A 57671-nucleotide genomic window follows, 5' to 3' on the forward strand; every position below is an offset into this window, starting at 1 on the left:
CCGCACCAGCCAGGGGCTCGCCGAGGATGATCGCCGCGCTCATCGACACCAGCGCGATCGCATCGACGCCGATGCGCCCGGCCAGGACATCGCGGACGATCGAAACCACGAGGCCGGCGATGACGGGAACGGTGGAGGCCGTGAAGGCGACAGCAGCAAAATCGGGACGGCCGATCGCATGCGCGAGGCCGCCCGCGGCGAGGCCCGCGATGGCGATTGCGACGAGGGTCCACCGCAGAATGCGTTCGAACATCAAGAGGGTTCCGGATTGCGCCGGCACTATCGCTGCTGCGGCGCTTTCGGCGCTTGAGCGAAATCAACCGCTGGCGCCGCACGGACCTGCGAGCCGGACGCAATGGCCTCAGGCGGTGCTGCCGGCATCCACCGTCAGTACGGTGCCGGTGACGTTGCGACCGCCATCTCCGAGCAAGTATTCGACCATCGCCGCGACGTCGCCGGTGTCAGGGAGCCGCCGCAAGGCGCTGCGGCCGGCGATGCGCCGCTGCTGCTCCTCGTCCATGCTCTGCGTCAGTTCGGTGGCGATGAAGCCCGGCGCGATCGCGTTCACGGTGATGCCGACCTTGCCGACCTCGCGCGCGAGCGACCGCGTGAAGCCGTTGGCGGCCGCCTTGGTCGCTCCGTAGACCGAGAGGCCGTTATAGCCGGTGCTGGCGATGATCGAGGAGATGTTGACGATGCGGCCCTCGCCTGCGGCCATCATGTGGCGCACGACGTATTTGGTCAGGATCATCGGCGCCAGCACGTTGAGCCGCACCAGATCCTCGATCTCGGAATTGTGCATGGTCGCGAGCAGGCCTTCGGTGCCGATGCCCGCATTGTTGACGAGGCCATAGATCGGGCCGTGCTCGTCGCGCACCGACTTCACGAAAGCTGGAATCGCGTCGGTGACACTGAGGTCGCAGGCGCGGAAATGAATGCCGGCGCTGCTGGCGCTGAACTCGGCGATCGCCGCGCGCAGCTCCTCGCTCTCGCGACGAGCAACGGCGATGACGTCGAAGCCGGCGCCTGCGAGCCGGCGCGCGATGGCGAGCCCGATGCCGCGGCTGCCGCCGGTGACGAGCACGTTACGCATCGGCGCGCGCCAGCTTGCCGGCCGGGGTGACGTCGAGCGCCGGCACGAAGCGGATCATTGCGGGCACCTTGTGAGCCGCGAGACGTGCGCGACATTCGGCGAGGATGTCGCGGCGCACGGCGTCGGCCCGCGCCGGATCAGCCTCTGGAGTCAGCACGACTTCAGCAACGACGATGCCGCCGGTGATCGGGCTGCGGCGCGACTTGGCGCGCGACATCCGCACTTCCGGATGGCCATTGATCACGGCCTCGATCTCTTCGGGATGGACCTTGAGCCCGCCGACATTGATGATGCCGTTGCGGCGTCCGACGAAGTAGTAGCGCCCGCCGCGCAGCTCGACCATGTCGCCGGTGTCGACATAGCCGTCGCTGTCGGTCAGCGCGGCGGCCGCGCGCCCGACATAGGCATGAGCCGCACGCGAGGAACGGATGCGCAACGAGCCGTCGACGACCTTCATGTCGACGGCGCCGCGGCCTTCGCCGAGCAGCGTCGCGGGAAAACCCTCCAACCCGTCATTGACGGCGAAGCCGACGCCGGCCTCGGTCGAGGCATAGGCATGGCCGATCGAGGCCTGCGGAAATGCCTGCTTCAATCCGTCGAGCACGGCCTGATCGGCGATCTCGCCGGAGAGTCTTACATAGCGCGGCGCAAATTCAGCGACCGATCCGCTCATCAATAGCTTGCGCCAATGCGACGGCGTTCCGGACATGTGCGTGACGCCGCGCGCGTTGAGGCGCGCGACGTGGTCGGCCAGCGCCTCGCCGGGATCCGACAGCACCATCGAGCCGCCGCCGACGACGGCGCGCAGGAAGATCTGCAGCCCGCCATAGCGGCGGATGTCGTAGAAGGTCGCCCACACCGGGATCGCGTCGCCAGGGACCGGGCGATCGCCGATGATTGCGCCGCACAGGCCTTCCAGCGTATGGCCGACGATCTTCGGCGCGCCCGATGTGCCCGAGGTCAGCATCAGCCATTCGGTGGCGCGCACGGACTTTGTGGCCTCGGCAGATGGCTGCGGCAGGCCGACCGGGACGATGAGGTCCACCGCGCAATCGGAAAAGCGCGCCGGCTCGTCGGTGACGACGGCATCGATCTCTGCATCGGCGACGATGCCGGCGAGATGCTCGGCCTTGAGGTCCGGAGGGCACAGCAGCATGCGCCGGGCGACGCCATCGATCTCGATCAGCGCGAGCCCGGCCAACAATTGGCCCGATGTCGCGATCAGAACCGAGCGGCCATCGAGTTCGTCACCGCGGTCACCCAGGCAGCACCCGCGCGACAACTTGGCGAGCGATATGACGCGACGCGGGTCGGAGATCGTCCGCTCGGTCAGCGCCGTGCCGAGATGGTCGCGCAGCGCGAAGACCTCACGCGGGGACATTCTCATAGGCCCTGATGAAGTCGCCGATCGTATTCGGGAACGTCACGTCCTCGGACAGCGTGAACGGATCGACGCCGAGATCGTCTTCGAGGCGGGCGACCAGGATGGCGAAAGCGAGCGAGTCGAAGCCGGTCTCGTGCAGCGTCAATTCGTCCGTCAGCGGCGGCAGCTTGACCTTCTGCTCGTCCGCAATCTGCTTGATCGCTGCAATGATTCTCAACCGTACCGGCATGGCCCAATCCGTCACTGTTCAAACGATGCGGCCGACCATAGCGCCGGAAGGTGAAGGAATACGGACAGCCACGGGATGTTTCGGGACCGTTGGTAAATGCCCGTCATGGCCTATGATTAAAATCATCTACAAACGGACCTCGCCGGCCACGATCCGCGCGTAAAGCTCGCGATCGAGCGCGCGGTAGGCGCCGGTCGCGGCATCGCGCGTGTAGAGCGGCTCGCCGACGACCGAGGGATCGAAGCCGTCGCGCATCAGCTGCTGCTTCTTCTGCTTGAAGGTCTCGGTGGCATCGAGCGAAGCGGTGATACGCAGCGCGACCGGCTGCGCATAGGCCGGCAGCCGGCGGTAAAGCTCGGCCGAGAGTGTCGCGAGATCAAAATCAGCATCGACCACGAGCGCAGCCATGCCGGCGCGCCCGTCGGCGCCGGGTACGGTGACGCCGTACGTCGTCGCTTCCGTCACGCCGGGGCATTGCAGGATCGCTTCATTGACTTCGCTGGTCGCGACGTTCTCACCCTTCCAGCGGAAGGTGTCGCCGACGCGATCGACGAAGTAGAAGAAGCCCTGCTCGTCCTGCCGCATCAGGTCGCCGGTGCGGAACCAGGCATCGCCTTTGGCGAAGACGTCGCGCAGGATCTTCTTCTTGCTCTCGCTGGTGTCGGTATAACCCTCGAAGCGGCCGCCGCCCTTGTCGGCCGTGCCGATGCGGCCGACGGCCTCGCCGACCTCGCCGCGCGCGCACGGCACGCACAGGCCATCAATCCCGCGCAGGGGCGTGCGCTGCTCGGCATCAAGCTGGATGATCGCGGCCGGAAAGCGATGCGCGAGCAGCGACGGTACGCGGCCGATCGATCCCACCCGGCCCTCGACATTGTAGAGCGAGAAATTGCCTTCGGTCGCGGCATAGAACTCCAGCACATCGGGGATGGCGAAGCGCGCCCGGAACGCCTCCCAGACGTCGCCGCGCAGGCCGTTGCCGCAGGCGAGCCGCAGCCGATGCGTGCGATCGAGGTCCGACGGCGCGGCCGCCAGCAGATAACGGCAGAGCTCGCCGATATATTGCACCAAGGTGCAGTCGTGACGGACGATGTCGCGCCAGAAATTGCTGGCCGAGAACTTCTCGGCGAGCACCGCGGCGCCACCGGCCCGGAGCATGCTGCAGGGCGCGACGATGCCGCCGACCGAATGATAGACCGGCAGACAGTCATAGAGGCGATCGTCGGGACCGGCGCCGGTGAGCCCTGCGAACCAGCCGCCCCAGTTCAGGATGCGGCGATGGCTGATGCTGGCGGCCTTGGGCAGGCCCGTCGTGCCGGAGGTGTAGATCAGCAGCGCGCGGTCGTCGATCGTGACGACGGGACGCTCGGCCGGCGCGAGCGTGTTCGCAGTCATTGCAGCGAGTGCTGCGTCGAGCTCACCATGGCTCCACACGCGCGCCGCGCCGGCGACCAGCGGCGCGGCGCTCGCATAGGCGTCGCGGAACTCGCTGGCGACGATGACATGGGCAGGCCCGGCAACATTGATGCAGTGGGCGAGCGAGGACCCGACCAGATTGGTGTTGATGAGCGCAACTACGCCGCCGACGCGGCTGATCCCGAGCCATGCGGCCAGATACTCCGGCCGGCTCGGCATCATCAGGGCGACCGTGCTGCCCGGCCCGATGCCGTTTGCGAGCGCCCAGCGGGCATATTGGTTGATGTGGGCGGCCAGTTGCCGGTAGCTGAGCGTCTCGCGATCGGAGATCAGCGCCGGCCGTTCGGGCTGCTTGGCGGCCCAATCCTCGACGATGTCGGCAAACAGCCGCGCCGGCTCCGCCTCGATCCGGGAGGTCAGCTCGATCGCCTTCAGCCAGATCTTCGCCGCCGACGGCTTCGGACCGGGCGTGATGAGGTCCGCAGATCGGTCCGCGCGCTCGGAGTTCATGGATGGCTGCCACCGTCTCAGTTCGGCGTTCTTATAGGTCGCGCGGCCTGACCGGGCGTTAATCCGCACGGTTAACCCGCCGAAAGTCGATCGCGTTTGATCCGAGTGCGTTCCTTTACGAAGTGGACGCAAATACCGGTTACGCTCCTCCTCCCAGAACATGCCCATGTAAAGGCCGGCATGCCCAAGGACAGGACGATCACCCGACGTGCACTGCTGCACTGCGCCGCTTGGAGCGGCGTTGCGGCGATATCCCCGGCCGCGGCGTTCGCAGCGGCCGATGCGCCCTACCCGTCCCGGCCGGTGACCTGGGTTATTCCGTTCGCCCCCGGCGGCGCCACCGGCCGGCTGTCGCTGCTGATCTGCGAGCGGCTGTCGCTGCGGCTCGGCCAACCCTTCGTGCTCGAGCACCGTCCCGGCGCCGGCGGCGCCACCGCCACCAGGAGCGTCGCCAGCGCTGCGCCGGATGGCTACACCCTGCTGGCCACCTCGACCGCCAACGTCATCAACGCGGCGCTCGATCCGAGCTCGACGGAGGACGGAGCCGATCTGGTCCCGGTCGCGGGCATGGCGCGGATGCCGCTGCTGCTCCTGGTCAACAAGGAGCTGCCGGTCAAGACGCTGCCCGAATTCCTCGCCTACGCCCGGGCCAACCCTGGCAAGCTCAGCGTCGGCTCGGCTGGTGCGGGCACCGTGCAGCTGCTGTCCGCCGAGCTGTTCCGAACGCTGGGCGGCATCACCTGGTCCGTCGTCCACTACCGCGGCTCGGGCCCGGCGCTGACCGACCTCGCCTCGGGTCACATCCACGCCATGTTCGACAACGCAGCCTCCGCCGCCGACCTGCTTCGCAGCGGCAAGATCCGGGCGCTCGCCGTCTCGACGCGCGAGCGCGCGCAAACCTTGCCCGACCTGCCGCCGGTCGCCGACGTGCTGCCGGCGTTCGAGACCTCCGGCTTCTACGGCGTCGGCGCGCCGCGCCGTACGCCGCAGGCCATCGTCGAGCTGCTCAATCGCGAGATCAATACGGCCCTGGCCGATCCCGAGATCGCGAGGCACTTCGCCGAGGTCGGCGCCACGCCGATCACCGGAGACACCGGCGTCTACGCGGCGACCTACCACGCCGAGGTCATGCGCTGGCGCAAGCTGGTGCCGCAGGCGAGCGCGAAGAGATAGCCCCCGCGCCCGCACCGCCCGGCCTCACGCGGTCGCCACGCCCTGCAGCACCAGCCGGTTGAGCCTTGCTGCGAACGCGGCCGGATCCTCCGGCAGTTCGCCGTCGAGGATCTGCGCCTGCTCGAGCAGCAGGAACGACAGATCGTCGACCTTGGCCTTGTCGGCGGCGGCCTTCGCAACCGCGACGACCAGCGGATGGCGCAGATTGATCTCCAGGATCGGCTTGGTGCGGGCGCCGCGCGCCTGCTGCGACAGGATCCGCTCCAGCTCGCGGTCAGGGCCATGGCTGCCGGCGACGAGGCAGGAGGCGCTTGTGGTGAGCCGGGTCGAGACCTTCACGTCGGTGACGTGCTCGCCGAGGCTGTCCTTGATCAGCGCAATCGTATTGGCCTCGTCGGCCGCCGGCTGCGCCTCGTCGTCGGCCTTCGGCTCGGTCACCGGGATCGGATCGAAGTCGATGTCGCCCTGGCTCAGCGACTTCAGCGGCTTGCCGTCGAATTCGAGACGCGCCGAGGTCCAGAACGCGTCGACCGGATCGGTCAGCAGCAGCACCTCGACGCCGCGCGCCTTCGCAGCTTCGAGCCGCGGATTGGATTTCAGCCGCTCGATGCTGTCGCCGACCAGGAAGTAGATCTCGGTCTGGTTCTCCTTGAGACCCTCGACATACTGCTTCAGCGAGCGCCGCTCGCCCGATGTCGTGGTGAAGCGGGCCAGCGACAGCAGCTTGTCGCGCCGCTCGAAGTCCTCGTAGAGGCCTTCCTTGATCACCGCGGCGAACGCCGCCCAGATCTTGTCGAAGTTGTCCGGATCCTTGTCGGCAAGCTGCTCCAGCTCGCTGATCACGCGCGTCGTCACGGCCTTTCGGATCTGAGCCAGCTGCGGATTGTTCTGCAGCATCTCGCGCGACAGATTGAGCGGCAGGTCCTCGCTGTCGATCACGCCGCGGATGAAGCGCAGATAGGCCGGCAGCAGGTCGGCGTCGTCGGTGATGAAGACGCGGCGGACATAGAGCTTGACCTTGCCCTTGCGCGCCGGCTCGAACAGGTCGAACGGCTTGGTCGAGGGCGCGAACAGCAGCACGGCATACGAATAGCGGCCTTCCGCCCGGTAGTGCAGCGTCATCGCCGGCTCGTCGAACGCGTGCGCAATCGACTTGTAGGCCTTGCTGTAGTCCTCCGCCGTCAGCTCGGACTTCGAGCGCTGCCACAGCGCGCTGGCGGAGTTGATCTGGCGCGGCTCGCCCTCTTCCGGCACCAGCATGATCGGAAACTGGATGTTGTCGGAATAGGCGGTGACGATGCGCTCGATCTCGTAGGTTTCGAGATATTTCTTGGCGTCGTCCTTGAGATGCAGCACGATCTCGGTGCCGCGCGTCACGCGCTTGGCATCGTCCTCCGAGGCGGGCGCGACCTCGAAACCGGCGCCTCCCGACGAGGTCCAGGTCCAGACATCGTTCTCGCCGGCGCGGCGGCTGATCACGACGATGCGGTCGGCGACCATGAAGGCCGAGTAGAAGCCGACGCCGAACTGGCCGATCAGGCCGGTGCCGTCCTTGGCCTCGGCCAGCTTCTGCACGAACGCCTTGGTGCCGGAGCGGGCAATGGTGCCGAGATGGTCGATCAGCTCCTGGCGCTCCATGCCGATGCCGCTATCGGCAATGGTCAACGTACCCGCGGCCTTGTTCGGAATGATGCGGATCTGCGGCGGCTCGCCCTCGCCGATCAGGTCCGGCCTGGCGATCGCCTCGTAACGCAGCTTGTCACAGGCATCGGAGGCGTTCGAAACCAGCTCGCGCAGGAAAATGTCGGTTTCGGAATAGACCGAGTGCACCATCAGGTGCAGCAGTTCGGAGACTTCGGCCTGGAATGAATGGCTAACGGTCGCGGTGTCGGTCATCGTCGTGCGTTGGCCCATGCTATCAGTGGTGGAGAGAGACCGTCGATATAGCGCGGCGGCGGCACCGATCAAGCCTTCCGACCAGGGGGATCGTCGACCGATCGTTCGGCGGCCGCAAACAGCTTGTCCATGACCCGATCCAGGGTGGCGATCTCGGCCGCCGAAAGCACGCCCAGCAGATCGGCCTCGCGCGCCAGCGCATGGGGCACGATTTTGCGATACAGCGCCCTGCCGGCGGCGGTGAGCGTCACGATCCGTTCACGCCCGTCCTCGGGATCGCGGCTGCGGCTGACGATGCCGCGCACCTCCAGGCTCTGCATGGCGCGGCTGACGTTCATCTTGTCGAGCGTCGTCAGCCGGCCGATCTCCTTGGTCGGCAGCCGCGGCTGCTCGCCCAGCGCCGCCAGGATCCGCCATTCCTGCCGCGACAGCGCAAACCGGTCGGCATAAACCTCCGCCACCGCCAGCGACACCTGCTCGGCGAGGCGGGCCAGCCGATAGGGAAAATAGCGCTGCAACCTCAGCTCGCGCTCGGCAGCGACCTCCCCGTCCCTCCGGTTCCGCTCGTCGTTGGCTGCCTTCGTCATCGCATCCTCTATCCTTCATCCATTCCGCAGGCCGCCGGCCACCTCGATCCAGTCCACATCGGGTTGATCTGGATCAAAGCCGCCATATCGTATCATCCGTTACTATCATGCCAACAACGATCATGGGAGGACAATCATGCAGATCGAGAAGATCCATCACGTTGCCTATCGCTGCGTCGACGCCAAGGCCACCGTCGAGTTCTACAAGAAGGTCCTCAACATGGACCTGCTCGGCGCGATCGCCGAAGACAAGGTGCCCTCGACCAAGGCGCCCGACCCGTACATGCATATTTTCCTGGATGCTGGAAACGGCAATATCCTCGCCTTCTTCGAGCTGCCGAACTCGCCACCGATGGGGCGCGATCCGAACACGCCGGAATGGACCCAGCACATCGCCTTCCAGGTCAAGGACATGGACGAGCTGGAAGAAGCCAAGGCGCGCGCCGAAGCCGCCGGCCTCGACGTCGTCGGGATCACCGACCACACCATCTTCAAGTCGATCTATTTCCATGATCCGAGCGGCCACCGCCTGGAGATCGCGACCTGGACCGCGACGCCCGAGCAGATCACGCGCATGAAGTCGGTCGCCCATGCCATGGTCGACGAGTGGGCGACGACCAAGAAGCCGCCGCGGCACACCGCCTGGATGCACGAGAAGGAATTCGCCGGCAGCGATTGAGCGATCGCTCGACCCATCCATCCCGACCGCAACGCGCCAAGTGAAACTGCGCCAGGCGAGGCAGCCATGAGCAACTATGTCTATCCGCGATTTCCCTATGTCTGCTCGGCAGAACAAAAGAGCGGCACGATCCGCCGTCACCCGGTCGTCGTGATCGGCGCCGGGCCGATCGGCTTGACGGCTGCGCTCGATCTCGCCGCCCGCGGCCAGCCGGTGGTGGTGCTCGACGACAATGACACCGTCAGCATCGGCTCCCGCGCCGTCTGCTACGCCAAGCGGCCGCTGGAGATCTGGGACCGGCTCGGTTGCGCCGCGCGGATGGTCGAGAAGGGCGTCAGCTGGAACATCGGCAAGGTGTTTTTTCGCGACCAGCTGTCCTATCAATTCGACCTGCTGCCCGAGCCCGATCATCGCTGGCCGGCGATGATCAATCTGCAGCAATACTACCTCGAGGAGATCCTCGTGGAAGCGTGCAGCAGAAGCCCGCTGGTCGACCTGCGCTGGAAGCACCGGCTGGTCAGCCTCAAACAGACCGACGACTGCGCTGACTTGGCGGTGGAGACACCCGACGGCATCTTCACCATGGAAGCGCAATGGGTGATCGCCTGCGACGGCGCCAATTCCGACACCCGCCGCATGGTCGGCGCCGAGTTCAAGGGCCAGTTCTTCCAGGATCGCTTCCTGATCGCCGACGTCAGGATGAAGGCGGAGTTTCCCACCGAGCGCTGGTTCTGGTTCGACCCGCCGTTTCATCCGGGGCAGTCGGTGCTGCTGCATCGCCAGTCCGACAACATCTGGCGCATCGACTTCCAGCTCGGCTGGGACGCCAATCCGGACGAAGAGAAGAAGCCCGAACGTGTGATCCCGCGCATCCGGGCCATGCTCGGCGACCACACTGAGTTCGAGCTGGAATGGGTGTCGATCTATCAGTTCGCCTGCCGCCGGATCGACAATTTCCGCCACGGCCGCGTCCTGTTCGCGGGCGACGCCGCGCATCAGGTGTCGCCGTTCGGCGCCCGCGGTGCCAATACCGGCGTTCAGGACATCGACAATCTCGCCTGGAAGCTGGCGCTGGTGCTGCGCGGCGAAGCGCCTGAGAGCCTGATCGACAGCTATCACGAGGAGCGTGCTTACGCCGCCGACGACAACATCCTGAACTCGACACGGGCGACCGACTTCATCACGCCGAAGACGCAGGCCAGCCGCACCTTCCGTGACGCCGTGCTCGACCTTGCGCAGCATCACGCATTCGCGCGCCCGCTGGTCAACAGCGGCCGGCTGTCGACGCCGACGCCCTATGTCACGTCGTCGCTGAACACGCCCGACAGCGCCAGTGTCCTTGGCACGATCGCGCCCGGCACCAATGCCGCCGACGCGCCCGTGACCGTGGCGGGCCAGCCCGGCTGGCTCCTCAACTGCCTGGGCTCCGGCTTCGCGGTGGTCACGTTCGACGACGCCGTCACGGCCAAGGAGCTCAGCATTGACGGCATTGCCGCGCGCGTGATCGTCGTCGGCCGCGATATCACTGATGCCAACGGCCTGCTCGCGGAGCGCTACGGCGCCTCGCCGGGCACGACCTATCTGTTCCGGCCCGATCAATATGTCACCGCCCGTTTCCCGCAGTTCGACGAGGCCGGGATCGCTGAAGCCGTCCGGCGCGCCTGCGGCAAGCGCGGGACGGTGCAGCAGGAGCTTGCGGCATGAGCCTGACACTCACCCCGAACATCAGCGATCCCGATGACTTCTATGCCGAGTTGATCGGCGGCCAGCGCGACCTCGGCGAGGAAGAGGCTCTGCGCATGAACGCGAGGCTGGTGCTGCTGCTCGCCAACCACATCGGCGACCGCGCGATCCTGAGCGAGGCGATCCGGCTGGCGCGCTCGCCCGGCGGCTGACACACGCGGCCTTGGTTCACGGCGACGCACGGTTTTGATCCCGATCAAAGCGGCGCCTGCGCGTCGTCTGGCAAGGAGAGAGACCCGCCGGCGACTCGCTCGCCGGCCCAGGACCCGTGCGAGCTCGTTCACGGCCACTCCTGATCCGCAACCGGCCGGGTTCATTGTGACAACATCATAATGTCACGCCACCTTCACTGAAGCGCTCTACCTCTTCGCCTCGTTCCACAACGGTACGGGGATTCGCATGTCGCGCTACTACAAAGTCCTGCAGACGCAGCGCTTCGACGACTATCGCTACTACCATCAGAGCCGGATCAATCAGACGCTGCACCTGATCAGCGCCGTGATCTTCCTCGTCTGCTACGCGCTGCTGTTCAAGGATCCGGCGATGGCCGGCCTGGTCGGCTGGCTCGCGATGCTGACGCGGCAGACCGGGCACTTCTTCTTCGAGCCGAACGGCTACGACCACGTCAACGACGTCACCAACGACTACAAGGAAGCGGTCAAGGTCGGCTACAATCAGACCCGCAAGATCGCGCTGCTCACGGTGTGGGGCCTGGTGCCGGTGGCGCTGTTCGCGTTTCCGACGCTGTTCGGCCTGTTCGCCGAGCCCGCCGGCCGGATGGATTTCGTCCGTCACGTCGGCGTGCTCTGGCTCGCGGTCGGGATCGGCGGCGGCCTGTTTCGCGTCATCCAGTTGTTTGCGACGCAGGATGTCTCGACCGGCCTGATCTGGGCGTTCAAGGTGCTGACCGACCCGTTCCACAACATCGCGCTGTATTGGAAGTCGCCGCTGGCGCTGCTGCGCGGCGAGCTGATCGATCCGACCATCAAGGATGCCGCGCACTGGGGCGCCGCCGAGGACGTCGAGGCCGACGAAGCCGCGCATCTCACCTGATCGCGAGTTCCCGCCGCCGGTCCGTCCGGCGGCGGGATTGCTCGGAGAGATGACATCCGGCTTCAACAACATGGAACGACTCTCCTGCTGCGCCGTTGCGGGCTCAGTGCTGGTGGCCTTCAGGAGCTTTCCATGTGTGACTACAGCCTCCATACTGTTGCTTCCCGTGACGCCAAGATCGACGACGTGCTGGTCTCCTGTCGCTTTCCCAGCACGGAAACACGCGGTTTCTGCACCAAGGACGATCCGTTGACCGCAGTGTGCCTGCGGCCCGGCACCGAGCTCGCCTTCGAGGACGACGTCCGCATCAAGGGCATCTTCTTCTTCCGCCGCAAGGTCGGTGCTCATCTCGCCCGCTTCCGCCAGGTCGACACCAACAAGCCGACCGAGCATCACGACGCGCTCGAATTCTCCAACGGCCGCATCGTCAAGGTCACCGACCTCGCCACCGGCCAGCGCGCCCGCGTGCTGCAGATGCCGGCCGATGCGGCGACCAAGCGAACGACGACACCGGTCACGATCGAGCTGCGCGCGACGCAGCTCTGAAGGCTTTGAGATGGACGACGGCAGCGCCGCGGCGGCGCTGGCGTCGTCCATGCCGTAACGGTTTTGATCTGTACCCATGAGCGTTCGCGATCTCGCGGCACCTGATGCCCGAGTGATGCGGCCGTCATTCCCTCTCTCTTTCGACGAGAGGGCGCAGGGAGAGCCGGACCTCGGCTGAGGCCCGTGGCCCCCGTGCGAAAGAAATGCACGGGGCAGGAACCACAGGTACAGCCGGATGACCCGGCCCTCCCTGCGCGATCGTTTTAACGGTGTCCTTCGTGCTCTCCCTGGGGATCGGCTTTCTTGCCCCCATCGCCCGCGCGAGCCGTCACAGCATCGGCAGCGAGCTTGACCTCAGCGTCGAGAGGCCAGGACCACACGACTTCGCCGTCCGTGCCGGCCACGCTCGTCCAGCGCCACCGTCACGTCCATCGCAGCCCACCTCCACGTTCGTGACGACGCGTACGTCCCTCTGCACGAGGCGGGATGGGCGGAGATAAGCATGACTTCGGAAAAATAGCAATAGGAAATTTAGCTCCGTGCCGAAAGTTCATCTCTGTGAGCGGCTATACAGACCAAGACAAAACCAGCTTTCCGTCTCCGCATCGCGGCCTGATACAGCGCCCGCGGCGAGATCAGCCAGGATCTGTTCGAAATCTGGGAGCAGCGCCGGCGCGCTCAATCCGGCAGGTTCGTGAATCGCGGGCGCCAGACGCCCAGGATGACGTTGACGGTGGCAACGCCCAGCATCACCCAGATCGCGCCCTGCTCGGTGCCGAAGTTGGGCGCAAGCGTCGCCGGGTCGATCTGGCCGGCGACGGCGCGCGCGGCCTCCTCTGCCGCCTCCTGCATCGGGCCCTGCACGGCGGCAAAACCCCATTCGAAGACGAGGATACCGGAGGCGAGCTTGGCCAAAGCCCAGCCGGCGCTGTGCAGCGCGCGGTTGATCGCGATGGCGAGCAGGCCGGCGATGAGTGTGAGGCCGAGCGAGGGGAAGAACACGTAGCGGACGATGGCGCCCATCGCCGCGCGCATCTCGGCGTAGAGCGGCAGCGACACCGACGGCTGCGGGATCATGCCGAGCAGGACGACGAGGCAGGCCATCGCCCCCATCATGCCGATTGCGCCCATCGTGTGCAGGAACTTCATCAACCGTCGCATGGCATTCCCCGGCGTCGCGAAGATGAGAGCTGGGCCGGTGGGGGGATGTCCCCAGCCTGTCCAAAAGCCTGTCGAAGGCTGGCCGCAGCGCATGCGCAAACAGCCGCCACTATCAGCCTATACGATCAGGATCGGCGATCGGATCAGGCCGGTGCGGCAAGTCTAATGCTGCCGTGGACCGGGCGCGCCCTTGAACGGATCGACTGACCGCGAGGTGATCCGGCCATCCTCGACATCGTCCTCTTGCGCCGCAACGCGTTCGTCGGCCGTGTTCGGCGCAGGCGCCTGCGCCGCCGTGCTGCCACGCCCGCCCTGTTCGGTGCGGAACAGCTGGACGTAGCTGCCGCGATAGAGCGGCGTGAGACCGGCAACCGGCTGCTCCGGGGCCGGCGGATCGAGGAGCAGGACGGCGTCGAAATCCGATCGCCAGTTCGCCAGATAGCGCGCCAGCGGCAACACGTCGTCGGGCAGCGTGTCGGGCTGCAACCAGCGCCACGCGGCGGGCTCGGTCCAGGAGCTGGCGGCGAAGCGAAGGAAGGCGGGACGGATGACGATGGGCTGCTGGCTCGGATGCGCGAACATCAGCGGCCAGAACGCCCGTCTCTCGATCACGAGCAGCGCCGCCAGATGGGAATCGACATCGCGGAAGCCGGGCAGCGTTCGCTCGCGGCGGCTGGGGACCGGGCTGTCACCACCATGCGCGGCAATGACGCGCGCGCCCGGCGGCACCTGCGCGATCGCCGCGCGCAGTTCGGCGAGGTCGCCCCTGTGATCGATCCAGGCCGATGCAATATCCGCGGTCCGAACGAGCATCAGCGCAGCGAGGAAGGTGCCGGCGAGAACCGCCGTCCTGCCGGACACGACCGGCTGCAGGCCGGCGAACAGCAGCAGGCCGCCCATCGCGGCCAGGCGCATGTCGATGAACGTTCCGCCCAGCGCCTTCCACGGCGCCGCCACGAAGCCGACGAACAGCACCGCCAGCGCCAGCGGAATGCCCGGCGCGACGACGAGTTGGCGGCGGACGAGGATCAGCAAGGCCATCACCGCAATCGCCGTGATCACGGTCAGGCCGCCGCTGGTGGTCACGAATGGCGTCATGATGCGCCAGAGCTTGTGCGGCCCGACCCAGGCGCCGAGTTGCAGCCCGCCGTCGCCCAATGGGCAGAGCGCATAGAGCAGCATGGCCGGGCCGAGCGTGATCGTGAGCGCGCCGGCGACGACGACCACCTCGCGCACAAAGCGAGGCGAGCGGCGCAGCCGCCACAGCCGATCGGCTTCGCCGGCGCCGACGAGGAGAGCGAAAAAGACGAGGCCGAAGATGTGGCACAGGAAGGCGACCGCCGCGGCGATGGCGCCCCACGCGATCGCCGGCAGCCAGCCGTCGCGACGGCGCAGCATCACCCAGCCCGCGGCGCAGCCGAGGGCGACGCCAAGCGACAGCTGGAAATTCATGAAGCCGAGCAGGAAGGCGCCGTTATAGGCGATGACGCCTGCCGCCAGCGGCCACGGTGACCAGCGCCCGAACACGGCGCGGTGATAGGCGACGACGCCGGCGAGCGGCGCGAACAGGCTGAGCGCGAGCAGGAGGCGACCGCCGAGATGGACGTCGGTGAACCGCAACAGCGCGACGCCGATCAGGTCCATGCCGAGATTGGGCAGGATGCGCCAGTTCGGCGCATACATTTGCGACAACACGGGATCGTCGGGGTGCGCGAGCACGTAGAAACGCGCGAGGTGATTGGGATAATCGAGCACCGGCGGCACGTCGACCAGCAGGAACGGCAGCGCGAGCACGACGGTGAGCATCAGCGCCAGCAGGGTCCAGCGCCGCGGCATGTCGGCTGCGGCGGCGAACGCTGGAGCGCGCGGGGCTGGGAGCGGATCTGAACGCAGGATGAAGCCAGCCGACGCGGTGGCGCGGGCCGTCGTCGAGCACGATTGCGAATGCATTGAGGGATCCCACTCCACCGGGGATACTTCGATACCATCCGATCCTGGACTGCAAGCGCGCCCGATGCAGCCCTATGGTTGTCCCTAATACCTCGTTACTTCACAGGACTGCTGCGTCCCGGGCGGCTCAGGCGATCGCCTGGAGATAGCGCTGCACCGAGCGATCGAACGCCGCCTTTGCGTCATCGGCGATGTTCTTCTGCCACCAGGCGCCGTAGATGCGGTCGAAGGCGAGCGGCGCGACCACGGCGGCAATCCGGCGCACGGCGGCGGGACCGAGCGGGATGTAGTTCGGAAAGGAGTACATGAAGCTGACATGGCGGCGGTCCATCGCCACCATGGCGATGTCGCCGGTGAACAGCGCACCCTTGCCTTCGGCGCCCTTGCGCCAATGCAGCACGGTCGCGCCGGGGAAATGTCCGCCGGTCCGCAGCAGCACGATGTCATCCGAGATGGCGAGACGATCGCCGCTCCACGGCATGATCGCGGGATGCGGCCGGGTGACGAAGGCGCTGTCGTCGCCATGCAGATAGGCCGGCACACCGCCGAACGCCTCGCTCCAATCCGCCGCCGCGCCATAGAAATGCGGATGCGAGACGGCGATGGCCTTCAGCCCTCCGAGCCCGCGGACATGGGCGACCGCCGCATCGGTCGCCAGCGGAATGCAATCCCACATCACGCAGCCGTCCGGCTCGGGGATGAGCAGCGCCCGCTGCCCGATCGCAAAGCTCGGGTCGAGGCCGAGGCCCAGCACGCCGCCATCGTCGCGCCACACAACCTGATGCCGCTCGGCAAGCTCGCCGTGGCTGAGGAAGCGCTGTCCGCTCCAGTTCACGAACTGGCGCTCCTCGTCGCAGATCTTGCAGGCATCAGGCGGCGCCGGCGCATCGGGGAACTGCGCGCCGCATTGAAAGCAGGTCCAGAGAGGCATGGATCACCGGCCGTCTTTGAGGGTCATGAGATGAGGGTCAGGGAATGACGAGGATAGCATGCCGGGCATCCCGCAACATTGTCGCGCGCGGCTTCGTGATTGCCTAAAGTTTCGTGACAGCACTTGGGAGCTCCAACATGCCGACCACCCTGCGCCGCGCTCACATCCACCGCCTGCCGATGCGAAGCCCGGATGACGTCGGCGCGCTCGAGGCTGCGATTGCGCAAGGCGACATCGATCCGGCCGGCATCGTCGCCATTCTCGGCAAGACCGAAGGCAATGGCTGCGTCAACGACTTCACCCGCGCCTTTGCCGTGCGCTCGCTCGAGGCGCTGCTCGGCAGGCATGTTTCGGCCGACGCTGTCAGGCAGATCGCGATGGTGATGTCCGGCGGCACCGAGGGCGCGCTGTCGCCGCACATGATCGTGTTCGAGGCCCGCGGCGACGATGAGGCCCAACCGCGCACATTCGCAAAATCGCTGGCGCTGGGGCGGGCGCGGACGCCGGTGCTGGCGGGTGAGGATCTCGGACGCCTCGCCCAGGTCGCACAGGTCGCAGCCGGCGTGAGGACCGCGATGGCGGATGCCGGCATCGACGATGCCGGCGACGTCCACTACGTCCAGCTGAAATGCCCGCTGCTGACGATGGAGCGGATCGAGGCGGTGGAGGCGCGCGGCCTGCGCACCGCCGTGCGCGACACGCTGAAGTCGATGGGCTTTTCGCGCGGTGCCTCGGCGCTCGGGGTGGGCGTCGCGCTCGGCGAGCTGCAGCTGTCCGACCTGTCGGACGCCATGATCTGCTCGGACTACGGACGTTACAGCGAACGTGCGGCGACGTCGGGCGGGGTCGAGCTGCTCGACCATGAGATCGTGGTGGCCGGCATGTCGGCGGGCTGGACCGGCCCGCTCGCCATCGATCACGCCGTGATGCGCGATGCCATCGACATCGAGCCGGCGCGCGCCGCGCTGGCCCGGCTCGGCATCGACGTGCCCGGCCAAGTGCCCGCGGCCGCGCGCGACCGGATCGCGGCGGTGCTGGCCAAGGCCGAGGCGGCGCAGAGCGGCAAGGTGCGGGACCGTCGGCACATCATGCTGGACGACAGCGACGTCTCCTCGACGCGCCATGCGCGGGCCTTTGTCGGTGGCGCGCTGGCCGGGCTGTTCGGCTTCACCGACCTGTTCGTCTCGGGCGGGGCCGAGCACCAGGGCCCGGACGGCGGCGGCCCGATCGCGATCATCGTCGAACGGGCCTGACTTGGCGGTATCCGGACGCTCCCACGGCATGCCGGCGGATGCCTGAGCCAACGCGTATTCGAATAAAGGAGACGGTATTAAAAAACCTGTAAGCGCTACCTGCATATTACATGCGACTGATTATCACATGCATTAGGTATGATCGTCCCAGTCGGGCCACGGACAGACCCAGCTTTGGTCGGAATTCAACACCTTGTTGAGAGACGTTCGCAATTGGAACGGGCCGATTGTCGAACGAACCAGAGTTCACGTGCGTCAAATGGGGTGGTTGAGTATGGGTCAAGCCGTCTTTCCAGCAAGCCTGCGCGGAAGCATCGCGCATCGAGGGGATTCAGCGTCGGAGATATCCGGCGTCAAGGTGTCGGCGGTGGCGGGGCTGATCGCCGTGGCGTCGTTCTCCGGCGCCGAAGCGCAGCAGGCGCCCCTGCCCTCCGTCACGGTCGAAGCGCCGACCGCCCGGGCCAAGCCGGCGGCCTCGCGGCCCTCGGCCGATCAGGTCCGCGCCCGCAGCGCGCTGCGCCGGGCCGCGCGCCCGCCGCAGCAGCAACCCGCGCCGGCCGGCCCGCAGACGCCGCCCGACGCCAATCCCTATGCCGACGCCGCGGCGCCCTACAAGGTCGATCGCGTCGCCTCCGGCAAGTTCACCGAGAAGCTGGTCAACACGCCGAAGACCATCACCGTGATGAGCAAGGAGGTGATGGAGGACAAGCACATCACGACCCTGAAGGAGGTTGGCCGCTCGACCGCCGGCGTCACGCTCGGCTCCGGCGAAGGCGGCAACGCGTTCGGCGATCGCTTCTTCATCCGCGGCTTCGATGCCCGCAACGACATCTTCATCGACGGCATCCGCGATCCCGCGGTGTCGGTGCGCGAGAACTTCTTCACCGAGCAGGTCGAGATCCTGCGCGGGCCGGCCTCGTCCTATGCCGGACGCGGCACCGCTGGCGGCGCCATCAACATCATCACCAAGCAGGCCGGCGACCGCAACTTCTACAATGCGGAGTCGACACTCGGCACCGACCAGACCAAGCGCGTGACGCTCGACGTCAACCAGACGATCTCGCCGACCTTCTCGATGCGCACCGGCGGGCTGTTCCAGGACGCCAATGTCGCCGGCCGCGACCACGTCACCGACGACCGCTGGGGCGGCTTCGTCTCGACCAAATGGACGCCGACCGACTCGCTGAAGGTCACCACCAACTACGTCCACACAGACCTTTCCGGCTATCCGGATTTCGGCGTGCCGTTCTACAAGCAGGGCAACATCCCGGCGACCTCGGCCGGCATCCCGCGCAACAATTGGTACGGCTTCCTCAACCGCGACTTCCAGGCCGCGCGACAGGATTTCGGCACGCTCGCCGGCGAGCTCAAGCTCAGCGACGCCGTCACCTTCACGAGCAAGCTGCGCGGCGAGCATTCCGAGCTGAACTACATCGGCACCTTGCCGAACGCGAGCGTGGCGGGAACGGCGAGCGCCGATCCGACCAAATGGTTCTTCAATGCCAGCGCGCAGAGCCGCTATCAGACCGTCGACAACTGGGCCAACCAGAACGACCTCACGCTCAAGTTCGATACCGGCCCGGTCAAGCACACGACCGTTGTCGGCACCGAGTTCTCCAAGGAGAACATCTCGATCGACCGCTACGCCGGCCTGACCTCGGAGGCGTTCGGCTCGCAGGGCACCACGGGCGGGGGCTTGCAGAACCAGAACATGTTCAGCCCCGCCTACACCAACCTGCCGTTCACCACCGTGCCGTTCCTGACCGGAAACCCGACGCGCTACGACGTCGACAGCAAGAGCGCCTATGTGATCGACACCGCGAACTGGCGCGACGTCATCATCCTCAGCGGCGGATTGCGCTATGACGGCTACGCGATGCGCTCGTCCAACAACACGGCATCGACCACCGTCGACTCTGACCTGATCAACTACAATGTCGGCCTGGTCTACAAGCCGCTGCCGATCGGCAGCCTCTACGCGGCCTACGCGACCTCGGCCAACCCGTTCGGCTCGGAGCTCGACGGCACCGCGACGGATTACGGCGGCGTTCCGCCGAACAGCACCATCATCCTCGGGCCGGAGCGCAACAAGGGCGCCGAGATCGGCACCAAATGGGAGCTGGTCGACCGGCATCTGCTGGTGACCGGCGCACTGTTCCAGACCGTCAAGGAGAACGCCCGCGAGACCGTCAACGGCCTGCTGACGTCGGGGGCGGCCTATCGCATCCAGGGCATCGACCTCGAGGCCGAAGGCAAGCTCACCGATCGCTGGAGCATCTTCGGCGGTCTGGTGCTGATGCAGTCCAAGGTCACCCAGAGCGGCGTCGCCGCCAACACCGGCCTGCAGCTCGCCAACATCGCGCACCAGTCGCTGAGCGTGCTGACCAAGTACAAGTTCGACGATGGCTGGGAGATCGGCGGCCAGGCGGTGTACCGCTCGAAAGTGTTCGGCGGCACCTTCGCGGCCAACACCGGCAACGAGCTGCCGAGCTACTGGCGCTTCGATGCGTTCGTGGAGAAGCAGATCGACAAGAACTGGAGCATGAAGGTCTACGCCCAGAACCTCACCAACCAGCTCTATTATGACACCTTCTATCGCAGCGCCGTGCCGTTCACGTCCGTCGCTCCGGGCCGGGCGTTCTACCTGATCACGACCGCCAAGTTCTGAGCTGCGCCGGCCCAAAGCCGGAAACAATGTTGCCGGGTTTCCGCCGCACCGGTGCGTGCGGCGGAGGAGGAGACGCTGCGGAGCATCAGCCGGTGAGACATTCCGCCGCACATTTTCGCGTCGGCCGGCGGTATGACGGTCCGGTTTTCTCCCATCATGAATTGAACGGCCGCGCTCCGCTCAACCCAGGAGTTTCAAGTGTTGCTGCAGAGCGACATTTTGCGAGCAATTGTCATTGTCAGAAATAGAATGAAACCTTTTCGCATTCTGGCCACGGGCGGAACCAGCTTTGGTCCGCTTTCCCTCGCTTCTTGACTTGCATTCGCAACAAGCACGCGCCGTTGCGAGCGTTCAAACGAACCCAAGTCTGAGTTTCGCGTAACGAATGGGGTGGTCGAGTTATGGGTAAGGCAGTCTTTCCAAGGAGCTTGCGTGGAGCAAGCGGGCACGAATGGGATCCGTCACCCGAGATTTCAGGGGTCAAGGTCTCGGCGGTCGCGAGCCTGATCGCGGTTGCATCGTTCTCCAGTGCCGAGGCCCAGCAGGCCCCGCTGCCCTCCGTCAACGTCGAGGCCCCGGTGGCGCGTCCGAAGCCGGCCGCCTCGCGCCCGACCGCGGACCAGGTCCGCGCCCGCGACGCGATGCGCCGCGCCGCCCGCCAGCAACAGCAGCAGCAGGCCGCCGCGCCGGTCAGCAACCTGCCACCCGACCGTAACCCCTATTCCAGCGCCGTCTCGGACTACAAGGGCGAGCGGCTGCAGGCCTCGGGCAAGTTCCCGGAAAAGCTGCTGAACACGCCGAAGACCGTCACGGTCCTCAGCAAGGAGATCCTGGCGGACAAGAACTCCACCAGCCTCAAGTCCGCCGTGCTCTCCACCGCCGGCGTGACGCTCGGCACCGGCGAGGGCGGCAACGCGTTCGGCGACCGCTTCTTCATCCGCGGCTTCGACGCCCGCAACGACGTCTTCATCGATGGCGTCCGTGACGGCGGCGTCTCGGTGCGTGAGAACTTCTTCACCGAGCAGGTCGAGATCCTGCGCGGTCCGGCCTCGTCCTTCGCCGGCCGCGGCACCACCGGCGGCGCGATCAACATCGTGACCAAGCAGGCCACGACCGAGAACAGCTTCTACAACATCGACACCACGCTCGGCACCGATCAGACCAAGCGCGTGGTCATCGACGTCAACCAGAAGATCACGCCTACCTTCGCCGCGCGCGTCGGTGGCCTGTTCCAGGATGCCGGTGTGGCGGGGCGCGACTTCGTCACCGACAAGCGCAACGGCGGCTTCATCTCCACCAAGTGGACGCCGCTGGACACCGTCACCCTGTCCACCAACTACATCCACAGCGAGGTCTATGGCCGTCCAGACTTCGGCGTGCCGTACTACCGGCAGGCGGGCAATTTGACGCCCGGCGCACCGTTCCCCGAAGTCGGCTCGCCGCGCAATGCCTGGTACGGCTTCCTCAACCGCGACTTCTCGCGCATCGGCCAGGACATCGGCTCGTTCAACGCCGAGGTGAAGATCACCCCCGACCTGACGATCTCCGACAAGGTCCGAGTGTCGCGCTCGACCCTGAACTACATCGGCACGCTGCCGGAAGGTGCGACCAACATCAATCCGCCGGAGGGCGCGGTCATCAGGGCCAATCCGCAGAGCCGCTTCCAGCAGACCGACGTGCTCGCCAACCAGCTCGATGCGACCTACAAATTCAACACCGGCAACTTCAAACATACCCTGGTCGCCGGCCTCGAAGTGTCGCAGGAAAAGGCCCTGATCAACAGCTATACAGGCCTTACCTCCGAGCAGCAGGGTCTGGCCTTCTCTGGAGCCGGCTCGCTCTCCGGCGTCAGCGTCTTCAACCCGCAGTTCACGGACCTGCCGTTCGGCATCCCCTCGCTGAGCAACTTCCCGACCAACATCAAGATCGACACGGCGAGCGTCTATGCGCTCGACAGCGTCAACTACCGCGATCTCGTCATTCTCAACGGCGGCGTCCGCTACGACAAATACGACGTCCGCGTGGACGGCTTCGGCACCGTGAATGGCGTCGCCAACACGCCAGGATCGACGGCAGCCTCGAGCGGCATGCCGAACTTCAATCTCGGGCTGACGCTGAAGCCGGTCCCCTATGCCAGTTTCTATGCGGCCTATGCGACGTCGTCGAACCCGGTCGGTGCGGAGTTCGACGGCCTCAGCGCCCAGTACGGCGGCATTTCGGCCGTGACCAATGGCGGAGCCAACCAGGTCTTCGGGCCGGAGAAGAACACCTCGATCGAGATCGGCACCAAATGGGAGTTGCTCGACAGCCGCCTGCTGGTCACGGCGGCGCTGTTCCAGACTGAGAAGGAGAATGCCCGCGAGTCGCGCAACATCACCAGCGCGGCTCAGGCTACGGCCGACTGCCCCTATCCAGCAGGGACCAGCGGCAGCGTACCGTGTCTCTCGGCGGGCGCCGCCTACCGCATCCGCGGCATCGACATGCAGGCCGGCGGCAAGCTGACCGACAAATGGAGCATCTTCGGCGGCATCGTGCTGATGCAGTCAGAGGTGACGAAGTCGAACATCCCGCCGGCCAACACGGCCCTGTTCACCAGCAATGTCGGCCTGCAACTCGCCAACACCGCGCACCAGTCGTTCAGCCTGCTCACCAAGTACCAGATCAACGACACCTGGGAGATCGGCGGCCAGGCGGTGTACCGCTCGAAGATCTTCGGCGGCACCTGGCTCGCGGCGAACCAGGGCACCGAGTTGCCGAGCTACTGGCGCTTCGATGCCTTCGCGGAGGCGAAGCTCGACAAGAACTGGACGGCGAAGGTGTTCGTTGCCAACATCTTCGACAAGCTCTACTACGACGCATTCTATCAGAGTGCCACGCCGTTCACGCTCGTCGGCCCGGGAAGAAGCGCATCAATCGTCCTGTCCGGACGGTTCTGATCGCCTCACCACCCAAGCCGGGGCATCTATCGAGTTGATGAGTTCATGCTGATCTGTGTCCCCGGAATATTGAGCAAAGACGATGTGGCGGAGTTCCGCCACATCATGGATTCAAGCGACTGGGAGGACGGCCGCTCGACCGCCGGCGCCCAGTCGGCCATGGTCAAGCGCAACGAGCAGCTGCCGCCCGACAGCGAAGTGGCACGCAAGCTCGGCCACCGCATCATTTCGGCGATGACCGCCAGTCCGCGCTTTCTCGCCGCCGCCATTCCGCAGCAGATCTTCCCGCCGTTGTTCAACCGCTACAGCGCGGAGTCGGGTCATCATTTCGGCATTCATGTCGACAACGCCGTCCGCGGCGACAAGCTGACAGGCCTGCGCATCCGCACGGACCTGTCCGTCACCCTGTTTCTGTCCGAACCCGAAGAGTATGACGGCGGCGAGCTCGTCGTCGAGGACCTCTACGGCTCGCACGAGGTCAAGCTGCCAGCCGGCGACCTCGTGCTGTATCCCGCATCGAGCCTGCACATGGTCACGCCGGTGACGCGCGGCGTCCGCGTCGCCTCGTTCTTCTGGCTGCAGAGCATGATCCGCGATCCCCTGGCGCGCAGCATGATCTTCGATCTCGACACGACGATCCAGGGACTGTCGCAGCGCATGGGCCGCGATGATCCGGAGATGGTGCGGCTGACCGGCCTCTATCACAACCTGATCCGCTACTGGGCCGAGAACTGAGCTTGCTTTAAGACACCTCGTCACCTCGACCATGAGCCGGGCTTGCAGCCCGGCTCACTTCGTTTGAGGAACGAACCATCCTGTTCTGCATGAGCGACGACCTTAATTGATCGACGATCATAGAGAGCTCGCCATACGCCAGCAGGCCGCGACAAAATGCGTGCTTCCGCCGAGACGATGCGCCATGACGCTGTGCCAGCGCCGGTGAACGGTTTCGTTCCAGCACATCTGCGCGCCATCTGTCTCTCATCGCCATGCCCATGAAATAGCCGAGGACCGACTCGGATATGTTTCCGCGTGCGCATCGCGAACACGCCGCTGGGTCCTCGCGTTTCAAACGCGCTGCTCGCAACCTCGTGATCGCACGGCGCTCCGAGGCCCGCTCGAAGGTCACTGGCTTCATGGAGGTCGATTCTGACCGCGCTGCTTCGCCGTCGTTACGCACGTCGTCATGATTCGATCGCGGCTCGAGATGACGCCTGCGCGAGGGCCGGGATCGGCTCCACCGGCGGCGGCGACTAATTAGAATTGATGGAAGACCGAACCGAGGCAATTGCGTGACGATCGAACTGCACGAGTCGCGTCTCGCGCACGCCGCGCGGTCTCACATCAGGACTTTCAGGCAGTTAGGACGTGGTCACCGAATTCGAAGGCCGACGCGCAGGTCTCACGATTCGATTTTGCGTGTGGCATCGCACTCACGAGCGCGCTCGCCGACATCGATGTTCCCGCTTTGAGTCAAGGCGCCGTCTCAAATCAGCCCGGTTGAGACTAGAAACATTACAGAGAAGTTAACTACTAAGGGTGTGCAGCAACATGTTCAGGATCGTTCTTCATGTAGGAGCGGTGATCGCAGCCGTTTCGGTCGGCGCCATGGCGCGGGCCGAGCAGCCGGCCACGTCGCCGAGACCTGGCCAGGTTGCCACTGCGCCGCAGACCACAGCGACAAGTCCGGCAAACGCGGCCGGCGTGAAAAGCGCCCCGACTCCAGCGGCTGCGCAGGTGCCTGCATCGTCTCCTGTCACCACCGGTGCAGCAAATGGCGCGCCGGCGGCAACGCAGACGGCCGCACCGAAGCCGGTGAACGCCATGCAGGCCCAGGCCGCGCCCGCAGCGGCCCAGACGGCGGCCTCGCCGCAGGCTGTCGCACCGGCTGCTCCCGCCGCAACTGCAGCGGCATCTGCTCCGGCGGCAACGACGCCGCAAACGCCGACCGCGGCGCCGACGACGACTGCTGCACCGAACGAGGTCCAGACCTCGACCGCCACTGAAGCGGTCAGCGATGCGGCCGCAGCCGACAAGGCCAGGGATCAGGCAGGGAAGCCGGATCAGAACGCGTCGCAAGGCGCTGGGCAAGCCGCATCTCGCGTGCCGCACGATCTGTCGCCCTGGTCGATGTTCCTGGCCGCGGACATCCTGGTGAAGTCCGTCATGATGGGTCTCGCGCTGGCGTCGCTCGCGACCTGGACCGTCTTCATCGCCAAGACCTTCGAATTCGCGATGCTGCGGCGACGCCTGGGTGGCGCCTTGCGCAAGGTGGATAACGTGCGCTGGCTGTCCGAAGCCAAGCTCGCGCTCGGCTCTAAGCAAAGCGTGCTGTCGGCCCTGATCGATGCCGCCATGCACGAAATCAGGATGTCGTCCGAGCTGCCGCCCCATGGCGTCAACGAGCGCGCGGCGTCGAGCTTCTCCGAGATCGTCCGCGCCGAGGGCCGGCGTTGCCGCACCGGCATGGGCCTGCTCGCCACGATCGGCTCGATCTCGCCCTTCGTCGGCCTGTTCGGAACGGTCTGGGGCATCATGAACAGCTTCATCGGCATCTCGAAGTCGCAAACCACGAACCTCGCCGTCGTGGCGCCGGGTATCGCCGAGGCGCTGCTCGCAACCGCCATCGGCCTCGTGGCCGCCATCCCGGCCGTGATCATCTACAATCACTTCACGCGCGTCACGAAGGGCTACATGGAGCTCGTCAATCGTTCCTCGGGCGCCACCGCCCGCATGCTGTCGCGTGATCTCGACCGCGGCCAGAGCCACCACAGCCCGCACGGCCAGAACTTCGAGCCGATCCACGTCCACTCCGCGCCTCCGATGGCGCTTGCAGCGGAGTAAGCCATGGCGGTCTCTCTTTCAGAAGCGGATGGCGACGACGATCTCGGCGAAACCAGCGACATCAACGTCACGCCCTTCATCGACGTGATCCTGGTGCTGCTGATCATCTTCATGGTGGCGGCACCGCTCTCGACGGTCGACGTGCCGGTCGATCTTCCGACTTCGACCGCCACGCCGCAGAAGAAGCCGGACAAGCCGATCTATGTCAGCATCAAACCGGATCTGACGCTGTTCGTCGGCGAGGAGCAGGTGAAGCGCGCGAGCCTGGTGAGCACGCTCGAGCACATCCCGGAAGCCGCCAAGGACAAGTTCATCTTCCTGCGCGCCGATCGTGGTGTGGCTTACGGCGAACTGATGGACGTGATGGAGCTGCTGCGAACCGGAGGCTACCCGAAGATCAAGCTCGTCACGGTCGAGGGCGTCTCACAGGCTGCCGCTCCGGCCGCACATTGAAACCAGTGAAACGACGGAAGTTGAAGAATGGTTGAACACAAGTATCAAGGAGCGACGCGCCGCTTGTGGATCTCAGCCGCGATCGGAGCAGTGATGCTTCACGGCGGCGGCGCCGCGCTCGCGGTCGCTCATCTCAGCGGCAATGACGCCGATGGAGGCCTTGGGGCCGCCGGCGCCGAGTTCGCGCTCGAGATGGCCTCGCCCCAGGTCGAGGACAACGATCTTCCGCCCGGTCCGGACAGCGATGCGGCTGAGGCCGCACCCGAGCAGATGCAGCAGACCGCCGAGGTCAAGGAGTCCGACGCGGTCAAGGACAAGCCGACCGAGACCGAGGAGGAAGCCGACCGGGTCGTCACGATGACCGAGCCGAAGAAGCCGGAGAAGGAGGAGCAACAGCAGGCGACCGAGCAGGCCGAAGCTTCGGTCGCATCGGCAGCACAGCAGGAATCCGCCCGCAAGGCACTCGACGAGGCCGCGCCCCCCGCCGAGACGGCCAAGGCGCCCAATCCGGGAATGGGCAAGGACAAGCAGAAGCTGACCAACGATTGGGGCCGCAAGATCAGCGCCTATTTCGAGCTGCACAAGCGCTACCCCGACGGCAAGAAGCACAACGGCACCGTCAAGGTCGCCCTCGTGCTGAGCCGCGCCGGCAAGGTGATGTCGGCTTCCGTGATGCAGTCGTGCGGGGACACGATGTTCGACGATGCCGCACTGTCGATGATCCGTCGCTCCGACCCGGTGCCGGCGCCGCCCTCCGGGCTGACGGACGATCAGTTCAGCTTCAGCCTCGACGTGAATTTCAACCAGAAGAAGTAGTCGCGCCAACGCCGGCGCACTCGCATCACCCACTGGCAGCGTCCGCCCGTGCGGGCGCTGCATTTTCGTTTTCGGGATGCTCGATCCGAGGCTCTCGCGCGAGGCAGGGCGATCGCCTATGATGAAGGACGCAGGGCGAGCGGTCCTTTCGCGGCCATCCTTCGAGACGCCCGCCTTCGACGGGCTCCTCAGGATAAGGGCCTTCTTCCACGGCAAAGTCCCTTCACCGTGATTCCGGTGCAATCGTCAATGAAGGCGCGAAGCGGCTGCACGTTGACGATTGAACCCGCAATCTCGAGATTGTTGAAAACGGACGCAAGGCAAGACGGGATTCCGGGTTCAATGCCTGCGGCCTTGCCCCGGAATGACGAGGGTGTGAGACAGCAGGAAAAGCCTGGTCTTATGGGGACGGACTCGAAGACCCGGCGATGTCGCAAGCGCGTGTCTGCTCGCAGACCATCAGTACTGCACTCTTGCCCCGACCTGAACCACCGTCGCCGAGAGATCGTTTTCGCGGAAGTTGGACCGCGTCTCCTCGCGCCGGACGCTCGCCCTGAACTGCAGCAGGCGGGAGAACTTGTAGAGCATGCCGAGCTCGACCAGATAGCGGTTGTCGACCCGCGTGGTGCCGGTGAACGCGTCCTGGCCATAGCCGGCGAGGAAGGTGCCGACGAGCCAGGGCTCGAACTGATGCTCGACACCGACGGTGACGTCGCGCTTGAGCACGCCGGAAATGCCGGGTTCGGTGATCTCCACCACCTGAGACTTGGCGCCGAGCATGATCGCCGTTTCCTTGGCGTATTGGTAGGTGAGGTTGGCGTCGGCAATGAAGCCGTTGACCGGCTTCAACAACGGATCCTGAAAGCGGCGGGTGAGATAGCCGACCGCGACGTCGCCGGTCAGCTTGTCGGCATAGCCGAAGGTCACACCCGCTTCGACCGCCGTGCCGGTGGAGTCGCGACGGAAGCCCTCGGCATCGACGGCGATGTCGTGAACGCGGCGGTCGACGGCGACGTCGACGAAGGGCCGGATCTCCGGCGTCAGATTGTAGGTGACGCGGCTCTGCGAGCCGTACTGCACGAAGTTGCGGTCGGCGTTGCTGACGATCTGGCCGTCCATCAGCGACGCGTTCTGGAACGCGACGCGATCGATGGCCGCCTTGGTCGAGACCTCGAAGTCCTCGAACTTCTTGGTCACGCCCGCTGAGCCGCCGACGGTCGAGGCCAGCGGAATCTTCGCGAAGCGGCCGGCGAAGCGCGGCGTACCGGGATCATCGGCATCGACGGCAACGTGGCCCTCGCCGTTGAGCGCAAACGTATCGGTGATGTCGTAGCGTCCATTCACCTTGGCATCGACGGTAGGCCTGCTGAGCTGTCGCAGCTTCGCATAGTCGATGTAGCCGACGCGCACATCGGCGTTGAGCAGATGCCGCTCGAACTGAGAGCGGACGAGCAGGACCGGCGCAACGCTGACGAAGCCGGAGCCGGCGCCTTTCGGCACGCGCCCGGGGTTGCTGTCGAAGCCCGAGGACATCTCGAACGCAGGCTTCAGGATGAAGTTTCCCACCGTGATGCCCTTGGGCTCGTAGGGGTCCTCTTCCATCATCGCCGGGGGCGGCTCCTGCGGCTTCTGCCCCTTGTTCACCGGCGGCAATCGCATTTTTGGCTTGTCGGCCAGAACGGGCGGGATCGGCTGCGCATCCTGCCGCGGAATCGGCGGCAGATTGCGCGGCAGGACACCGCGCGTCGCGGGCGGCGGACTGACGGCAAAGGCGAGCGCGTCCAGGCAGCGATTGGGGACGTTCGTCGCCGAAAGCCGGCCCGGAGTCGAGAGGCAGCCGCCGACCAGCAGGCCGGCGGACGGCGCACCGAAAAATCCGTTTCGAACCGGCGCGAGGCGCGGCGCCGGCTCGCGCCGCGCGGCCTGCGGAAGTGCACCAGCGCCGGGATCGATCGGAGATCGCGAGCGCGGTTGCGGCCGCTCCTCCACCTGCACCGGCGGCTTCGGCTCCGGATCGTCACCGCCTGGAGATACGATCACCTGCGGAATGACCAGCGGTCCGCTGCCGTTCGCGGGCCGCGCCGGCTGCCGGCGACGATTGGGAACGATGACCACCGGTCCGCCCTCGGTGGTCCCGGGATCCGCATAGGCCCTGGCCTGTGTGCCCGGGATGACGGTCTGGCCATAGGACGGCGCAATCCCGAACAGCGTCACGAGCAGCACGGTGATCGCAACCGACTCCTCCTGACAGCGCAAGACGTCGCGACCGATGCGACGTCCGGGAATTTGCGTCTCTCGTCCCGCCCGTTCCAAAAGGCAACGTCTCCCTGGATGTCGGTAAATTGTGAAGCGCTGCGGCCGCGGTGACGTGAGACGCCTTGGCGTCACGCCACCGGGAAGGTCGACGCCCGGATCACTCGATGATCAGCGTGCCCTTGTTGCCCTGATGGAAGTCGTCGAAGAACTCATAGCGCCCCGGCTTCTGCGCCTTGACCTTCACGACGCCTTCCATGTTCGGCTTGATCACGGTTTCGAACTGCAGCGGCTCGCTCTCGAACTCGACGGGCGCGCCATCGAGATTCTTGATCTTGAAGACGATCGGCGTATCTGCCGGCGCCTTCATCTCCGACGGCTGAAACTTGTTGTCCTTGACCGATATCTCGATCGTGGTCTCGGCCGCGCCCGCCGGCAGCGCGAACGCCGCCATCAACAGCGCGACGGCTCCTGCGACCTGTACTTTCCCAAAGATCTTCATGATTTATGTCCCTGTCCCGAATTCACCCGTGTGCCGGATGTCTTCTCCGCGCGCCGTTCTCGACGAGCCTCCGACACATCGTAGAACGACTATAAAGTCCCGAATGCGGCAATTTGCCGTGTCGAAATTTGACAAACTCGCTGTGTGCGACAAAGCGCGCGACTTTATTAGATACGTGTCGTTGAGATGACGTTCAGAAGCTGATCTTCACCGCGCAACGCGGCGCGCCGCAGCCGTCGAATACTGCAAGAAACAAGCGATATTTGCGGCGAAAATAGACACCGCCAGATCGATCGACTTAGTTGATCTCACGGCTATGCTGATATGGGACACGACCGAGCGTCCGCCGCATCATGCAGCAGCAGCCGGCATGGGCCGATGGGCGCACCCGCGTCCGCCGCACGCGGCACGAACAGGCGATATCCGCACAACTCATCCCGCCACAGAACTTGCGACGGAAGAATCTGCCATCGTCATCCGCGCTCGCACGGCGACTGAATTGACCATGTCTCCGGCCGCACGGATCGCCGACAAGCGCACATGGCGGATCCGGCGCTTCACCTGCCCACCCCGAGCCGTTTGTCGTGAATGCTGAGGGAGCGCGGCATGCGCGGCGGGCCTGCCGGCTTCGCGGCTGCAACCGGCGCATCGGCGCGCAATGGCGGCAGATCGGGCACGACCGAAATGTTCTCTTCACGCGCCGGTTGGGGCTCCGGCCTGGTTCGCGGGCTCACCGCTGCCGGCGCGGCCGGCGCTGCACGCACGATGCCCGGCACACGTTTGCGCCCGGTGAGCATGGCGCGAGCCAGGTTTTCCCGCTGCAGCATGCTCATCCACAACGTGCCGAGCACATGCACCGCGATCAGGGCGATGATCGCGTTGGAGGACAGCGCATGCGTCTGTTCGATCCAGCCGACGCCGAAGAAGCGGACCGAGACCTGCATGACGCCGCTCACCGTCGAGACGATCAGAAGCGCGAGCATCACCACGAGCATCGCGGCGCCTGCCGGGTTCAAGCCGAGATACCGCCCCGTCTCGCCGCGCAGCATGCCCACGATGTAGTGCGGCGCCGCCCGCAGCTTGAGGCTGATGCGCGCGAACAGCGAATGGCGGCTGCCGATCATCCCCCAGATCAGCCGGAATGCCACGAGGCCGATGACGGCGTAGCCCGCCAGCCGATGCAGTCGATCGAAGGTGTTGGGCGTGACGCAGGCGACGAGCACGAAACCCGCGAGGGCCCAGTGCCAGACGCGTAGCGGAAAGTCCCAGACCGCGACGGTGCCCGTATGTGAGTTCGCCGGCGTCTCGGACGAGACGCTCCGGCGTGCCTGTCCTGCGTCACGCATGATCGTCAGATCACTTTGCTTTCGTATGCTTCAGCGCGAGGTCCTCGGGGCTGTAGAACAGCTCGAAGAGCTTGCCGCCCTTGACGCCATAGACCTCGTAGCAGGTGCCCTCGATCTTGGTCTGGCGAACCTCGTAGCCGGCGGCCTTCGCCTTGGCTTCGGCTTCCGCCGTCGTCTTCCACGAAGCCTTGTCGAGCTTGGTGCAATCCTTGTAGCCGTCGGCGAGTGCCGCGGAGCCGGACGCCAGGCCCGCCGCAAGTGCTACGACCATGATCTTGATGATCTTCATTATCAAATCCCTCCTCGAAGAACGCGCCATCGGGCGCCTACAGCGCGCGATGCGCGAGATACACAGGCCGGGAGATTTCAACGAAACTTGGACGCGCTCTGCGGCGCAGGCAGGCCTCCAACAAGCATGCGCCGCCCAGATCGTCCTGCATGCAGCCGCAATCTCGCTCGTGCACGGTCTCAACTACGTCCCGGTTGCGATCGAACCGTGTCCGTTGGCCGCTGATCTTTTCTGGAGCCGCCGACCGTGCGGAGATCGCAAGGTTGCAAGTGACATTGATTCGCAAGGCGTATCGGATCAGGAACGGTGCCAGGACGTTCCACACCCGCAGCGCGCGTCACCGTGGATGCAGCGCGGACCACACTCCTGCCTGATTGCAGCTGTGACGACGATGCGGCGACAAAGGATCGGCTCACTGTGAGCTGCGACCTTAGGCCTCAGAAAAATATTTTTGAGTTCACAGATCTTCGCAATGAAGATGCGACGATGACGGCTGCGCGAGAGCGCCGCAGAGCGATGCATCATTGCTCGTCGCCATTACGCGCACGTTTGGGCGAAACGCGACGGACGTACCGAGCCCAAGGTCAATCGCGATCGAAGCCTTCGCCGACGCGCACCGTCGACGGGTCGTGCAGAAACACGGCGAGCGAGGGCAATGCTGATTGCCTCGCCGTCTGGGTCGACAAACCCCGCTGTGCAAGATGGGTCCTGAAAGGATAGTCCGCGCCGGCCGACGAATTGCCGGACTCACCTCGCCACGACGCCTGCGCCGGCCGCGCCTCGGCGCACCGGGCTGCGGCCCATGGAGCGGCCGTCACTTCGCTCCGGTGAAGACGCGGCTGATGAAGTCGGAGCTCTCGGGCGACTTCGTCATCTCCGGCGTCGCGGCAGGCTGCTGCGGCTCCGCAGGCGCGGCGGCGCGCTCCAGGATCCTTTTGCGCTCGCTGGTGCTCCGGGTCGCGCGCGCCTGCTCCTCGCCGCCATTCGGACGGCCCACCGTGATCATGATCTTCTCGGAGACCACCGGCGGATCGAAGTTGAGATGCTTGGTATCGCCCAGCACCAGCTGCAGCGTATGCTTGCCGGGCGACAACTCGATCCGCGCTTCGGTCTCGCCCGCCGCATAGTGGATGTGCTTCTTGTCGCGCGGGATCGGCTGACCGGCTTCCATCGTTTCATCGACGTCGACCAGGAGGTGATGGTGGCCGCTGCCGGCGAAATCGTCACCTGCATGGGTCACGCCCATGTTGCGCAGGCCGAAGCGGCAAATGAACGGGCCGCTCACCGTCTCACCGTCGGCCGGCGCGATGAAGTACACGCGCGCGTCCTTCGCCGATTTGGTGCCCTTGGCCGACACCAGCGACGGCGCCAATGCCAGCGACAGGGTCAAAATGAGGAACAATCGCCCAGACTTGGTCCGCAGCATTCAAATCCCCTATGGTGACGACGCGACACGGAAGCCCAGGGTCGGATGCCTGATACGGCCATCGTAGTGGTCGCGGCTTCCCGCACGGGCATCCGCAGCGCCGTTCTTCCATGATCCCGAGCGGATGACGCGCGCGTAGCTCCCCTCCTCCAGCCACACCGACCCGTCCGTCGGCGCGCCCTTGTAGTTCTTGTGCCAATTGTCCGCGATCCACTGGCCGACGCCGCCGCCCATGTCGAAGAGGCCGAACGGATTGGCCTGGACGCTGCCGACCTTCGGCGGCTGATCCTGATCGGCGTCGCCATTGCCATTGCAGCCCTTGCAGCTGGCCATTCCCGGACGCATGCGATCGCCCCACCAGTATCGGGTGCGCTGGCCGCCGCGCGCGGCATATTCCCACTCGGCTTCGGTCGGCAGCCGGAATGTCTTGCCGGTCGCCTTGGAGAGCCAGGCGAGATAGGCCTGCGTATCGTCGTAGCTCACGTTGATCACGGGACGATCGTCGGCGCCCGAGGCGATGTCCGGGCAACCTGCGGCGGCGACGCACTGCTTCCACTCACCGACCGTCACCGGATTCTTGCCGAGCGAGAATGGACGGACGCTGACCTGATGGACCGGCTGCTCGGAATCATCGTCGCCGCCCATCGCAAAGCTGCCGCCGGCGATCGTCATCATTTCAGGCAGGCGCAGTTTCGGTTCGGGTTCGGGCGACGGCACCGCTCGCGGCGCAGCCGCCGGTTCGGACGACGCGACCGCGGCGACCTCCGGGGCCGCGGCCTGACGCGGCGCGACGAACGAGCTCGACGGCGCCCGCGCGCCGAGCGGCGTGGCCAGCGGCGCAATCGGAGCCTCCGACAGGATTCTGCGTGGTGATGGCGGTGGCGGCGCGGACAGCGCCTCACGCTGCGCGTTGGAGACGCTCGTCGGTGCCGGCGGCGACTGGATCAGAAGCTTGATCTCGCGGAGCGGCAGCAGCACGCCGACAAGAAAGACAATGCCCAGTATCATGACGCCGACGACGGCGCGGATCACGCCCTTCCGGAATGCTGCGGATCTGGCGAGCACCGAGCGCAGCCAGCCGGTGCTGACTACCTCTTCCTGATCGTCCTCGTCATGGCCGTCATGGTCATGGCCGTCGTGCCATCGGTCTGGAAATGCGGCCGCAGGCTCGGGTATCGCGCGCGGACGCGTCGGAGGAACCGCCGGCATGGGTTCATGCGGGGCGGCCGCATCGGCCTCCTCGGCTTCCCACTCCGCATCGAGCGAGCCCTCGAGCGCGCCGCACATCATCAGCAGCAGGCTGCCTTCGCCCTTGCCGGTCCAGCGCTCCTGCACTTCGGGACACTCGACCTGGTCCTCGACGCGCAGGAAGCTCGGCGGGCGCATCGGGCTCAGCGAGACCTGCACCGTACGGCCACAGCGCCGGCAGGTAACCTCGCGCGAATCCATCGGCAGTGTATCCTCGGCGAGCTTGGGTGCCCGCAGCCATTGCAACGCTGAACTCTCGCTCATGCCGTCCTCGCCTGGTGAACGCCCGCGAACCCCGTTACTGACCCCAGCTGGCGAAGGCGTCCTTGAATACGCGGTCGCCCTCGGTGCCCTTCTCGATCGACAACAGCGCCCGGTTGCCGCCCTCGTAGACGATCGGGATGTCGAACCACTGCTTGCCCCTGAGCAGCATGACGTTGCGCTTGGTATCGACCTCGTTGGCGGACAGCGCGACCATGAAGTATTTCGGCGTCACCTTGGCGGTCTGGGTCACCAGCGCCGTGCCGCGCTCCGCCTCCTCGCCCTTGAGGCCGATGCCCCTCAGGCTCGCCAGTCCGCTCACCGCCTGGTCCGTCCAGTCGAATTTCAGGTCCATGACGTGGCTCGCCGGCAGCTCCAGCTCCGCATTCCGCCGCAGCGAGATCGTGACCTTGGTGCCGTTGTCGATCTCGATCTCACCCTTGATCGAAGGCGCCGCATCGAGCCGCGGTCCCTTGCTCTGCTCGAGCGACCACAACACCTTTCCAGGGACACGCTTGCCCTTCGGATCCTGCGGATCCTCGTAATAGAGGAATGCCTGCGCCGGCGTGATCACAGGCGCACTGACTCCCACCGTGGCATGCTCGTCGGCCGCGGCAGCAACCACCGGCTTGCCGTCGGGCATGATCCGCTCGGCGCTGACCTTGCGGGGCCCCTGTTCGCCGGGCAAGGACGAGGCGGCCGTGGCGCCGCTCAAGGCCACCTGAGCCCAGTCCGAGGCGCGCTCCCAGGACACCGCGACGCCGATGATCGCGATCAGCCCGGCGGCGGCCACCGCCATGACGCGCCGGCTTGGCAGGCGCCGGCGCGGCACCGCAGCGCTTTCCGCCGCCTTGAAGGCCATCTCGACGAGCGACGGATGGATCTTGATGTCCTCGACGGAATTGGCGGGAGCCGGCGACGTCGCGACAATGCTGGGCTTCACCGGCCCGGCCGGCTCGTTGCTCTCAGGCGCGACGACCACGGCTGCTGCCGGCGTCAGTTCAACTGGGCCTGGCGAGATCTGCTCCGGCTTGTCGACGACCACCAGCGGCGTGTCGACTGCCGTGCTCACGCGCGGCGGAACCTGATCGAGGTTCGCCGGCTGTAGCACCGGCTGCAGCTCAGGCAGAGCCGGCGGCGTCGCGGCCGGGGCGACGATCTCTGCCGGCGCGCGAGTCGGGCGCCGGCGTAGAACGCGAATCTCAGGCGACGGTTTGGATGCAGCCGTGCGGCTCTCCGACTGTTGCGGCACCGGGCGATCGCTCACCGTAGCCGTGCCGACGTCGGCTCCGGTGCGGCGGGCCATCGAGAGATATTTCGCGACGGTCGCGATCTCCTCCTCCAGCGTATGCGTCGCGATGACCGGGCGCGGTGCCGCCCGCCGCTTCGGTACGGCGGCTGCCGGCCGATGCTCCGGCGCCGGCGCGTAGGCCGGCTTCGAGGTCTGAGGTAGCAGCGGAGTTGCGACCGAAGCCGCCTCGATATCGGCGGGGCGCGGCCGCAGCTCGACGATGCGATCCGGGAAAAGAATCTCGGCGAGATCGCGCAGCGACGCATCCGGCAGCAGCAGCCGGCGCAACGCCGGCGGAATGCCACGCACGGTCTGCGACCCGCTGCGATGGGCGGGACCACCGACGCGGCCGACTCCGGTCCGGGTGGTGTCGCGACGTTCGTCACTGACCAGGACCTTGCGAGCCCGCAGCATCGCCGTCAGCTCGCGCAGATCGGAGCGTGACGCGTGATCGACGACGAGCAGATCGAAGGTGCCGATCCGTGCCGGCAGCAGCTCGGCGACACGCCATGCAGGCATGATTTGACAGGGAATCTCCTCGAGCCAGCCATCCAGCGACCTGCGCGCGGCGAAGCGAAGACGGCGCGCGGTGGGGCCGGAGCATGCCGACGCCATCTTCTGCATGGCGTCCTTGAACCGCTTCAGCGACTGCCTGACGGCGCTCCCTGCGTTCTGCGCAATGCCGAGCGACATGCGGGCGCTGATCACCGATTCGAACAGGGCCAGCGAGCGCTTCTCCAGCCGCAGACGCTGAGACGCGAGATCGTGCAGCAGCTGCCGCTCATCGGCACTTTCGATCCGCATCAGCACGGCCCAATTCCAGGCCGACACCCACTCCGAGAGCGTTGCTGCGTCCCGCCTGCCCGCCGGCATGGACCGGAGCCGATGCGCGAGATCGGGCGCGCCCGCTGCGATCGCCGACCGGCCGGCCGCCCTGATGAACTCGTAGTCCGCGTCCGCCTGGCGGATCTTGTCCATGGTCGCGAGGATGCTCGTCCAGCGCGCTTCGAGCACATGCGAGTCTGCCTCGGCGTCGCCGACCTGCGAGAGCACGTCGGCCTGGACAGTGGCGGCAAGCTCACCGGCTCCGGCAAACAATTCACCGAGACGCGCGAGCTCGACTAACGGTCCCGACACGCGCTTCATGACGCTGCGGATGGCTGCACCGAATGCCGCCGGCCGCTGCAGGCCCGCCACCATCGCGCTGATCTCGCTGTCCTGCAGCGACAGCTTGCGGCAGGACTCCACCACGTTCCGGACAGCGAGTGCAGCGGTGACGATCGCAGCCTCGACCGCCTTGACGACGCGCTCGAGATCGTCAAACGCCCGCGCCGATTCCAGCTGAAGTGCCGGTGCGTCGATCTTGGTCGCAATCGACGTCCATCGTGAGCGAAGCGAATGCAGGTCATGACGCCACAGCAGGAAGCGGCCGACATACTGCCAGTCGGCCGGCGTCACCGGGGCAATGCCGTCGACGGTGATGGCGTCGACCGCCGCCTTGAGGGCCCGCCGCGACGGCGAGAACCGCGCAAACGGCTTTTCGCCTGCCGCGAGCCGCTCGACGACGCGAATCGCATCGCGCTTGGTGAAGGCCTCGACCGGAGCCTGCACCTGTCGCTTGGCGAATTCGGTGCTCCGTGACAGCTGGAACGACGCGTCGCGCGCCCAGCCCACGACCTTGTCGAGCACGGGCGGGACGTCGGTCTTTCCGGCACCGAGCGGCGACAGCCGCGCGAGCCAGGCCTCGTCGGCGATTGCGCGATGGCCGGCCACCAGCGCATCGAGATCGGCAGCCAGGCGGTTGGTCGCGTCCAGCCCGAAGGTGGCGATGGCATCGAGCGCCAGGTCCTCGTCGCGACCGTCGTCGGACGCAGCCCCCGCCTGTTGCCGCAGTTCCTCGTGCAGTCGCAGAATCGCTGCCGCGTCGGGCAGCGCTGCGGCCTCGGGCAACTCGTCGTCGATATGCTTGAGACGCTCGCCGAGCCGCAGCCGCGCCTCGCGCGCCTTGTCGATCGCCGTGACCAGCGGGTCGCTGCCGGCGAGCATCCGCTTCGGACGATCGGTGAACCAGGCATGCAGGTCGTGCGCACCGATCAGCCCCTGGAACAGCTCGAACGGCAGCTCCGGCACGCCGCCGGCCAGGCGCAGATTACGCCGGACGATGTCGCCGATCTCGTCGTCGAGCGAGGCGATCTGCGTGCGCTTCGAAATGATGTCGCGCTCGAGCCGGCCGATCTGACCGACATGATCGCGCAGATTCGTCGTATCGACGATCGACTGCAGCCGGCTCGCCAGCGCTTCGGCCTTCCTGAGCACGTCCTTGTCGGAGCCGGTCGAGCTGACGGTCAGTTCGCGGATGCTGGACGGCAGCCTCTGATGCAACAGCGAGAGCGCAGTCTCGTCGCGCGACACGACGAGGACGCGCGAGCCGAGCGCGAGATGATGGCAGACGACGTTGACGAGGGCCGCGATACGATCGTCGCGTGCGGCCGACTGGACCACCAGGCCGTCCGACCGGGAGAGCTCGCGGACAACCTCGACGTCCTCGGGCGCGGCCGGCAACGGAAAGAACAGATCCCCCTGATCGACGACGACGGGCTTCGGCTCGGGCGCAATGTCGATCGGACCGCCGACGATGCTGGACAGATGCCGGCGCGCCGTGGCGTGCCCCCGGCCGTCCGGCTGCGTCAGCAGAGCGCTCACGGCGGCCGACAGGCAGCACTCGCTCTGCGGCGCATGCTCGATCGCGTTCCTGAGACATTCGATGTCGCGCAAGGCGAGGCTCTCCGGCCGCCGCCGCGCTGAGATCACCCAGCGTCCCCGCGCGATCGCAGCGTCGCTTGCATCCACCACCACCGCGCCGTCGGACGACGACGCGAGATTGCGGTGTGGCTTGTGCCCGAGTTGCACGCCGGCAGCGCTCAGGATCTGTTCGAGACCGATCGGCGCGAACGGCGACAGCTCACCGCGCAACTCCAGCGCCTCGATCAGGCGGTCGGACTTGTCGCGCAAGGCCACCGCCGCATCCGGCGCCACGGCGTCGAGCGCCTTGAGATTGACGGTCGCGCCGACGAAACGCGGACGAACCCTGATCTCGGCATCCGGACGCGCGATGATCTCGATCTCGACGGGACGCTCGAACAGCGGCAGTTCGAATTCGCGCCCGCCGTGCCGCCACGACGACAGCGCGATGCCCCACATGATCTCCGTCGTCTGGTCGGCACCAGCCGCCGCGGCCATGTCGCGCAGCCGCTGATGGATCGCCATCGTCCGGCGTCGGGCGCGTTCGGTCTCGGCCCATGCGGCCCAGGCGCCCTTGACGTAGCGCTCGATCCTCTGAACGAGATCGGGCCGCTGCTCCAGGCGCAACCGTCCGGTCCAGGCGCCGAGGGCCGCCTCCTGCGATGTGGCCAGCGAAAAATCCTCCGGCCGCGCGTGGCGCGCAAAAGTGAGGCGGTTCTTCTCGATCTCGTCGACCGTGATCAGAATGCTTTCGCGCAGCGACGGACGCCGATCCGGATCCGATGACAGCTCGACCCAGGGGGCGAGATCGGCATCGAGAACGGGCGCGTCGGTCGCAGCGAGCGCCTCGACGGCGAGCCACACCGGCCCATCGACGTCGAACGTGTTGAGCACGACACCCGGAAGGCCCTCCAGCTCCTCCTGGTCGAGAGCAAAGCCATCCTCGACGACCAGATGATCCGGCTGGCGTTCGGCCGGAGACCGGTCGTTGCGAATGATGTCCGTCAGGCTGCCGAGAACGTCCTGCAGCGGCTCGATGGCCGCTCCGGTGCCGAGGGACTCGTTCGTCGCAGTCCCCCACGCATCGTCCGACAACTGAGGCTCGAGCGTCGATGCTCCCGCAGCGATGGCTCCAAGCAGCCGCTTGCCATGATCGGCGCTGATCGTTGGGGTACGCTCGATGGAATTGGCCTCGTTGGGCCGCACATTCACCAGCTGGCTCATCGCGCAGATTCCCCTCTCGGCTGGGCCGCAACACCGGCGCGAACTCGGCGGGACGCTGACCGACAAGGATGGCCCCGCCCGTGATCACGGTGCGCCGGACGATCGGAGACTAGGTTCGGTCTGGACAAGCTTTCCTCGCTGCAACGTCGGTTGACATCCAAGTCGTTGCGGAGGGGTATGGCGAAGGTAGGTCACATCAATGACCCGACAGGTAGAGGAATGTGACGAACCTCGTTCCCGCGGAGACATCGGGAGGGAATCCCGGGTCATTCGATGATGAAAATCCCTGGTAACGACCGAGTTAGTCTTCGCTTTTTGTGGAGCGCGACGGCCGCGCGCCGCGGCAAGCTCCGGTTGCAGTCGAATGCGCTAGAATCCGTCTAAGAATACTTCTAACGCCAAGAAGAAATATATCGACGCACGACGAACGCCCGATCTCCACGCCGCAGCACGGCTCCGGCCCATGTTCGGCCATGAACAGGCCGCGCATGCGGCTCGAACGCAAAGTACAGCGCCACAAATTCGGGTACGGGTGGTGCGTGGCAGCCGCCTGGACAGCTCGATCCGGCGCGCCAACTCGCAGCCGTCGCGGCGTTCTGTCTGCCGACGCCTCATCCGAGCTTCAACATCCTCGCGCATCGGAGCCGCAGGGATTGCGAAGTGGCCGCGGAGGTATTGGCAGTATACCGTCTTCGCCAGATCCGCCGCTTCAGGCCGGCGCGGCTTGAAACAACTGGGCAGCTGAAGTAGCTGTGGTTGCCAATACATCAACGTCGTGCTGACGTTCCCCGATCGATGGGGCTTGGACTGCATGGTTTGGCAACGGATGAGAGCTGCGGCCGCGTGCGGTGCAATGCTGTTCGCGTTGATCTCTCTGCCGGGGAGCGGGCAGGCGCAGTCCGCAGCGGGAGCCGGCCGTGAGCCCGCGACGGTCAAGCTTTCCGCAACGCAGCAGACGCAGATCGGCCTGCAGACGGCGGTGCTGGCGACGGAATCCCATCCCGAGCAGTTTCGCGCCTACGGCACCGTGCTGGACGTCGCCCGGCTGACCGACCTGACCAACAACTATGCCAATGCCCAGGCGCAGCTGCAGACGGCGCAGGCGAAGCTCGACGTGGCGAGGCTCGCATTCGAGCGTGCCCGTGATCTGGTGCAGTCGGCGGCGATGCCGAAGAAGGATGCCGAAGCGGCGGAGGGCACGTTCCGCACCGATCAGGCTGCGCTCGCTGCCGCGGAATCGCAGGTGAAGACCTTGATGGCCACCGCGCGGCAGGAATGGGGCGCGGTGATCGGAAAGGGCATCGTCGAGCGCTCGCCGCAGGTCGTGCAGCTGATCGAACGCGAGCAGTTGCTGGTGCAGGTCACGCTGCCGCCGGGCGTGACCTTGGCCAAGCCGCCGCGCGCCGCGCTCGCGCAGGCGCCGACGCGCAGCGTCAACATCGACCTGCGCTATCTGTCGCCTGCGCCGCGAACCGATCCGCGCATCCAGGGCGTGAGCTACTACTTCGTCGCGGCGGGCGACAGCGGGCTTCTGCCCGGGATGAACACCATCGCCTACGTGCCCTCGGGCAAGTCGTTCGACGGCGTGTTCGTCGAAGACACCGCCATCGTGCAATGGCAGGGCCGCGCCTGGGTCTACCTGCGCGCCGGTCCCGAGACCTTCAGGCGGCATCCGATCCGCACCGACCAGCCCGTCTCCGACGACGACTATGTCGTGCAGGACATTCCATCCGGCTCGGAGATCGTCCTGCGCGGCGCGCAGGTGCTGTTGTCGGAAGAGGCCAAGAGCGAGCTTCGCAGCAGCGGCGGCGACGATGATTGACGGCGCCCGCGCGGCTGCCATGGGGCCACAGGCCGCGCTGGTCTCGTTCGCCATCCGCTTTCGCGGCATGGTGCTGGCGCTCGCCTGCACCATCCTCGGCCACGGCATCTTCTCGCTGGGCAACGCCAAATACGCCGTCTTCCCGGAATTTGCGCCGCCGCAGGTGTCGATCCAGACCGAGGCCCCCGGCCTCAGTCCCGAACAGGTCGAGGTGCTGGTCACCCAGCCGATCGAGACATCGATCAACGGTCTGGCCGGCGTGGAGAGCATGCGCTCCTCCTCGATCCAGGGCCTGTCAGTGCTCTCGGTGATCTTCCAACCCGGCACCGACGTGTTCAGGGCGCGGCAGCTGGTGACGGAGCGGCTTGCGGTCGTCGCCAGCAGCCTGCCCCAGGGCGTCAGGGCGCCGGCGATGACGCCGCTGGTGCCGGCAGCCAGCACCGTGCTGGCGATCGGGCTTACGTCAGAGCAGCGCTCACTGATGGATCTGCGCACCATCGCCGATTGGACGGTCTCCCGCCGGCTGCTCGCCGTCGCCGGCGTCGCGCAGGTGACGACCTATGGCCGGGACATCAGGTCGCTCCAGGTGCAGGTGCGCTCCGACGACCTGGTCCGCTTCGGCGTCGGCATGAACGACGTCGTCGCGGCCGCGCGCAAGGCCACCGGCGTGCGCGGGGCCGGCTTCGTCGACACCGCCAATCAACGCGTCATCCTGCAGACGCAGGGCCAGTCGCTGACACCCGAGCAGTTGGCGCGAACCGTCCTGCTGCACCAGGGCGGCGCCAGCGTCGTGCTCGGCGACGTCGCTACGATCGTGAACGCGCCCGAGCCGCCAATCGGCGGCGCGCTGATCAACGGCCAGCCCGGCATCATGATGATGATCAGCCAGCAATACGGTGCCAACACCCGCAACGTCACCGAGCGCGTCGAAGCTGCGCTGCAGGAGTTGCGGCCGGCGCTCGATGGCGAAAAGGTCACGCTTCATGCCGACCTGTTTCGTCCTGCGAACTTCATCGATGCCGCAACCCGGAACGTGCTGTGGGCGCTCTTGATCGGCGGCGCCCTGGTCATCATCGTGCTGTTTTTGTTTCTCTACGACTGGCGCACCTCGGTGATCAGCTGCACCGCGATTCCGCTGTCGCTGTTCTCCGCCGTCCTGGCCCTGCAATGGATGGGGCTGAGCCTGGACACGATGACCCTCGGCGGCCTCGCGATCGCGATCGGCGAGGTGGTCGACGATGCCGTGATCGGGGTCGAGAACGTCGTGCGTCGCCTTCGTGAGAACCGCGGCCTGCCGTCACCGCGCGGCGAAGCGCGCATCGTCTATGACGCCATGCTCGAGGTCCGCAGCGCCGTCGCCTATGCGACTTTCGCGGTTCTCCTCGTGTTCATTCCGATCCTCGCATTGCCGGGCCTTGCCGGCCGGCTGTTCGGTCCGCTCGGCATCGCCTACATTCTCGCCGTCCTGGCCTCCCTGATCGTCGCGCTGACGGTGACGCCGGCGCTGTCGATGATGCTGCTGGCCGGCCGGAAGCCACGCGAGGCGCGCGAGCCGCCGCTGGTGCGCTGGTCACGCCGCCATTATGAAACCCTGCTGCGGCGACTTGGCCGCTTTCCCAAGCTGGTCATGGCCGCCGCCGTGCTCGTGACCATCGCAGGCGCCAGCCTGGTGCCCTTCTTCGGCGGCACCTTTCTGCCCGAGCTGAAAGAGGGTCATCTGATCCTCCACGTCTCGACGCTTCCCGGGACCTCGCTAGACGAATCGCTGCGGCTGGGGGCATTGATCGCCGGCGCCCTGAAGAGCGTGCCCGAGGTGCGCAGCGTGGCCCAGCATGCCGGCCGCGCCGAGGCCGGCGTCGACACCGCCGGCACGCATTCGAGCGAGATCGAGGTCGATCTGAAGCCGGGCCTGTCCGGCGATCAGCAAGAGCTGGCCGAGCAGCACATCCGCGCCGTGCTCGCCAATTTTGCCGGCATCAGCCTGTCGATCAAGACCTACCTGACGGAGCGCATCGAGGAGACGCTGTCCGGCTTCAATGCCGCCGTCGTCGTCAACGTGTTCGGTCCCGATCTCGACGATCTCGAGCGCGCGGCCAGCGACATCGCGCGCGAGCTCGGCGAAGTCTGGGGTGCGATCGACATCCAGCAGCAGTCGCCCCCTGGCATGCCGCAGGTCAACGTCACGCTGCGTCCGACCGATCTGCAGTCCTGGGGCCTCGATGCGGTCGAAGTGCTGGAGCTGATCCGCACCGCCTATCAGGGCGACGTCGTCGGCCAGGCCTATGAAGGCAATGTGGTCTTCAACGTCATCGTCAAGCTCGACCCCGATGCGAGCGCCCGCCCGACCGAGATCGGCAACATGCCGATCCGGACGCCGAACGGCACCTATATTCTTCTGAAACAGATTGCCGACGTCTACGGCACGTCCGGACGCTATGTCGTGCTCCATCGCAACGCGCAGCGGGTGCAGACGGTCACCGCCAACGTCGCCGAGCGCGACCTCGAATCCTTCGTGGCCGCGGCCAAGAAGAAGATCGCCAAGGAGGTCAAGCTGCCGCCGGGCGCCCATGTCGAATTCACCGGTGCCGCCGAGGCGCAGGCAAGGTCGCGACGCGATCTCCTGGTGAACTCGCTGCTGGCGACGATCGGGATCGTATTGCTGCTGTCGCTCGTCACCGGCCACTGGCGCAATCTCGCGCTGGTGCTGATCAACCTGCCCTTTGCCTTCGTCGGCGGCGTGATCGCCGTCGCGCTGACCGGCGGCGTGCTGTCGCTGGGATCGATGGTCGGCTTCGTCACGCTGTTCGGAATCGCGCTCCGCAATTCGATCCTGATGATCTCGCACTACGAGCACCTGGTCGCCGTCGAAGGCCGCGCCTGGACTCTCGGGACCGCGATCGCCGGCGCTGCCGACCGCCTCGTGCCGATCCTCATGACCTCGCTCGTGACCGGCCTCGGCCTGCTGCCGCTGGCGCTCGGCGCCGGCGAGCCGGGCCGCGAGATCGAGGGCCCGATGGCCATCGTCATCCTCGGCGGTCTGCTGACATCGATGGTGCTGAATCTGCTGGTGCTGCCGACACTGGCCCTGCGCTTCGGGCGGTTCGCGCGCGATCCGAGGAGCGGACGGGGCGTCGCCGCTCTCACCTGACCGCCGGTTGCTGTCGCCTCACCTCGGATGTTGCGAGCGCCGATGGCGCGTTGGCTCAGCCGAGTGACCTCAACCAGGCCAGCCGTGCAATCGCCTGCGAGGCAAGTCTCTGCAACAGATCGAGCTGATTGGATTCCGTCGCGCGCTCCGCGCGATCGAGATAGGCGTCCGCGAGCGCCTCAGCAATGATTTGCGCATCTGCTTGCACGAGCGCGGCGGGCAGGCGTGGCAGGTCCGCAGCGTCGGCCGTCGTCGCCATTGTCGTCGCCATGGCTTCGTGCGCGAGCTCGCGCAGGCGGTCTGCCTGGAGGCCATCGCGATGCGCGGCCATCTCACCGAGCAATTCAGCGAGACGACGTTCCAGCTTGCCTGCATCGATGGTATCGGTCGTGGTCGCAGAAGCCCCGCACCTGGCGTCATTCTCCCGATGGTAGGCACGGCGCCGCTCCTTGCGCAGCGTCGCGACATGACCGAGTTCCTCCCGCGCCATCGCCTCGGACGCTGCCTTGACCTCGGCGTTGTCGCTGAAGGCCGCGACATAGGACCAGAACGCGAAGGCTCGTTCCTCGTTGCGCACCGCCATCGACAGCGCGCGGTAAGGGGTCATCAAGCGCGAGCCCTGGATTTCGCTCGCGGCATCGGAGTCCAAGGTTTGCGGTGCCTGCCAGCGCACCAGCGTCGGGTCGGGTGCTCGCCCCGTCCGCGCTTGCGACCACCGCGTGACACTGTCGACGTGCTCGCGCTCGGCTGCCGCCAATTGGGTAAAGACTGCTGCCAGATCCAGCCGGTCCTGACGCTGCATCTCGTCGGCGAGCTCGACATAGCGATCGGCTGCCTCTCGTTCCATCGCGTTTGCGAGCGCGAAAAGCTCGTCGAGCGAATGCAGCGTCCCGGCCGGTTCCGAGCTGAGCGCGAGGGTTCGTGACAACAACATGACGTCCTGGCCTGCTATTATGTTCTGGCCTGTTTGATCCAACGCAACGTTCGTCGAATGGCGAACCACTAGACAGTCAGCGCGAACAGGAGTCAATTTAGCTTGGCTCGATTTACCCTGCGGTTGTCAACGGCGACAATCCTCCTTCCCTAAAACCAGTAATGATCGGAATACGCGTCCTTCGGGAGGCGGGCCGTTCCGCTTGAGGTGATCATGGTTGCGATCGATGTCGCCGCCGATCGAAGACGCTTGGCCGCTTTCGTCGTGGCAGTCCTCGTCGCGCTCTGCATGATCGCAGGAACGCGGGCCGCGCATGCCGCAGGCGACGTCGCGACATATCTGTCGAAGATCACGCCGGGCGAGTTCTTCCCGGAAGCGGATCGCTTCGGCGCGCCGCAAGGCGAGCCGGCGATCGTGCCCGTTTATCGCGGCGATCAGCTCAAGGGTTACGTCTATCTCAACTCCGATTTCGCCAATGCCGTCGGCTATTCCGGCAAGCCGATCCATATCCTCGTCGGCATCGATCCCAAGGGCGTCATCACCGGACTGAGGCTGGTCGATCACAAGGAGCCGATCGTCCTGATCGGCATTCCCGAGCCACGCATTCTCGCCGCGCTCAACGGCCTGCTCGGCAAGGATATGACACCGATCGCGCAAGGCGCGGAGCATCCGCCGCAGGCCGACATCGTCTCCGGCGCCACCGTGACCGTGCTCGTGATGCATGACAGCATCGTGCGCGCGGCCATGCGCCTGATCCGCAGCGCTCGCATCGGCGGCGGCAATGCGGCCGCCGTCGCGCAGCCGAGCGTGATCAAGACGATTGACCCCGACAAGAGCGCGATCCGCGACTGGACCAGCCTGCTCGGCGACGGCTCGGTGCGGCGGCTGCATCTCAGCATCAGCGATGTCAACGAAGCGTTCGCCAAGTCGGGCAACGCCGCGGCCGCGCAAAACCCGGAGCCGGGCAATGCCGACGACACCTTCATCGATCTCTATGTCGCGTTGGCGAGCGTTCCCACGATCGGCCGCAGCCTGCTCGGCGACGACGGCTATCAGCGGCTGAAGGAACGGCTGCAGCCGGGCCAGCAGGCGATCCTCGTCGCCGGCGACGGCATCTACTCATTCAAGGGCTCGGCCTACGTCCGCGGCGGCATCTTCGATCGCATCGAGGTGCAGCAGGACGGCGGGAGCACGCGCTTCCGCGACAAGAACCACACGCGGCTCGGGGCGCTGGCGGCGGCCGGTGCGCCAGACTTGCGCGAGATCGGACTGTTCGTCACGCCGCCCGAATTCACGCTCGACCCGACGCAACCATGGCAGCTTCAACTCCTGGTGCAGCGGACCGTCGGCAGCCGCGACAAGGCGTTTCTGACTTTCGATGTCGACTACGCCCTGCCCGACGCCTACATGAAGCGCGAGACCCGCGCCGTCTCGCCGCCGCCGAAGCCCGCCGCCGCGCAATCGACTCCTGCCGCGCCGGAAGCCGCCATCGCCGACACTGAAGAGCCGCTGTGGATGCGCATCTGGCGGTCGCAGACGGTCTCCGTCGGCATCACCGCGCTGGCGCTTGCCGTGCTCACAGGCATCTTCTTCTTCCAGAACGTGCTGGTGCGGCGGCCGCAGCTCTACACCTGGGTGCGGCGGGCCTATCTCCTGTTCGTGCTGGTCTGGCTCGGCTGGTACGCCAATGCTCAGCTCTCGGTCGTCAACGTCTTCACCTTCGCCAATGCGCTCCTGACCGGCTTCCATTGGGAGTTCTTCCTCGCCGCTCCCCTGATCTTCATCCTGTGGGGGGCGACCGCGGCGGGTCTTCTGTTCTGGGGCCGCGGCCCGTTCTGCGGCTGGCTCTGCCCATTCGGCGCGCTGCAGGAACTGACCAACACGGTGGCGAAGTGGCTCAAGGTGCCGCAGATCACCGTACCCTGGGGCCTGCATGAGCGTCTGTGGCCGATCAAATACATCGTCTTCCTCGGCCTGTTCGGCCTGTCTCTCTATTCGGTCGCGCTGGCCGAGCAGTTCGCCGAGGTCGAGCCGTTCAAGACCGCAATCATCCTGAAATTCGCGCGCGGCTGGCCGTTCGTGCTGTATGCGGCGGCGCTGCTCGGCATCGGCCTGTTCATCGAACGCTTCTTCTGCCGATATCTCTGTCCGCTGGGCGCGGCGCTCGCGATTCCCGGCCGCATCCGCACCTTCGAATGGCTGCGCCGCTGGAAGGAATGCGGCTCGCCGTGCCAGCGCTGCGCCAAGGAATGCCCGGTGCAGTCGATCCATCCCGAAGGGCACATCAACGTCAATGAATGCATCTACTGCATGCATTGCCAGGAGCTCTACTACGACGACCAGCGCTGCCCGCACATGATCCAGGTTCGGCTCAAGCGGGAGAAGTTCGAAGCGATGTCGTCGCCGTCGATGCGCGCCGGAAAAGCCGGACCGAAGACGGTGATCACTCATGCCGGCCAGCCGATGACGGCGCCGGCGCAACCCAGCGATCTCACCAGCCCATCATAAGGAGACGACGATGGCGCATGACGACGACGACAAGACAAGACTGAGCCGCCGGCAGATCGTCGGCACCGCCGCACTCGGTGCGGCCGGCGTCGCCGGCAGCATCGGCCTCGGCAAGACGGTGGAGACCACTCCGGCCGCGGCACAGTCGCGCGCCCCGCAGGGCAAGGCCGAGGTCGCGCCGGGCCAGCTCGACGAATACTACGTGTTCTTCTCCAGCGGCCAGACCGGCGAACTGCGTATCGTCGGCATGCCCTCGATGCGCGAGCTGATGCGCATCCCCGTCTTCAACCGGTGCAGCGCCACAGGCTGGGGCCAGACCAACGAGAGCCGCAAGATCATGACCGAGGGGCTGCTGCCGGAAACCCGCGAGCGGCTCAAGGACAAGCTCGGAATCTGGATGAACGGCGACTGCCACCATCCCCACATGTCGTTCACCAACGGCACCTATGACGGCCGCTACGTCTTCATCAACGACAAGGCCAACACCCGCCTCGCCCGCATTCGCACCGACGTCATGAAGTGCGACAAGATCATCGAGCTGCCGAACCAGTTCACCATCCACGGGATGCGGCCGCAGAAGTTCCCGCGCACCGGCTATCTGTTCTGCAACGGCGAATACGAGGTGCCGCTGCCGAACGACGGCAAGGTGCTCGACGACAAGTCGAAATACTGGTCGATCTTCTCGGCGGTCGACGGCGACACCATGAAGGTCGCCTGGCAGGTGATCGTCGACGGCAATCTCGACAACACCGATTGCGACTACCAGGGCAAATATGCGTTCGCGACCTGCTACAACTCCGAGAAGGGCGTGACGCTCGCGGAGATGACCGCGAGCGAGCAGGACTGGGTGACGATCTTCAACATCAAGCGCATCGAAGAAGCCGTCAAGAAAGGCGACTTCAAGGAGATGAGCGGCGTTCCGGTCATCGACGGGCGCAAGGGCTCGCCCTACACCCGCTACGTTCCGGTCTCGAACAGCCCCCACGGCCTCAACGCCGCGCCCGACGGCATCCACATCGTCGCCAACGGCAAGCTGGCGCCGACCGTCACGGTGATGGACGTCCGCCTCATCGACGGCCTGTTCGACGACAAGATCAAGCCACGCGACATCGTCGTGGCCGAGCCGGAGCTCGGCCTCGGGCCGCTGCACACCGCCTTCGACGGCCGCGGCAACGCCTACACCACGCTGTTCCTGGACAGCCAGGTCTGCAAATGGAGCCTCGATCTGGCCAAGCGTGCGTTCAAGGGCGAGAAGGTCAACCCGATCGTCCAGAAGCTCGACGTCCATTATCAGCCGGGCCACAACCACGCCTCGATGGGCGAGACCAAGGAAGCCGACGGCAAATGGCTGCTGTCGCTGAACAAGTTCTCCAAGGACCGCTTCCTGAATGTCGGACCGCTGAAGCCGGAGAACGATCAGCTGATCGACATCTCCGGCGACAAGATGGAGCTGGTGCATGACGGCCCGAGCTTCGCCGAGCCGCATGACGCCGTGATCGTGCATCGCTCCAAGCTCGAGGGCCGCGTGACCTCGATCTGGAAGCGCGACGACCCGTTCTTCGCCGACGCCCGCAAACAGGCGGCGGCCGACGGCGTGACCCTGGAGAGCGACGGCAAGGTGATCCGCGACGGCAACAAGGTCCGCGTCTACATGTGGTCCAGCGCCCCCGCCTACGCGCTCGAAAAGTTCGAGGTCAGGCAGGGCGACGAGGTGACCGTCTATGTCACCAACATCGACGACGTCGAGGACCTGGTGCATGGCTTCTGCATCGTCAACTACGGCGTCAACATGGAGATCGATCCGCAGCAGACCTCGTCGGTGACGTTCATCGCCGACAAGCCCGGCGTCTACTGGTATTTCTGCACGTGGTTCTGCCACGCCATGCACATGGAAATGCGCGGACGCATGCTGGTCTCGCCGCGGAACGCATGATCGATGCGACGGACGCGTCATATCGCAACATTCGGGCTGGCGGCGGTCATCGCCGCCAGCCTGCCCTTGCATGCGCCTGCGGCGACGCTGCAGGTCGCAGCCGGGGCCAACGACCTGCAGGCCGTGCTCGACCGCGCCGCCGAGGGCGATGAGATCACGCTGGCCGCAGGCAGCCATCGCGGACCACTGCGCATCGGCCACCGCCTGACGCTGACCGGCGCCGCTGGCGCGTCGATCACGGGTGACGGCCAGAGCAGCGTCATCACCGTGGCAGCGCCGGGCACGATCATTCGCGGCCTTGCCATCAAAGGGTCCGGCCATTCGCTGGAGCGGATGGATTCCGGCATCTATGTCGAGGATACCGCGCACGACACGCTGATCGAGAACAACGAGATCGAAGGCAATCTGTTCGGCGTCTACCTGCATGGATCGGCCAATACGATCGTGCGCCACAACAGCATCATCGGGCTGCGCGCGACGCGCGCCGGCGGCACCGGCAACGGCGTCTCGGTTTGGAACGCACCCGGCGCCAAGGTGATCGACAACGAGTTCCGCTACGGCCGCGATGGCGTGTTCGCCATTACCAGCCGCAACAACGTCTTCAGCGGCAATCGCTTCAGCGACCTGCGCTTCGCGGTCCACTTCATGTACACCAACGACAGCGAGATCTCCGGCAATGTCTCGGCCCGCAACATCATCGGCTATGCGATGATGTTCTCCAAGGCGCTCGTGGTGAAGGACAACGTCTCCGACCACGACCGCGATCGCGGCATGCTGTTCAACGCGGCCAACGGCTCGCAGATTTCCGGCAACAGCGTGATCGGCGGCCTGCAGCCGGCCGAGCGCTGGGCGACCGCAGAGAACCGCGGCGCCGACGAAGGCGTGCCCCAGGCCGATACGAGCGCGGCCACGCTGGCCAGCGGTGCCCGCCCCGGCCCCGAGAAATGCGTGTTCATCTACAACACCAACAACAACCGCATTTCCGACAACTGGTTCGAGGCTTGCGAGATCGGCGTGCACTTCACAGCCGGCTCCGAGGGCAACGACATTCGTGGCAATGCCTTCGTCAACAATGCCAGTCAGATCAAATATGTCGGCACGCGCCATCTCGACTGGTCGAAGAACGGCCGCGGCAATTATTGGAGCGACAATCCGGCCTTCGATCTCAACGGCGACGGCGTGGCCGACACCGCCTACCGGCCGAACGATCTGATCGATCGCGTGCTGTGGACGGCGCCGGCTGCCAAGGTCCTGATCAACAGTCCAGCGGTGCAGGTGATCCGCTGGGCGCAGGCACAGTTTCCCGCGATCCTGCCCGGCGGAGTGGTCGACAGCCATCCGCTGATGTCGCCGCCGGCGCGCCGCACCGCTGCAGAAGGCAAGGCCCGATGAGCGCGACCATCCATATCGCCGATGTGATCAAGCATTACGGGCGGGTCGAGGCCGTCAAGGGCGTGTCGTTCGACCTCGCCGCGGGAGAGATGGTGGCCCTGATCGGCCATAACGGCGCCGGCAAGACGACGTTGATGAAGATGATGCTCGGCCTGATCCGCCCGACCAAGGGCACCATCGCCGTGCTCGGCGAAAATCCCGCCGCAGGCGAGTTCTCTTCGCGCCGTCACCTCGGCTATCTGCCGGAGAACGTCTCCTTCGATGCCGCGCTCAGTGGCCGCGAGACGCAGGCCTTCTACGCAAGGCTCAAGCGCGAGCCGGTAGCGCAGGCGCTGGAGCTGCTCGACATCGTCGGCCTCGGCGCCGCCGCGAAACGCCGCGTCAACACCTACTCCAAGGGCATGCGCCAGCGCCTCGGCCTCGCGCAGGCGCTGATCGGCCGGCCGCGCGTGCTGCTGCTCGACGAGCCGACCAGCGGTCTCGATCCGGAGCTGCGGCAGACGTTCTACGAGGTGATCCAGAAGCTGGCCGCCGAGGGCACGACGGTGCTGCTGTCCTCGCATGCGCTGACCGAGCTGGAAGAGCGCGCCGGCCGCGTCATCATCATGAACCGCGGCCTCAAGGTTGCCGACGGCACGCTCGACGAGCTGCGCCGCCTCGCCCGACTACCGACGCGGATTCGCGTCAAGATCGCCGATCTGCCGCCCTCAGGCCCGCCGTCTTGGCTGCCGGCGGCGGCGTCCTATCGCCGAGTGAACGGCCACATCGTCGAGATCGACGCGACCCCGAACGAGAAGATCGAGCTGCTGCGCCTCGCAACCGCCGACGGCACCATGGTGGAGGACGTCGAACTGATTCCGCCCAATCTCGACGAGCTCTACGCGCATTTCCTGCGCCATGCGGAGCGCCCGCAATGAACAGCGTGATCACCGTCGCCGCCAAGGAAATCCAGCAGGCCGTGCGCAATCGCTGGGTGCTGGCCTCGACCCTGCTGCTGGCGGCGCTTGCGCTGTCGCTGACCTTCCTCGGCAGTGCGCCGACCGGCACCGTCGGCGCGCGCGCGCTCGATGTCGTCATCGTCAGCCTGTCGAGCCTGACCATCTTCCTGATCCCGCTGATCGCGCTCCTGATCTCGCATGACGCCATCGTCGGCGACATGGAGCGCGGCACCATGCTGCTGCTGCTCAGCTATCCCGTCGCGCGCTGGCAGGTGCTGCTCGGCAAGTTCCTCGGCCATCTGGCGGTGCTCGCCTTCGCGACCAGCCTCGGCTATGGCGCGGCCGCCGTGGCGCTGGTCATGACCGGCAGCAGCTTCGACAATGACGGCATGGCCGCCTTCGCCGCCATGATCGGCTCTTCCGTTCTGCTCGGCGCAGTGTTCGTCGCAATCGGCTATCTCGTCAGCGCCGTGGTGCGCGACCGCGGCACCGCCGCCGGCCTGAGCATCGGACTGTGGCTCGTGCTGGTCCTGATCTACGACATGGCGTTGCTCGGCCTCCTTGTCCTTGATCAGGGCCGCAACATCTCGGGCGGTGTGCTCAGCGCGCTGCTGCTTCTCAACCCGACCGATGCCTACCGGCTGTTCAACCTGACCGGCTTCGCCAATGTCAGCCTGTTCTCCGGCATGGCGGGACTCGCCGGCAGCAGCACGCTGTCGGTACGGGCGCTGCTCGCCGCGCTCGTGCTGTGGACTTTGATCCCGCTCGCCGGGGCGGCGCTGGCTTTTTCCCGGAGGGAGCTATGAAACGCCTCACCCTCGCCTGCGCGCTCATCGCCGCCTTTGCGCTGACGGCCTGCAACGACAAGCAGGCAGCCGCCCCACCCCCGCCGCTCAAGCTGACGGCGGAGGCGATCGGGCGCTATTGCGGCATGAACCTGCTGGAGCATTCCGGCCCGAAGGGACAGATCTTTGCCGCCAGCCTGATCGAGCCGGTGTGGTTCTCCTCGGCGCGCGACGCCATCGCCTTCACGATGCTGCCCGACGAGCCCAAGGACATCCAGGCGATCTACGTCTCCGACATGGGCAAAGCGACGAGCTGGGACAATCCGGGCGCCGACAACTGGGTCGAGGCACGCAAGGCGGTGTTCGTGATCGGCAGCCGCATCAAGAGCGGCATGGGCAGCGATGAGGCGGTGCCGTTCTCCGATCGCGCCGCCGCCGAGCGCTTCACGGCCGAGAATGGCGGACGTATCGTCGCTTTCGCCGACGTGCCGCGCGACTACGTGCTGAGTTCGGCGGAAGACGGCACCGCTGTGGCCGAGCCGGGCCACAAGGACACCAAATGAGGTGGTCACGATGACAAATCACGTCTCGCGTCGACGCTTCATCCGCATCAGCGCCGCGGTCGCAGGGCTCGCGGTCGTCCCCTTTGCTTCGCATGCGGCTGAGGCCGGTCCCGACCTCGTCGAATGGCGCGGCACGCTGCTCGGCGCCGTCGCCACCATCAAGCTCCACCATCGCGACCGACGCGAGGCGGAGCGGCTGATCGCGGTGGCAATCACCGAGGCACGCCGCCTGGAGCGGCTGTTCAGCCTCTACCTTGCCGACTCGGCGCTGGTCACACTGAACCGCACCGGCGTGCTGGTCGAACCTGCGCCGGAGTTCGTCGACATCCTGTCCCTCTCGCAGCATTTCGCCGGGCTGACCGGCGGTCGCTTCGATCCCACCGTGCAGCCGTTATGGACGCTCTATGCGGATCACTTCGCGCGTGCCGATGCCGATCCGAACGGCCCGCCACAGCAAGCCGTGCGCGAGGTGTTGGCGCGGGTCGGCTATGAGAGGCTCGCCATCAGCCGTGATCGCATCGTCATGCCGCGTGGCACCACGATCACCCTGAACGGCATCGCGCAAGGCTACGTCACCGACCGGATCGTCGACCTCCTGCGCAGCCAGGGCGTGCAGCAGAGCCTGGTCGACATGGGCGAAGCGCGCGCAATCGGCACGCGGCCCGACGGGCAACCCTGGGAGGTCGCAATCGACGATCCGGAGCTCGCCGGACGCACCGCCGCGATGCTTCCGATCGTCGATCGCGCCGTATCGACCTCGGGCGCCTATGGCTTCCGCTTCGATTCGCAGGGCCGGTTCAATCATCTGTTCGATCCGCATAGCGGCGGCTGCGCGCAGCGCTATCGCAGCGTGACCACCGTCGCCGGCAATGCCGCCGCGGCGGATGCGCTATCGACCGCATTCAGCCTGATGCCGGAGTCCGAGATCCGCGACTTGCTGCCGCGCAGCGAAATCGAGCGTGTTCACCTCATCGATGCAGCCGGCTTGACAATCGATCTCGTCGCCACTGGCTAGCGCCCGCTCGCGGAACAGCAGTGCCGCGGCGACGAGACCGTGGCAGGGCCGGCGGAACGACACTACGGCGGCGCCGGGTTTCGGTCGCCGACGCAGGTGCAGCCCCGCCCGATACGCCCTGCCACGGGCGCTACATCAGAGCTCAATACACGAGCACGGCGCAATCGAGCAGCATCTCCACGTTGAGCAATCTCGTCGGATCGATCCATGTGCCGTTGGCGAGCAGGCTCGGCATGTTGCCTCTGATATTGACGAGGTTGAAGGTGATCGACCACGTTCCGGTCATCTGCGCCAGCGTCCACGGCGGAGCGGCGACGCTTCCGAGGCCCGTGTCGTCGATCGTGATGTCGACCGGCGCCTGGGTACCGACCGCCAGTTGCCCGATGACGAACGAATTGGCGGGCATGTTGACCAGCGATGAGCACGTGAAGCGGAACGCGGCGCTCGACAGCTTCATCGATTTGAGCATGCCGATCCAGGCCGGCGCATAGTCGAACGCGAGCCGCTGCGAGTCCGGCTGCTGATGGTTCTGCAGGAAGGCCTGCCAAGGCGTCGCAAAGCTCTGGGCAATGGAGACATAATAGCCCACCTGCAACGCATTCGCCGGCTTCGCCAGCTCGCCCTTGACGCCAGCGGCGAGCGTGCCGTCGGCGAGCGCGGTGTAGCGGATGGTCAGCACCACGTCGGAAAGCTGATTGAAGTCGATCCGGTTGCTCTCCATCGGCATGTCGAGCGTCCAGTTGGAGACGGCTCCGGTGCCTTCGAACGGCAGATAGCGCGGATCGTCGAAATTGAGCACGAACATGCCGCTATCGTCGATGGCGCGCGAGACCGCGATCTGCAGATTGCCGGCACTTGGATCGCTCCAGACCGTTGCAGGCTGGTTGCCGCTCCTGCTGATCAACCATTTGACATTGTCGAGAGCAGGCGTCACCGCGACCCAGCTCGCGGTCTGGGTCAATGTCGCCCTGATGTTCTGATAGGGCCCAACCACTGCCGGAATCGAGATCGATACCGACTTGATGCGCCGAGCGTACTGGCCCGGATAGTCATAGTCGTACAGCAGCTCAGGCACGGAGAAGCTGCAGCTGCCGCTCTGGCGCAGCATGTCGAGTGCCGACGGATCGAGGCTCGCCAGCGAGACCATGCGCTCGATCTCGAGGCGGCGGGTATCGGCCTGGGCATATGACGCCTCCATCAGGTCGAGCGCCAATGAGAGCCCTTCACCGGCGAGGAGGCCGGCATATTTCGGATCCCAATAGTCGAAATCGATGAACGTGCGGCTCGAATCGGTCTCATAGCGATAGGCCGCCTGGGCTGCGATGGCAGCCTGAAGCGCGAGCCGGTAGGTCTGATAATAGAGCCCGGACAGCCGGCCTGCGAGCCAGACATAGAGCGCCTCGTTGGTGAACTTGCTGGAGAGCGCGTTCGCCATCTGCTGGTTCTGAGCAATCTGCTTGTTGTGAACGACCAGCTGCTGGCGCGTGCCCTGGAGCTCGTATTGGGCCGCCGTGATCTGCGCCGTGAGCGAATCATATTCCGCCTGGGCATTGGACTGCGCCAGCGTCCAATCCTCGGTCCGTCGTTCGTAGCCGGCCATGGTGAGCGAACGCTGCGCGACGAAGCTCGATACTTCGGAGCCAATTCCGGCCGCCGCGGCCAGGGCGGCAAGCGACGAGCCGATCTGGACGCCACCATAGGTCATCGCGAAGGGCGATCCGACCTGTGGAACCGTGTAGGCGATCGCCGACGCCGTCTGCAGGATGTTGCCGGCAATATTGAAGGCCAGCCCTGCCGCCATCGCATCCAGGTTGGTCTGCTCCGACGAGATCAGGCCGCGATCGATCAAGGCCGTGTAGTGGTCGAGCGCCGCCTTTGCGCCGGCCTGACTTTTCTGCAGCGCCGTGATCGTGTTCTCGAGCCGGCTGATCTGGTCTTCCTGGATCTGGGTGGACAATCCAAGCAGCTGGCCCTCGAACGTGTTGCTCAGCACCGCGAGCGCCTCGCTGTCCTTGCGCTCGATCGCGGCCAGCAGCTGGCCGCCGAACTGGCTGGCCGTCGCGGTAAGCTGGCGCGCGCGCGAGAGCACGACTGCAAACCGATTCGGCGGCGCCTGGTTCTGCGATCCGCCCCCCGACGGAAGGAAGTTGTTCGAGCCGGCGGCCGCCTTGACCAGCGCCAGTGGATCGATCGGCGGCTCGAACAGGGCAAGCAGGCGGAAATTGCCGTTGATATCGAGCGAATGGCGGATCTTGTAGAGCTGGGCTTCGACGCGATCCCAATAGCTGATCAATACGTCGTTCTCCGGCACGCAGAAATAGGCGCCAAGATCGTTGAACGCGTGCGACTCGACCGGCACCGGATCATTGCCGCCGGAATGGATCGGCGGCACGACGGACTCCAGATCGATCAGGAACACCGGGATAGGATTGGTCCCGTAATGATCCTGGATGTCCTGGAAATTGGCCTCTTCCTGGCCCTGGCAGACGCCGACCTGCTGCGGTCGCGGCCCGAGCAGGTTGCCGGCATAGACGTAGAGCATCGTCGCCGCCGTGATCGATTCCCACGTGGAGCGCGCGAACAGGCTGTCGCCCCAGTTGATCAGCGTGTCGACATACTGCATCACCGTCGCCTTCTCGAAGGCGCTGACGCGCAGCCGCGCGATCGCGAACGGGCTGAACGGGTCGTCCTCATAGGCGAGGATCGCCGGGTTGTCGTCCGAGAGCATGT

General features: G+C 66.0%; 42 protein-coding genes (2 of these 42 cut by a window edge). 23 read left to right on the top strand and 19 right to left on the bottom strand.

Translation table 11 applies throughout. The features are described from left to right. The 5 genes from S58_RS31585 to S58_RS31605 all read right to left on the bottom strand — a co-directional run. Nucleotides 1-253, bottom strand: partial view of a heavy metal translocating P-type ATPase gene (locus S58_RS31585; protein WP_042340347.1) — the 5' end (the start) only. Its footprint begins 2042 nt before the window's first position; 253 of the gene's 2295 nt are visible here — the first part of the coding sequence; its start codon is at nt 251-253; its stop codon lies beyond the left edge, outside the window. 108 nt (nt 254-361) lie between these two features. After that, nucleotides 362-1093 carry an SDR family NAD(P)-dependent oxidoreductase gene (locus tag S58_RS31590; protein WP_015669505.1) on the bottom strand — a complete coding sequence of 244 codons (732 nt, stop codon included), beginning with the start codon at nt 1091-1093 and terminating at the stop codon, nt 362-364. Continuing rightward, a complete protein-coding gene (locus tag S58_RS31595) occupies nt 1086-2474 on the bottom strand; it encodes a class I adenylate-forming enzyme family protein (protein WP_015669506.1) in 1389 nt (462 codons plus the stop codon). The genes S58_RS31590 and S58_RS31595 overlap by 8 nt, the downstream gene beginning before the upstream one ends. Continuing rightward, nucleotides 2461-2706 carry an acyl carrier protein gene (locus S58_RS31600; protein WP_015669507.1) on the bottom strand — a complete coding sequence of 82 codons (246 nt, stop codon included), beginning with the start codon at nt 2704-2706 and terminating at the stop codon, nt 2461-2463. Before S58_RS31600 ends, S58_RS31595 begins: the two co-directional genes overlap by 14 nt. Before the next feature lie 126 nt (nt 2707-2832). Then, on the bottom strand, nt 2833-4632 hold the full coding sequence (locus tag S58_RS31605) for a long-chain-acyl-CoA synthetase (RefSeq protein WP_015669508.1): 1800 nt from the start codon (nt 4630-4632) through the stop codon (nt 2833-2835). Nucleotides 4633-4812: 180 nt separating this feature from the next. On the opposite strand from S58_RS31605, the gene S58_RS31610 reads away from it, so the two are divergent. Beyond that, nucleotides 4813-5805, top strand: coding sequence for a Bug family tripartite tricarboxylate transporter substrate binding protein (locus tag S58_RS31610; protein WP_015669509.1), 993 nt, complete (start codon nt 4813-4815; stop codon nt 5803-5805). Nucleotides 5806-5829: 24 nt separating this feature from the next. On the opposite strand, the gene htpG is transcribed toward S58_RS31610, so the two are convergent. Beyond that, nucleotides 5830-7701, bottom strand: coding sequence for a molecular chaperone HtpG (gene htpG / locus S58_RS31615; protein ID WP_015669510.1), 1872 nt, complete (start codon nt 7699-7701; stop codon nt 5830-5832). Between the two features lie 68 nt (nt 7702-7769). Continuing rightward, nucleotides 7770-8288 carry a MarR family winged helix-turn-helix transcriptional regulator gene (locus S58_RS31620; protein WP_015669511.1) on the bottom strand — a complete coding sequence of 173 codons (519 nt, stop codon included), beginning with the start codon at nt 8286-8288 and terminating at the stop codon, nt 7770-7772. A gap of 136 nt (nt 8289-8424) precedes the next feature. Between S58_RS31620 and S58_RS31625 the strand changes: the two genes are divergently transcribed. The 5 genes from S58_RS31625 to S58_RS31645 all read left to right on the top strand — a co-directional run bounded on the left by S58_RS31625 (nt 8425) and on the right by S58_RS31645 (nt 12309). Further along, complete coding sequence (locus S58_RS31625; protein WP_015669512.1) at nt 8425-8967, top strand: VOC family protein; 543 nt, start codon at nt 8425-8427, stop codon at nt 8965-8967. Nucleotides 8968-9033: 66 nt separating this feature from the next. Next, on the top strand, nt 9034-10671 hold the full coding sequence (locus tag S58_RS31630; RefSeq protein WP_015669513.1) for an FAD-dependent oxidoreductase: 1638 nt from the start codon (nt 9034-9036) through the stop codon (nt 10669-10671). Continuing rightward, nucleotides 10668-10862 carry a DUF2783 domain-containing protein gene (locus S58_RS31635; RefSeq protein WP_015669514.1) on the top strand — a complete coding sequence of 65 codons (195 nt, stop codon included), beginning with the start codon at nt 10668-10670 and terminating at the stop codon, nt 10860-10862. The genes S58_RS31630 and S58_RS31635 overlap by 4 nt, the downstream gene beginning before the upstream one ends. A gap of 247 nt (nt 10863-11109) precedes the next feature. Beyond that, on the top strand, nt 11110-11763 hold the full coding sequence (locus S58_RS31640) for an Mpo1-like protein (RefSeq protein WP_015669515.1): 654 nt from the start codon (nt 11110-11112) through the stop codon (nt 11761-11763). 132 nt (nt 11764-11895) lie between these two features. After that, complete coding sequence (locus tag S58_RS31645; protein ID WP_015669516.1) at nt 11896-12309, top strand: hypothetical protein; 414 nt, start codon at nt 11896-11898, stop codon at nt 12307-12309. 678 nt (nt 12310-12987) lie between these two features. Here S58_RS31645 and S58_RS31650 read toward each other — a convergent pair. The 3 genes from S58_RS31650 to S58_RS31660 all read right to left on the bottom strand — a co-directional run bounded on the left by S58_RS31650 (nt 12988) and on the right by S58_RS31660 (nt 16351). Continuing rightward, nucleotides 12988-13470 carry a hypothetical protein gene (locus S58_RS31650; RefSeq protein ID WP_042340348.1) on the bottom strand — a complete coding sequence of 161 codons (483 nt, stop codon included), beginning with the start codon at nt 13468-13470 and terminating at the stop codon, nt 12988-12990. Nucleotides 13471-13632: 162 nt separating this feature from the next. After that, nucleotides 13633-15420 (bottom strand): hypothetical protein, encoded by a 1788-nt coding sequence (locus S58_RS31655; RefSeq protein WP_193788557.1) that lies wholly within the window; start codon nt 15418-15420, stop codon nt 13633-13635. Between the two features lie 127 nt (nt 15421-15547). Beyond that, nucleotides 15548-16351, bottom strand: a complete 804-nt coding sequence (locus S58_RS31660; RefSeq protein ID WP_015669519.1) for an MBL fold metallo-hydrolase — start codon at nt 16349-16351, stop codon at nt 15548-15550. 137 nt (nt 16352-16488) lie between these two features. Here S58_RS31660 and atzD point away from each other — a divergent pair, with 137 nt between their 5' ends. The 7 genes from atzD to S58_RS31695 all read left to right on the top strand — a co-directional run bounded on the left by atzD (nt 16489) and on the right by S58_RS31695 (nt 27321). Beyond that, nucleotides 16489-17604, top strand: coding sequence for a cyanuric acid amidohydrolase (gene atzD / locus S58_RS31665; protein WP_015669520.1), 1116 nt, complete (start codon nt 16489-16491; stop codon nt 17602-17604). A 274-nt stretch (nt 17605-17878) separates the two neighbouring features. Continuing rightward, nucleotides 17879-20272, top strand: coding sequence for a TonB-dependent siderophore receptor (locus S58_RS31670; protein ID WP_042340349.1), 2394 nt, complete (start codon nt 17879-17881; stop codon nt 20270-20272). Nucleotides 20273-20673: 401 nt separating this feature from the next. Further along, entirely contained in the window at nt 20674-23208 is a 2535-nt protein-coding gene (locus S58_RS31675; RefSeq protein ID WP_015669522.1) for a TonB-dependent receptor, read from the top strand. Nucleotides 23209-23253: 45 nt separating this feature from the next. After that, a complete protein-coding gene (locus tag S58_RS31680) occupies nt 23254-23943 on the top strand; it encodes a Fe2+-dependent dioxygenase (RefSeq protein ID WP_015669523.1) in 690 nt (229 codons plus the stop codon). An 816-nt stretch (nt 23944-24759) separates the two neighbouring features. Next, nucleotides 24760-26052, top strand: a complete 1293-nt coding sequence (gene exbB, locus S58_RS31685) for a tonB-system energizer ExbB (protein ID WP_042340350.1) — start codon at nt 24760-24762, stop codon at nt 26050-26052. A gap of 3 nt (nt 26053-26055) precedes the next feature. Then, the gene (gene exbD, locus S58_RS31690) at nt 26056-26505 is read left to right on the top strand and encodes a TonB system transport protein ExbD (protein ID WP_015669526.1); all 450 of its coding nucleotides are present in this window, start codon (nt 26056-26058) and stop codon (nt 26503-26505) included. 27 nt (nt 26506-26532) lie between these two features. After that, nucleotides 26533-27321 carry an energy transducer TonB gene (locus S58_RS31695; protein ID WP_042340351.1) on the top strand — a complete coding sequence of 263 codons (789 nt, stop codon included), beginning with the start codon at nt 26533-26535 and terminating at the stop codon, nt 27319-27321. Nucleotides 27322-27780: 459 nt separating this feature from the next. Here S58_RS31695 and S58_RS31700 read toward each other — a convergent pair whose 3' ends face one another. From S58_RS31700 to S58_RS31715, 4 genes are all read right to left on the bottom strand, one after another. Continuing rightward, nucleotides 27781-29634 (bottom strand): outer membrane beta-barrel protein, encoded by a 1854-nt coding sequence (locus tag S58_RS31700; protein ID WP_015669528.1) that lies wholly within the window; start codon nt 29632-29634, stop codon nt 27781-27783. Nucleotides 29635-29734: 100 nt separating this feature from the next. Then, the gene (locus S58_RS31705) at nt 29735-30076 is read right to left on the bottom strand and encodes a cupredoxin domain-containing protein (protein WP_015669529.1); all 342 of its coding nucleotides are present in this window, start codon (nt 30074-30076) and stop codon (nt 29735-29737) included. A 557-nt stretch (nt 30077-30633) separates the two neighbouring features. Beyond that, a complete protein-coding gene (locus tag S58_RS31710; RefSeq protein ID WP_015669530.1) occupies nt 30634-31422 on the bottom strand; it encodes a cytochrome b/b6 domain-containing protein in 789 nt (262 codons plus the stop codon). Nucleotides 31423-31432: 10 nt separating this feature from the next. Then, entirely contained in the window at nt 31433-31711 is a 279-nt protein-coding gene (locus tag S58_RS31715; RefSeq protein WP_015669531.1) for a PepSY domain-containing protein, read from the bottom strand. Here S58_RS31715 and S58_RS31720 point away from each other — a divergent pair. Further along, the gene (locus tag S58_RS31720) at nt 31692-32132 is read left to right on the top strand and encodes a hypothetical protein (protein WP_144058431.1); all 441 of its coding nucleotides are present in this window, start codon (nt 31692-31694) and stop codon (nt 32130-32132) included. The genes S58_RS31715 and S58_RS31720 overlap by 20 nt on opposite strands. Before the next feature lie 393 nt (nt 32133-32525). On the opposite strand, the gene S58_RS31725 is transcribed toward S58_RS31720, so the two are convergent. The 3 genes from S58_RS31725 to S58_RS31735 are packed head-to-tail and all read right to left on the bottom strand — an operon-like array spanning nt 32526 to nt 39903. Next, on the bottom strand, nt 32526-33137 hold the full coding sequence (locus tag S58_RS31725) for a DUF4399 domain-containing protein (protein WP_015669532.1): 612 nt from the start codon (nt 33135-33137) through the stop codon (nt 32526-32528). Between the two features lie 9 nt (nt 33138-33146). Further along, entirely contained in the window at nt 33147-34649 is a 1503-nt protein-coding gene (locus S58_RS31730) for a formylglycine-generating enzyme family protein (protein WP_015669533.1), read from the bottom strand. Nucleotides 34650-34683: 34 nt separating this feature from the next. Further along, entirely contained in the window at nt 34684-39903 is a 5220-nt protein-coding gene (locus tag S58_RS31735) for a hypothetical protein (RefSeq protein WP_015669534.1), read from the bottom strand. A gap of 811 nt (nt 39904-40714) precedes the next feature. Here S58_RS31735 and S58_RS31740 point away from each other — a divergent pair. Further along, nucleotides 40715-41725: an efflux RND transporter periplasmic adaptor subunit gene (locus S58_RS31740; RefSeq protein ID WP_042340353.1), complete on the top strand. Its 1011-nt coding sequence runs from the start codon at nt 40715-40717 to the stop codon at nt 41723-41725. After that, nucleotides 41718-44873 carry an efflux RND transporter permease subunit gene (locus tag S58_RS31745; protein WP_015669537.1) on the top strand — a complete coding sequence of 1052 codons (3156 nt, stop codon included), beginning with the start codon at nt 41718-41720 and terminating at the stop codon, nt 44871-44873. The genes S58_RS31740 and S58_RS31745 overlap by 8 nt, the downstream gene beginning before the upstream one ends. 55 nt (nt 44874-44928) lie before the next feature. On the opposite strand, the gene S58_RS31750 is transcribed toward S58_RS31745, so the two are convergent. Continuing rightward, nucleotides 44929-45807 (bottom strand): ferritin-like domain-containing protein, encoded by an 879-nt coding sequence (locus S58_RS31750; protein ID WP_015669538.1) that lies wholly within the window; start codon nt 45805-45807, stop codon nt 44929-44931. A gap of 213 nt (nt 45808-46020) precedes the next feature. Here S58_RS31750 and S58_RS31755 point away from each other — a divergent pair, with 213 nt between their 5' ends. The 7 genes from S58_RS31755 to S58_RS31785 are packed head-to-tail and all read left to right on the top strand — an operon-like array spanning nt 46021 to nt 54941. Beyond that, nucleotides 46021-48315, top strand: coding sequence for a NosR/NirI family protein (locus S58_RS31755; protein ID WP_015669539.1), 2295 nt, complete (start codon nt 46021-46023; stop codon nt 48313-48315). A 10-nt stretch (nt 48316-48325) separates the two neighbouring features. Then, the gene (gene nosZ, locus S58_RS31760) at nt 48326-50248 is read left to right on the top strand and encodes a TAT-dependent nitrous-oxide reductase (protein WP_015669540.1); all 1923 of its coding nucleotides are present in this window, start codon (nt 48326-48328) and stop codon (nt 50246-50248) included. A gap of 3 nt (nt 50249-50251) precedes the next feature. Continuing rightward, nucleotides 50252-51640: a nitrous oxide reductase family maturation protein NosD gene (locus tag S58_RS31765; protein WP_015669541.1), complete on the top strand. Its 1389-nt coding sequence runs from the start codon at nt 50252-50254 to the stop codon at nt 51638-51640. Continuing rightward, nucleotides 51637-52557: an ABC transporter ATP-binding protein gene (locus S58_RS31770; RefSeq protein ID WP_015669542.1), complete on the top strand. Its 921-nt coding sequence runs from the start codon at nt 51637-51639 to the stop codon at nt 52555-52557. The genes S58_RS31765 and S58_RS31770 overlap by 4 nt, the downstream gene beginning before the upstream one ends. After that, nucleotides 52554-53384 (top strand): ABC transporter permease, encoded by an 831-nt coding sequence (locus tag S58_RS31775; RefSeq protein ID WP_015669543.1) that lies wholly within the window; start codon nt 52554-52556, stop codon nt 53382-53384. The genes S58_RS31770 and S58_RS31775 overlap by 4 nt, the downstream gene beginning before the upstream one ends. After that, nucleotides 53381-53926 carry a nitrous oxide reductase accessory protein NosL gene (locus S58_RS31780; protein ID WP_015669544.1) on the top strand — a complete coding sequence of 182 codons (546 nt, stop codon included), beginning with the start codon at nt 53381-53383 and terminating at the stop codon, nt 53924-53926. The genes S58_RS31775 and S58_RS31780 overlap by 4 nt, the downstream gene beginning before the upstream one ends. 10 nt (nt 53927-53936) lie before the next feature. Next, complete coding sequence (locus S58_RS31785) at nt 53937-54941, top strand: FAD:protein FMN transferase (protein WP_015669545.1); 1005 nt, start codon at nt 53937-53939, stop codon at nt 54939-54941. 142 nt (nt 54942-55083) lie between these two features. Here the strand turns inward: S58_RS31785 and S58_RS31790 are convergent, their stop codons facing one another. Beyond that, nucleotides 55084-57671, bottom strand: partial view of a Tc toxin subunit A-related protein gene (locus S58_RS31790; RefSeq protein WP_015669546.1) — the 3' portion only. It continues 5692 nt past the right edge of the window; the window shows 2588 of its 8280 coding nt (coding positions 5693-8280); its start codon lies off the right edge, out of view; the stop codon is at nt 55084-55086.

Source organism: Bradyrhizobium oligotrophicum S58 (genome assembly GCF_000344805.1).
GTDB lineage: Bacteria > Pseudomonadota > Alphaproteobacteria > Rhizobiales > Xanthobacteraceae > Bradyrhizobium > Bradyrhizobium oligotrophicum.

What these genes read in the sequence shown, in the direction of transcription:
- S58_RS31765 (WP_015669541.1), top strand. Translation starts at nt 50,252, where the DNA reads ATGCGACGGACGCGTCATATCGCAACATTCGGGCTGGCGGCGGTCATC.
- S58_RS31590 (WP_015669505.1), bottom strand. Translation starts at nt 1,093, where the DNA reads ATGCGTAACGTGCTCGTCACCGGCGGCAGCCGCGGCATCGGGCTCGCC.
- S58_RS31735 (WP_015669534.1), bottom strand. Translation starts at nt 39,903, where the DNA reads ATGAGCCAGCTGGTGAATGTGCGGCCCAACGAGGCCAATTCCATCGAG.
- S58_RS31605 (WP_015669508.1), bottom strand. Translation starts at nt 4,632, where the DNA reads ATGAACTCCGAGCGCGCGGACCGATCTGCGGACCTCATCACGCCCGGT.
- S58_RS31595 (WP_015669506.1), bottom strand. Translation starts at nt 2,474, where the DNA reads ATGTCCCCGCGTGAGGTCTTCGCGCTGCGCGACCATCTCGGCACGGCG.
- S58_RS31680 (WP_015669523.1), top strand. Translation starts at nt 23,254, where the DNA reads ATGCTGATCTGTGTCCCCGGAATATTGAGCAAAGACGATGTGGCGGAG.
- nosZ (WP_015669540.1), top strand. Translation starts at nt 48,326, where the DNA reads ATGGCGCATGACGACGACGACAAGACAAGACTGAGCCGCCGGCAGATC.
- S58_RS31655 (WP_193788557.1), bottom strand. Translation starts at nt 15,420, where the DNA reads ATGCATTCGCAATCGTGCTCGACGACGGCCCGCGCCACCGCGTCGGCT.
- S58_RS31650 (WP_042340348.1), bottom strand. Translation starts at nt 13,470, where the DNA reads ATGCGACGGTTGATGAAGTTCCTGCACACGATGGGCGCAATCGGCATG.
- S58_RS31635 (WP_015669514.1), top strand. Translation starts at nt 10,668, where the DNA reads ATGAGCCTGACACTCACCCCGAACATCAGCGATCCCGATGACTTCTAT.
- S58_RS31750 (WP_015669538.1), bottom strand. Translation starts at nt 45,807, where the DNA reads ATGTTGTTGTCACGAACCCTCGCGCTCAGCTCGGAACCGGCCGGGACG.
- S58_RS31670 (WP_042340349.1), top strand. Translation starts at nt 17,879, where the DNA reads ATGGGTCAAGCCGTCTTTCCAGCAAGCCTGCGCGGAAGCATCGCGCAT.
- S58_RS31785 (WP_015669545.1), top strand. Translation starts at nt 53,937, where the DNA reads ATGACAAATCACGTCTCGCGTCGACGCTTCATCCGCATCAGCGCCGCG.
- S58_RS31740 (WP_042340353.1), top strand. Translation starts at nt 40,715, where the DNA reads ATGGTTTGGCAACGGATGAGAGCTGCGGCCGCGTGCGGTGCAATGCTG.
- atzD (WP_015669520.1), top strand. Translation starts at nt 16,489, where the DNA reads ATGCCGACCACCCTGCGCCGCGCTCACATCCACCGCCTGCCGATGCGA.
- exbB (WP_042340350.1), top strand. Translation starts at nt 24,760, where the DNA reads ATGTTCAGGATCGTTCTTCATGTAGGAGCGGTGATCGCAGCCGTTTCG.
- S58_RS31620 (WP_015669511.1), bottom strand. Translation starts at nt 8,288, where the DNA reads ATGACGAAGGCAGCCAACGACGAGCGGAACCGGAGGGACGGGGAGGTC.
- S58_RS31600 (WP_015669507.1), bottom strand. Translation starts at nt 2,706, where the DNA reads ATGCCGGTACGGTTGAGAATCATTGCAGCGATCAAGCAGATTGCGGAC.
- S58_RS31755 (WP_015669539.1), top strand. Translation starts at nt 46,021, where the DNA reads ATGGTTGCGATCGATGTCGCCGCCGATCGAAGACGCTTGGCCGCTTTC.
- S58_RS31720 (WP_144058431.1), top strand. Translation starts at nt 31,692, where the DNA reads ATGATCTTGATGATCTTCATTATCAAATCCCTCCTCGAAGAACGCGCC.
- S58_RS31710 (WP_015669530.1), bottom strand. Translation starts at nt 31,422, where the DNA reads ATGCGTGACGCAGGACAGGCACGCCGGAGCGTCTCGTCCGAGACGCCG.
- S58_RS31770 (WP_015669542.1), top strand. Translation starts at nt 51,637, where the DNA reads ATGAGCGCGACCATCCATATCGCCGATGTGATCAAGCATTACGGGCGG.
- S58_RS31625 (WP_015669512.1), top strand. Translation starts at nt 8,425, where the DNA reads ATGCAGATCGAGAAGATCCATCACGTTGCCTATCGCTGCGTCGACGCC.
- htpG (WP_015669510.1), bottom strand. Translation starts at nt 7,701, where the DNA reads ATGACCGACACCGCGACCGTTAGCCATTCATTCCAGGCCGAAGTCTCC.
- S58_RS31730 (WP_015669533.1), bottom strand. Translation starts at nt 34,649, where the DNA reads ATGAGCGAGAGTTCAGCGTTGCAATGGCTGCGGGCACCCAAGCTCGCC.
- S58_RS31640 (WP_015669515.1), top strand. Translation starts at nt 11,110, where the DNA reads ATGTCGCGCTACTACAAAGTCCTGCAGACGCAGCGCTTCGACGACTAT.
- exbD (WP_015669526.1), top strand. Translation starts at nt 26,056, where the DNA reads ATGGCGGTCTCTCTTTCAGAAGCGGATGGCGACGACGATCTCGGCGAA.
- S58_RS31645 (WP_015669516.1), top strand. Translation starts at nt 11,896, where the DNA reads ATGTGTGACTACAGCCTCCATACTGTTGCTTCCCGTGACGCCAAGATC.
- S58_RS31715 (WP_015669531.1), bottom strand. Translation starts at nt 31,711, where the DNA reads ATGAAGATCATCAAGATCATGGTCGTAGCACTTGCGGCGGGCCTGGCG.
- S58_RS31675 (WP_015669522.1), top strand. Translation starts at nt 20,674, where the DNA reads ATGGGTAAGGCAGTCTTTCCAAGGAGCTTGCGTGGAGCAAGCGGGCAC.
- S58_RS31780 (WP_015669544.1), top strand. Translation starts at nt 53,381, where the DNA reads ATGAAACGCCTCACCCTCGCCTGCGCGCTCATCGCCGCCTTTGCGCTG.
- S58_RS31660 (WP_015669519.1), bottom strand. Translation starts at nt 16,351, where the DNA reads ATGCCTCTCTGGACCTGCTTTCAATGCGGCGCGCAGTTCCCCGATGCG.
- S58_RS31610 (WP_015669509.1), top strand. Translation starts at nt 4,813, where the DNA reads ATGCCCAAGGACAGGACGATCACCCGACGTGCACTGCTGCACTGCGCC.
- S58_RS31725 (WP_015669532.1), bottom strand. Translation starts at nt 33,137, where the DNA reads ATGCTGCGGACCAAGTCTGGGCGATTGTTCCTCATTTTGACCCTGTCG.
- S58_RS31705 (WP_015669529.1), bottom strand. Translation starts at nt 30,076, where the DNA reads ATGAAGATCTTTGGGAAAGTACAGGTCGCAGGAGCCGTCGCGCTGTTG.
- S58_RS31775 (WP_015669543.1), top strand. Translation starts at nt 52,554, where the DNA reads ATGAACAGCGTGATCACCGTCGCCGCCAAGGAAATCCAGCAGGCCGTG.
- S58_RS31630 (WP_015669513.1), top strand. Translation starts at nt 9,034, where the DNA reads ATGAGCAACTATGTCTATCCGCGATTTCCCTATGTCTGCTCGGCAGAA.
- S58_RS31695 (WP_042340351.1), top strand. Translation starts at nt 26,533, where the DNA reads ATGGTTGAACACAAGTATCAAGGAGCGACGCGCCGCTTGTGGATCTCA.
- S58_RS31745 (WP_015669537.1), top strand. Translation starts at nt 41,718, where the DNA reads ATGATTGACGGCGCCCGCGCGGCTGCCATGGGGCCACAGGCCGCGCTG.